This is a genomic window from Candidatus Allofournierella merdavium, from assembly GCF_944382735.1.
GTDB lineage: Bacteria > Bacillota > Clostridia > Oscillospirales > Ruminococcaceae > Allofournierella_A > Allofournierella_A merdavium.
In genome coordinates this window covers 1-57,671 of the sequence record NZ_CALWND010000004.1, presented here as the reverse complement: position 1 = coordinate 57,671, position 57,671 = coordinate 1, and the positions used below count along the sequence as shown (strand labels likewise).

Here is a 57,671-nt window from a genome sequence, read left to right as displayed (position 1 = left end):
CCGGGCGGACACCGAACTGCTCTGCACCGAGGCCGCCCGGCGGCTGGCGGGACGCACGAGCCCGGCGGTGCTGGACCTCTGTGCCGGCAGCGGCTGCGTGGGGCTGGGGGTCAAGCGCCTGTGCCCCGACGCCCGGGTCACCTGCCTGGAAAAGAGCCCCGAGGCGTTTCGGTATCTGGAGCAGAACGCCGTGTCCGCCCTGCCGGGCTTTGACGCGGCGCGCCCTGCCGTGACCTGCGTGCGGGGGGACGTGTTCGACTACCAGCGGCGGCTGGCCCCCGAAAGCCTGGATCTGATCGTCTCCAACCCGCCCTATGTCACCGACGCCGAGATGGCGACCCTGGCGCCGGAGGTGCGCCGGGAGCCGGCCATGGCCCTGCGGGCCGACCGGGAGGGGCTGGCCTTCTACGAGCACATCGCCCCGGCCTACCGCCCCGCCCTTTGCCCCGGCGGCTGGCTGGCGGTGGAGATCGGCTGGCGGCAGGGAAAAGCCGTGCAGGCTGTTTTTCGGGCGGCGGGCTATGAAAAGGTGGCCTGCATCCCCGACATCGAGGGCCGCGACCGGGTCGTGGTGGGCCAAAAACCGGAAAATGAGCCATAAAACGGATGCTTTACCCGCACTTTACAACTAATGGTTGTAAAGTGCGGGGGCATCGTGTATAATAAGCACAGACGTGAAATGCGCACCGCCCCGGCAGCGCTGCGGGCGGCAGAGTAAGGAGTTTTGAGGAGTATGGCAGAAAAAAAAGCAGCAGTGGCATCCCCGGAGAAAAAGGGCGCGGCCAGCAAGAAAGACGCGCTGGAAACGGCGCTGGCCCAGATCGAAAAGCAGTTCGGCAAAGGCGCGGTGATGAAGCTGGGCGCCAACGTGGCCATGAAGGTGGACGCCATCAGCACCGGCAGCCTTTCGCTGGACCTGGCCCTGGGCGTGGGCGGTGTGCCCCGCGGCCGCGTGGTGGAGATCTACGGCCCCGAGTCCAGCGGCAAGACCACCCTGGCGCTGCATGTGCTGGCCGAGGCCCAGAAGCAGGGGGGCGAGGTGGCCTTCATCGACGTGGAGCACGCCCTGGACCCGGTGTACGCCGCGGCCCTGGGGGTGGACATCGACAGCCTGCTGGTGAGCCAGCCGGACACCGGCGAGCAGGCGCTGGAGATCTGCGAGGCGCTGGTGCGCAGCGGCGCCATCGACGCCATCGTCATCGACTCGGTGGCCGCCATGGTGCCCCGGGCGGAGATCGAGGGCGAGATGGGCGACTCCCATGTGGGCCTGCAGGCCCGCCTGATGAGCCAGGCCCTGCGCAAACTCACCGGCGTCATCGGCAAGACCAACACCGTGGCCATCTTCATCAACCAGCTGCGTGAGAAGGTGGGCGTGGTCTACGGCAACCCGGAGGTCACCGCCGGCGGCCGCGCGCTGAAATACTACTCCAGCGTGCGCATCGACGTGCGCCGCATCGAGGGCCTGAAGGATTCCTCCGGCCAGTTCATCGGAAACCGCACCCGGGCCAAGGTGGTCAAGAACAAGGTGGCGCCCCCCTTCCGGGAGGCGGAGTTCGACATCATGTTCGGCGAGGGCATCAGCAAGGTGGGCGAGGTGCTGGACCTGGGCGCCAAGCTGGGCGTGGTGCAGAAGAGCGGCGCCTGGTTCAACTACGGCGAGACCCGCCTGGGCCAGGGGCGCGACAACGCCAAGACCTTCCTGAAGGAGAACCCCGCCGTCATGGCGGAGATCGAGGCGTTGGTGCGCGCCAACGCCGACAAGCTGCTGGCCGCCGGCAAAAAGCCGGTGAAGGGCGGCATCACCCCGGTGGCGGCTCCCGCCGCCGCTCCCGCTGCGGCCCCGGCCAAGGGCGGCGAGGAGGACCTGGACATCATGGTGGAGGACTAAAGCCGCCCCATGGAGATCACCCGCATCAGCCGCACCAAAAAGGGGCGTTTCGCCCTGTTTTGCGGCGAGGAGTTCCTCTTCAGCGTGGACGAGGAGACATTCTTTACCCAGCGCCTGGCGGAGGGCGTGACCCTGGACGAGGCCGGCCTGGAGGAACTGCGCCGCAAAAGCGACGCCCAGCGGGCCAAGGACAAGGCCTTTGGCTATCTGGCCGCCCGGGAGCACGCCTCCGGCGAGTTGTACCAAAAGCTCTGCCGGGATTTTGACGAGCATACCGCCGCCGCGGCGGTGGCCAAGATGGACGAACTGGGCCTGCTGGACGACGGTGCCTTCGCCCGCCGGGCCGCCGCCTGGCTTGTGAGCAAAAACAAGTCCCGCAGTGAGATCCTGCGCTGGATGGCGGGGCGGGGCGTGGACCGGGAACTGGCCCGGCAGGCGCTGGATGAAGTGTATGAGGAGCAGCAGGCGGACGCGCCGGAGGGCCTGGGGCCGGAGGGCGCGGCCGCGCTGCGCCTTGTGGAAAAACAGTACGCCGCGAAACTGGCGGCGGGCAAAAAGCAAAACGTGCTGGCGGCGCTGGCCCGCCGGGGCTTTGCCGCCGGCGAGGCGCGCCGGGCGGTGGAACTCTGGCTGGAGGAGCACCCAGCCCACGTGCCGGATGAATATTGAGATTCCCCCGCCGGACAGAACAAAACAAAAGGAGAACGCATTTGAAGATCGCCATCATTTCCCTGGGCTGTCCCAAGAACCAGGTGGACGCCGACGTATTCTGCCACAGCCTGATCAAGGCGGGGCACACCACCACCGCCGACCCCGCCGAGGCGGACGCCATCATCGTGAACACCTGCGGCTTCATCGAGAGCGCCAAGACCGAGGCCATCGAGAACATCCTGGACGCCTGCGCCCTCAAGGAGAAAAAGCCGGGCCTGAAGGTGGTGGTCACCGGCTGCCTGGCCGAGCGCTACCGCGCCGAGATCCGCAAGGAGATGCCGGAGGTGGACGCGGTGGTGAGCATCGGCTGCAACGCCGCCCTGCCCGCCATCCTGGAGCGGCTGGCTTCCCCGGGCGCCGCGCCGGAAGAGGATTTCGGCCCCAAGACCGACCTTGCCCTGGGGGGCAAGCGGGTCATCAGCACCCCCGCCCACTACGCCTACTTAAAGATCGCCGAGGGCTGCAACAACCGCTGCCACTACTGTGCCATCCCCCTCATCCGGGGGCCGCTGCGCAGCCGCCCGCTGGCCGACTGCGTGGCCGAGGCCCGCTGGCTGGCCGGCGAGGGGGTGAAGGAACTGGTGGTGGTGGCCCAGGACCCCACCGCCTACGGCGAGGACTGGGGCAAAAACAGCATCTGTGAGCTGCTGGACGAGCTGAACGCCGTGGAGGGCCTTCGCTGGATCCGCATCCTCTATGCCTACCCCGAGCGCATCACCGACGAGTTTATCGCCGCCATGGTGCGCAACAAAAAGGTGGTGCGGTATCTCGACCTGCCCATCCAGCACTGCAACAGCCGCATCCTCAAGGCCATGAACCGCCGGGGCGACCGGGAAGTGGTGGAGAGCGCCATCCGCCGGCTGCGGGCGGCCATGCCGGATATCACCCTGCGCACCACCCTCATCGCCGGCTTCCCCGGCGAGACCGAGGCGGAGTTTGAGGAACTGTGCGAATTTGTGAAACAGACCCGCTTCGAGCGGCTGGGCTGTTTTGCCTTCAGCCCCGAGGAGGGTACCGTGGCCGCCCGGATGGAGGGCCAGCTGCCGGAAGAAGAGAAGCAGCGCCGGGCGGACATCATCATGGACCTGCAGGCGCGCATCAGCGCGGAACTTTTGGAACAGAAGGTGGGCACCGTCCAGACCGTCATCTGCGACGGGGTGGACGAGGACAGCGGCCTGTACCTCTGCCGCTCGGCCGCCGACGCGCCGGAGATCGACGGCAACATCTGTGTTGCCAGCGAAACGCCCCTCTACCCGGGCGAATTCTACCGGGTGAAGATCGACGAGAGCGACATGTACGACCTGTTCGGCTACGTTGTGGAGGAGGATGAGGATGAATCTGCCCAATAAACTCACCCTGGCCCGCATCCTGCTGGTGCCGGTGTTCATGGTGCTGGCGGGCATGAGCCAGTACGGCACATCCGGCTACCGGCCCGGCTGGTATCTGGCGGCGGGCATCGTGTTCGCCCTGGCCAGCTTCACCGACTACCTGGACGGCCATCTGGCCCGCAAATGGAAGATGGTCACCGACTTCGGCAAGTTTGCCGACCCCCTGGCGGACAAACTGCTCACCACCGTTGCCTTTTTGTACATGATGCGGGACGGCGTGTGCAGCCTGTGGGTGGTGGCGCTGATCCTGGCGCGGGAGTTCGCGGTGTCCGGCGTGCGGATGCTGGCGGCCTCCTCCCATCGGGTGATCGCGGCGAACCTGTGGGGCAAGGTGAAGACCGTGCTGCAGATGCTCACCATCCTGTTCTATTTCTTTGCCGCGGCGCTGGCCGGCCCCACCGACGTGATGGGCGTCTGGCTGGTGAGCAGTGTGCTGTGCTGGCTGGTGGCGCTGGTCACCGTGCTCAGCGGCGGCATCTATCTGTGGCAGAACCGCGCCTGTTTTGCGCAGGCAAAATAAACACGCACCCGGGCGCATCGCGCCCGGGTGTTTTGCTGTGACGCGGGGAAAGCAAAACCGGAAATGTAAACATCCGGCAAAAAAATCGGCGGTCTGCTAAAACTATTGTGAATATCCAAGGAATATTCAACAACACTGTTAAAACTGCATAAAACAAGGAAAAACTAAATTGCTTTTTTAGCAGTATATGACAGAAAACCCTTGAAAAACACCCCCAAAATGAGTAAGATTATAGATGAAAGTGAGGCGTAACGCCCACAGGGAGGGAGTCAGCGTGAAAAAAAAGAATAATCCGGCCGACCTGCCCATATACCTGTTCAAGCAGGGCAACAACTTTGAGGCATATCGGTTTTTCGGCGCCCATTTCGACCGCCGCGGCGGCGATGAGGGCGTGGTCTTCCGCGTCTGGGCGCCCCACGCCAAGGCTGTGAGCGTGGTGGGCGATTTCAACAGCTGGGTGCCGGGTTCCCACCCGATGCAAAAGCTGGACGAGGGCGTCTGGGAGGCGTTCATCCCCGGCATCCGGGAGTACGATGTGTACAAGTTCTGCCTGACCACCCGGCAGGACGAGCTGGTGTTCAAGGCGGACCCCTACGCGTTCCACGCCGAGACGAGGCCCTCCAACGCCAGCAAGGTCTACCGGCTGGAGGGGTATGAATGGGGCGACGGCCAGTGGGAGGAGCAGCAGAAAAAGCGCGACCCGCTCACCGCCCCCATCAACATCTACGAGCTGCACGCCGGCAGCTGGCGGCGCAAGGAGAGCGGCGACCCCTACAACTACTCCGAACTGGCGGATGAACTGATCCCGTACTTACAGGAGATGGGCTACACCCATGTGGAACTGCTGCCCATCACCGAATATCCCTACGACGGCAGCTGGGGGTATCAGGTCACCGGCTATTTCGCCCCCACCAGCCGCTACGGCACCCCCAAGGACTTTATGAACTTTGTGGACAAGTGCCACCAGGCGGGGCTGGGCGTGATCATGGACTGGGTGCCCGCCCACTTCCCCAAGGACGGGTTCGGCCTGTATATGTTCGACGGCGAGCCCTGCTATGAGGACCCCAACCCCCGCCGGGGCGAGCACAAGGAGTGGGGCACCATGGTGTTCAACTATGGGATGCCCGAGGTGGAGAGTTTCCTGGTGTCCAGCGCGCTGTACTGGGTGGAGCAGTTCCATGTGGACGGCCTGCGGGTGGACGCGGTGGCCAGCATGCTGTACCTGGACTACAACCGCCTGGACGGCGAGTGGGAACCCAACTGCAACGGCGGCAAGGAGAACCTGGAGGCCATCGCCTTCCTGCAAAAGCTCAACAGCACCGTGCTGGGGCGGCATCCCCACAAGCTGATGATCGCCGAGGAATCCACCGCCTGGCCGATGGTCTCCAAGCCCGCGGCGGACGGGGGCCTCGGCTTCAACTTCAAGTGGAACATGGGCTGGATGAACGACATGCTCAGCTACATGAGCACCGACCCGCTCTTCCGCTCGGGCAACCACAACAAGGTGACCTTCAGCTTCTTCTACGCCTTCAGCGAGAACTTCATCCTGCCCATCAGCCACGACGAGGTGGTGCACGGCAAGTGCAGCCTGATCAACAAGATGCCCGGCGATTACGACGCCAAGTTCGCCAACCTGCGCACCTTCTACGGCTACATGATGGCCCATCCGGGCAAGAAGCTGCTGTTCATGGGCCAGGAGTTCGGCCAGTTCACCGAGTGGAGCGAGGCCCGGGCGCTGGACTGGATGCTGCTGGATTACGACCGCCACCGCCAGCTTCGGCAGTATGTGCGGGACCTGAACCGCCTGTACCGCGCCATGCCGGCCTTCTGGCAGGTGGATTACAGCTGGGAGGGCTTTCAGTGGGTGGTGCCGGACGACAACACCCAGTCGGTGATCGCGTTTTTGCGGCGCGACACGGCCGGCCATACCATCCTGGTGGTGTGCAACTTCAATCCCGTGCTGCGCCAGGAGTACCAGCTGGGCGTGCCCACGTCCGGTACATACCGGGAACTGCTCTCCAGCGACGACGAGGCCTATGGCGGCGGCGGGGTGCGCAACAAACCGGTGCGCAGCCACAAAAAGGCGCTGCACGGCTTTGACCAGAGCATCACCATCACCATCCCGCCGCTGAGCACCGTGTACTTCTCGGTGCCGGACGCAAAGGCGCCGAAGCCGGCGGCGAAAAAGCCGGCGGCGAAAAAGCCGGCGGCAAAAAGGACGGCGGCAAAAAAACCGGCCGCCAAAAAGGCCGGGGCCAAAAAGGCGGCAAAGCCCGCCCAAAACGCCGAACAGGCATAAGGCCGCTTCGGGGGATCGCAATCAAAGCACTAACGGCGGCCACCGGCCGCCGATAAGGGGAGAAGTAGTATGAAAGAATGTATCGCTATGCTCTTGGCCGGCGGGCAGGGCTCACGCCTGTACGCCCTCACCCAGCGGCTGGCCAAACCGGCAGTTCCCTTCGGCGGGAAGTATCGCATCATCGACTTTCCGCTGTCCAACTGCGTCAACTCCGGCATCGACACGGTGGGCATCCTGACCCAGTACCAGCCGCTGGTGCTCAATGAGTACATCGGCAACGGCCAGCCCTGGGATCTGGATCGACTGTACGGCGGCGTCCATGTGCTGCCCCCCTACCAGACGGCCACCGGCTCCGACTGGTACAAGGGCACCGCCAACGCCATCTACCAGAACATCAATTTCATCGACCGGTATGAGCCCAAGTATGTGGTGATCCTCTCCGGCGACCACATCTACAAGATGGACTACTCCAAGATGCTGGACTTCCACAAGGAAAAAGGCGCCGACTGCACCATCGCCGTGATGGAGGTGCCCTGGGAGGAGGCCAGCCGTTTCGGCATCATGACCGCCGACGCCGAGGGCACCATCACCAAGTTTGAGGAGAAGCCCAAGGAGCCCAAGAGCAACCTGGCCTCCATGGGCATCTACGTCTTCTCCTGGGACAAACTGCGCAAGTTCCTCATCGAGGACGAGGCCAACCCCGCCTCGGACAACGACTTCGGCAAGAACATCATCCCCAACATGCTGGCCAGCAAGGAGAAGATGGTGGCCTATCCCTTCGAGGGCTACTGGAAGGACGTGGGCACCATCGACAGCCTGTGGGAGGCCAACATGGACCTGCTCAATCCCAAGATGCCGCTGGACGTCTGGAGCGAGGAGTGGAAGATCTACTCCCGCAACTCCGGCATGCCCGGTCAGTGGGTGGGCGCCAGCGCCGAGATCGACAACTCCATGGTCACCGAGGGCTGCAAGGTGGAAGGCAAGCTGGTGCAGAGCGTGCTGTTCGCCGGCGTCAAGGTGGGCGAGGGCGCCGTGGTGGAGGACTCCATCATCATGCCGGGCTCGGTGATCGAGCCGGGCGCTAAGGTGCGCTATTCCATCGTGGCCGAAAACGTGACCGTCAAGGCCGGCGCCGTGGTGGGCGAGCGCCCCGAGGATATGGACAACCTGGAAAACTGGGGCGTCGCCGTGGTGGGCGAGGGCGTTACCATCGGCCAGAACGCCAAGGTGGGCCCCAAGGCCATGGTGGTCAAAGACGTAAAGGATGGTGAGGAGCAATGGTAAAGTCCAACACGGATGCCCTGGGCATCATTTTCCCCAACGCGCACGACAACCTGATCCCCGAGATGGTGACCCATCGCACGATGGCGTCCATCCCCTTCGGCGGGCGCTACCGCATGATCGACTTCGTGCTGTCCAGTTTTGCCAACGCGGGCATCAGCAACATCTCCATCATCGTCAAGCAGAACTACCACTCCCTGATGGACCATCTGGGCTCCGGCCGTGAGTGGGACCTCACCCGCAAGCGGGGCGGCCTGAACCTGGTGCCCCCCTACGCCGAGGCCAACGTGAAGATGTACCGCGGCCGTGTGGAGGCGCTGGCCAGCATCGTGGGCTTTCTGGAGAGCCAGAAAGAGGAATATGTGGTGATGAGCGACGCCAACATCGCCTATAACTTTGACGTGAACAAGCTGATCGAGGCCCATGTGACCACCGGCGCCGACGTGACCGTGATGTACGAGCGCCGGGAGATCCCCCTGGGCATGAAGGATGACAACTACACCCTGCGCATCCAGGACGGCCGGGTCACCGAACTGCTCTCCAACGACTACCGCCCCGGCGTGCAGAATCTGTCCATGAACGTGTACATCATCCAGCGGGAGACCCTCATCACCATGGTGAAGGACGCCACCATCCGGGGCCTGGTCTATTTTGAAAAGGACATCCTGGCCCGCAATCTGGAACTGCTGAACGTACAGGGCTACGAGTACACCGGCTACACCGCCCGCATCGCCGACTGCCGCACCTACTTTGAGGAGAACATGCGCCTTTTGGACCCGGCGAACCTGGACGCGCTGTTCCCCGCCGACCTGCCGGTGTACACCAAGGTGCACGACAACGCCCCCACCCGCTATGCCATGGACAGCCATGTGAAGAACAGCGTGGTGGCCGACGGCTGCATCATCGAGGGCGAGGTGGAGAACTGCGTGCTCTTCCGCGGCGTGAAGGTGAAGAAGGGCGCCAAGGTGAAGAACTGTGTGCTGATGCAGAACACCGTGGTGGAGCCGGGCGCGCAGGTGGAGTATGTGGTGACCGACAAGAACGTGAAGATCACCACCGACAAATCTCTGTCCGGCAGCGATACCTTCCCGGTGTATGTGGCGAAAAACAGCACCGTATAATGCCAAAGGAGGGCCCTTGGCCCTCTGACTCTCTCCCCAGGGGCGGGGGCCCTGCACAGGGCCCCCGCCCCCTCCCCATAACACAAGGAGGAATTGTATGAACGTTTTATTCTGCGCGAGCGAGGCGAATCCCTGGGCGGCGTCCGGGGGCCTTGGCGATGTGGCCGGCAGCCTGCCCAAAGCGCTGGCGCAAAACGGGGTGGACTGCCGGGTGGTGATGCCGCTGTACGGCGATCTGCGCGGGCGCGACCAGCTGGAATATATCACCAACTTCAGCGTGCCGGTGGGCTGGCGCAGCCAGTACTGCGGCCTGTTCACGGCAAAGCGGGACGGCGTGACCTTCTATTTCCTGGACAACGAGTACTACTTCAAGCGCGCCGGCCTCTACGGCTTTTACGACGACGGCGAGCGCTTTGCCTTCTTCAGCCGCGCGGTGCTGGAGATGCTCTTCTACACCGATTTCACCCCCGATGTGATCAACGCGAACGACTGGCAGACCGCCCTGGTGCCGGTGTATCTGAACCTCTATTACCGCCATCTGGACAAGTACAGCCGCATCAAGACGGTGTTCACCATCCACAACATCCAGTACCAGGGCAAGTACGGCCTGGACATCCTGGAGGACACCTGCGGCATCGGCAAGCGGGACGCGCACATTGTGGAGTACGACGGCTGCGCCAACTTTATGAAGGGCGCCATCGAGACCAGCGACAAGGTGAGCACCGTGAGCCCCACCTATGCCCAGGAGATCCTGGACCCCTGGTTCAGTCACGGGCTGGACGGCCTGCTGCGCCAGAAGCAGTATAAACTCTGCGGCATCCTCAACGGCATCGACGTGGACAGCTACAACCCCGAGACCGACCCCAACATCCCCGCCCACTACAACGCCGACACCTTCTCCGAGGGCAAGGCGGAGTGCAAGCGCCGCCTGCAGGAGCAGTTCGGCCTTGCTCAGGACGGCAGCCCCGTGATGGCCATGGTCACCCGGCTGGTGGGCCACAAGGGCGTGGACCTGGTGCGGGACGTGGCCGAGGGCCTGCTGGACCAGGGCATCGAGCTGGTGATCCTGGGCAGCGGTGAACACGCCTACGAGGCATTCTTCAACGACCTGGCGGGGCGGCACCCCGGCCGGGTGGGGGTGTACATCGGCTTTGTGCCCCCGCTGGCGCGGCAGATCTACGCCGGCGCGGACATCTTCCTGATGCCCTCCAAGTCGGAGCCCTGCGGCCTGGCTCAGATGGTGGCCTGCCGCTACGGCACCATCCCCGTGGTGCGGGAGACCGGCGGTTTGAAGGACTCCATCCACGACTCCGGCGACGGCTGGGGCAACGGCTTCACCTTCCAGCAGTACAACGCCCACGACCTGTACGAGGCCTGCTGGCGGGCCAAGGAGGGCTACTGGCGCAAGGACGGCTGGCCGGTGCTGGTGCGCCGCGCCATGCAGTGTGACTTCAGCTGGAACACCTCCGCCCACTCCTACATCGACATGTACCATCAGGTGATGAATCTCTGGTAAAACCGAATACCGAGGGGGGGCGGCTCGCCCCCCTTTTTTTGCGCCCTGAGGTTTCCAAGTTGTAAAAATACATGCGGCAAACCGAAAAAAATGGCGGCCGGGTCTGGAAAACCACCGAAACGGGTCTATAATAGTGGTATGCCCGCCCTTCGGCGCGGGCAGGGAAAGCGAGATGAATTTCGGAATGGCCGCGAGGAAGCAGACATCGAGACGAAAAACAGCCAGTCCCGCCCCCACGCTGGTGTTGCTGGTGCTGGCGGTGTGCGCCATGCTGGCCGCGCTGTGGTATTGGAGCGAGAGCGCGCTGCCGGTGAACGGCGAGGACGTGGAGGGTGGCACGCCCGCATCGGCGTCCCGGCCGGCAAGTTCGGCCGCGCCCGCCACTCCCGCGCCCACCCCCGCGCCCACTCCGCTGCCCGAGACGCTGCTCACCGACGAGGCGGCGGCGCAGCTGGACGCGTTTCTGGACGGCCAGCCCGGCTCGGTGTCGGTGTGGCTGCGGGACCTTGTCACCGGCGATACATACACCTATGGGGAATCGGCGGGATTCTACTGCGCCAGCACCCTGAAAGCGCCCTACGCCCTGTGGCTGTGCCAGAAGGACGAGACGGGGGAGATCGACCTGGACAGCAGCTGGAACGGCTCTACCGGGTGGGACCGCATCTACAAGATGATCACGGTGAGCTCCAACGACGCCGCCCACGGCCTTGCGGGGATGTGGCCCGCCACCGCGGACACCGGTTTCCAGGATTTCCTGGCCCAGCTGGGCTTTGCCTCCCCCGAGGGCTGCGAGATCACCGCCGAGGAGGGCATCCACGGCTGGGTCACCGCCCAGGACGGGGGCCTTTCGATGCAGGCCCTCTACGACTATTTCGAGACCGGCACCGAAGACGCCGAACAGCTGAAACAGGCATTTCTGGACGCCCAGCACGATTATCTCTGGTTCCCGGCCCCCGCCGCCAAGAAGTACGGCAGCTGGGACAGCGCCTTTCACGACATGGGCATCTGCTACAGCCAGCGCCCCTATATCCTGTCGGTGTTCACCAGCTACGGCACCCAGGACGAGCCGCCCGCCGAGGGCATCGAGATGATGCAGCAGTTCGGGCATCTGGTGGCCGACGTGATGGGGCAGGGGGAATGACCTGCCCGACGCCCAATGATAAAAAGACGCCGCGCGCAGCCTGAGAAGGGCTGCGCGCGGCGATTTTTGTTTCTGTGGGGAAGGGGGTTGCCGATGTGCCGGGGCGGGCGCGGCGGATGGGCTGCCGGCGGCCTTGAAAAGGCCGCGGGAGACCGGAGGAAAAACGGCCGGAGGGATGCGCACGGGCCACGAAGGGGGGAGGCGTTCAGTCCTCGCTCTCGCCGGCCAGATGGCTCTCCAGACGGTGAATGAGCATCTCCACCGCCACCTGGTTCTTGCCGCCCTCGGGGATGATCAGGTCCGCCCGGCGTTTGCTGGGCTCCACGAACTGCTCGTGCATCGGCTTGACGGTGGTCAGGTACTGGGTGACCACGCTGTCCAGCGTGCGGCCCCGCTTTTTCACATCCCGCACGATGCGCCGCAGAATGCGCACGTCGGCGTCGGTGTCCACATACACCTTGATGTCCATCAGGTCGCACAACTCGGGGCTGGCGAAGATCAGGATGCCCTCCACCAAAATCACCGGCGCCGGGCGGATCTGGATAAAGTCATCCGAGCGGTTGTGCTGGGAAAAGTCGTACACCGGGCACAGCACCGTCTCGCCCGCCTTCAGCGCCTTCAGGTGCTCCACCATCAGGTCGGTGTCAAAGGCGTCGGGGTGGTCGTAGTTGGTCAGGCAGCGCTGCTCATAGGTCAACTCGTCCTGACGTTTATAGTAGTTGTCGTGGCTGATGACGCTGATCTGATCGCCGAAGCGCTCCTTCAGCCGCCTTGTCAGGGTGGTCTTGCCGCTGCCGGTACCGCCGGCAATGCCCAGTACCATTGTATTCATACCGCAGCCTCCTTTTGTTATGTGGCCGCCGGCGGCCTGCCGGCGGAATAAGACGAGGGAAAGCCCCGGAAAGGGGATGGCCAGCCGCCGTCAGGTGGCCGGCAGGTTGGGCCGGTCCTGGTCGCCGTCGGCCTTGAAGAGCACAAAGCGCGCGGGGTCGCTGGTGAAATAGTAATACTCGGTGTTCTCAAAGAGGGGCGGTTGCAGGTAATTGGGCAGGATGTTGGCGTCCCCCTCTTTGCGCTCGGAAAAGCCCGCCGCCGCCATCACCGCCGGGTCCACCCCGGCGCAGTAGCACTCGGCGTACTCCGCGCCGCTGGCCTTCAGCAGCCGGTCGACGGCGGCCCCCAGACGGGGCAACAGGGCGGTGTCGCCCACGAAGTCCGCGATGCGCAGGGCTTTGCCCTGGCCGCTGTCCACCACGCGGCAGACCAGATAGGCCAGCAGCCGCCCGCCCGCCTTTGCGGCGTACACCGAATAGGTCAGGTGGGGAAAGGCGAAATACCGCCGGCCCATGTACCACACGTCCTTGCGGGGGGTGTGGGGGCTGGCCGGCATGCCCAGCGCCGCCAGGGCGGCCGCGTCCGCCACCGGTTCCAGCGAAAGGTCGCCCCCGGCGGGCAGCACGGTGGGGTCGGCGATCTTCGCCAGCCGGTACTCCGGAAGGCCCGCCAGCCGGTAAAAGTGGCCCACCCGCCCGGCGTGCCAGCCGAGAAAGCGGTAAAAGGCCATGGTTTTGGGGCGGATGTTGTTGCAGGCCACCACTCCCGCGCCGGTGAGGCGCGGCAGGGCGGCCATCAGCTCCAGGCCCACTCCGTTGTGGCCCTTTTGGGCCACCCACACCGACACCCATACGTCGGCGCCGGGGGCGTTCGCGGCCCGTATGTAGCCGGCCACCGCCAACAGGCGGCCCTCCTCCTCCGCCAGGGCGAACTGAAGCTGTTCTCCGCTGCGGTAATAAAACCTGAAATATTCCTCTCTGTTTACGAGGGGCAGCTTCCAGTCGAAGTTGGCGTTGATGAAATCCACTACCCTTTGGGCCTCGTCCGGATGCGCGAGGCGCAGCACCGGGGCGCTCACAGGGCGCTGCCTCCGGTGATGGGCAGGGTGACACCGGTGATGAAGCCGGCCTCGTCGCTCAAGAGGAACGCCATGGCGGGCACCACGTCCGCCGGGGTGGCGTTGCGGCCCATGGGGTTGGCCTCGGCGCTGGCCTGCACGATCAGGTCGCTGGTGTCGGCCAGGAATTTGGTCTCCATCATGCTGGGGGCCACGCAGTTCACCGTGACGCCATGGGGGGCGTAGTCCGCCGCGAGGCTCTTGGCAAGGCCGCCCAAAGCGCTCTTGACCATGATGTAGGCGGCGGTGTTCTTGGGGGGCATCCCCAGCAGGTAACTGGTGAGCATGAACAGCACCCGGCCCTTTTTGGCCTTGGCCATGGCGGGCAGGAAGGCTTTGCACAGCGCCACCGCGCTGCGCAGCTGCACGCTCAGGTCCTTTTCAAAGCGCTCCTCGTCAAATTTTTTGAATTTGGTGTTCACCACCCGCAGCGCGGGCAGGTGCACAAAGTGGGTGGGGGCGGGGCAGTTTGCCTGCACATCCTCGATAAAGACCTTCAGCGATTTCTCGTTGGTCAGGTCCACGTCGTAGGTGCGGATGGCGCCGGGGTGTTCCTGGCACAATTCGGCCAGGCCCGCCAGGTCGCCCGCGCCCTGGGCGATGAACAGATCCCCCGGCTGGTACAGCCGGCGGATGAGGGCGCAGCCCACGTCGCTGGACGCGCCGGTGATGAGATAGACGTTGCTCATAGGTCCTCCTTATCTGGCCACACCGGCCTTGATGAGCCCGCGGGTGACTTTCTGGCCGTTCTGGTTCTCGATGGTGGCCTTGACGGTGATCTCGCCGAAGGTGTCGTTCACCTCGGTCACCTTGCCAGTGACGGTGAGGGTGTCGCCGATGAAAACGGGCTTGGCGAACTTGGCCTCCACGCTGTGCAGCAGGCAGTGCTCTCCCGGCAGGTACACCCCCGCCAGGGTGGAGAAAAGGCTGGCTCCCAGCATCCCGTAGACCACCCGGCCGGGGTAGCCCCGGCCGGCGGCGTACTCCGCGTCCATGTGGATGGGGCTGTCGTCGCCGGTGATGGCGTAAAAGGCATCCATCATCGCCTCGGTGACGGTGACGGTGAAGCTGGCGGTCATGCCGGGGGCAAGGTCGGCTAGGGTGTAGCTGTTCATGGGTGCAAAACTCCTTCTTCTTTTAAAAAAGGCCGGGCAGGTGCCCGGCCTTTTCACAGCATACGATCAGGCGGTGAGCCGCTCGATCAGGTCCAGCAGGTCGCCCACGTTTTCCAGCCCGCGCACGTCCTCCAGCTTGAACTTGAGGCCGAACTTCTTCTCCATGGCGGTGAGCAGGTTGATCTGCTCCAGGCTGTCCCAGTCCTCGATGTCGTCGGCGCAGGTCTCGCGGGTGATGACCAGGTCCTCGTCGTCGAAGTTGTCGCGGAAAATCTCCTGCACGGCCTCGAAAATGCTCTGCTTATCCATTGTTACGCTCCTTTTCGGGTCACACCCGTTTGATCTCCATCACGCCGCACTGGGGCTGGTAGCCCTCGAAGCCGGTGAACTCAAAAGTGCAGTTGCCGGCCTCGTCCTCGGCGGTTTTTACAAAGCCGATTGTAGCATAAAAATCCTTCACAAGCAAGTTTTTGGCGGTGGGGTAGTAGTGGCCCACGATGGTCCTGACGCCCGCGGCGGCGGCCCGGCGCACCAGTTCGTCGAACATGGCGTGCTCCAGCCGCCGCTTGAAGGTGCGGCAGCTCATGATCCACAGGTCCATGTCCAGCACGTCCCCCTGCCGGTGGCCGATCAGGGCGGTGACCAGGCCGTTGTCGCCGAACTTGTCCACCAGGCGGCCGTAGAGGGTGATGTACTCATCGTTGTCCAGCAGGGCCTCCACCTCGGCGGCGGTGTAGCGGCGGGTGGTGAGGTTGAACTGGTTGGTCTTGTTGATCAGCTGGGTGATGCGCTCGGCGTGGGGCGCGTCGAAGGCGCCGATCTCGCACACCATGTCAAGGCTCCTGAGGTAGTCGTCGTAGTTGCCGAAACTCTGCTCCAGCGCCGCGCGCTGGGCGTTCTGCTTGTACATCTCGGCCCGCTTTTTGTCGTCCGCCGAGAGGGTGGTCACCTCAAAGTACCCCGCCCGGTCGATGGCGGCGATGTACTCCTCGGGGCTGGTGAGCTCCGGCACCGTGACCATGGGCAGTTCCCGGCGCACGATCTCCCGCTCGGCGGGGTTGTCGTCCACAAAGACGAAACTCTCGGGCAGGATGTTGATCTCCTTGGCCATGGCGGCGATGTTCAGGTGCTTGGGCTCCCAGTTGGCCTTGAAGCAGAGGAAGTCGTCGGCCTTCAGCACGCTGTCCGCCCGGTCAAAGCCGGTGCGGGCGATGGCCTCCTCGTTTTTGCTGCACACGTTCAGCAGCACCCCCAGCTTGCCCAGCTCCTTCAGGTAGCCCTGGAACTCGGCGTAGGCCATGCCGGCGGGGGTCTCGCTGCCCATCACGATGCCCTCGGCCCCGTCGTCGCCGATGACGCCGCCCCAGAGGGTGTTGTCCAGGTCCAGGGCCAGGGCCTTCTTGTTCTTGCCCAGAAGGCTCTTGATGATGTTGGCCACGCTCTGACACAGATAGGGCAGGCACTCCAGGCTCACCGCGTACTTGTAGGCGTACCAGGCGGTGACGCTGCTAAACCGGTCCATGCCGTAGAGGGCCTGCAGGTAGGCCAGGTCGTTGATGTACAGGTTCGGGGTGGACTCGGCCAGCGCCGCCAGCTTCTCGTTCAGCCGCCGCACAAAGCGCACCCGGCCGTGCACATCCACCCCCTCCCGGTTGCCCATCACCCGGTAGAGCGGCAGGTCGAAATTGTTGATGACCACCGGGCAGCCGAAGCCCAGCGCCGCCCTGGCCGCCTGCTCGAAGCGGGCGTACTCCGCGTTCAGCTTCTCCTCGCAGGCCGCGGCGTCGTCCTGGGCCTCGGGCCAGAGTTTCAGGTTCCGCTGGCTGGTGTGGATGTAGATGAAGTCCGGCGCGAAGCCCTTCAGCGAGCCGTCGTCGAACACCAGGTTTTCATAGAACAGGGAATAGCCGCCCTCGTAGAATTCCGGCCGGATGCCGTTGGCCAGCAAAAACAGTTCCAGGATGTTTTTGATCTCGCCGATGGTGCTGCCGCTCAGGATGGCCACCTTTTTGGGGACGAGGCCCTCTTTTTGCAAAAGTTCCCGCTTCAAGCGCCGCTTTTGCTGCAAAACCAGCGTGGGGTCGAAATCACTGCGTAAAAGGTCCACGGTGACGCCTCCGTTTGTTACAAATTTTTACAAATTCATTGTACCATAGCCCCCGGCCAAAAGCAACCGAAAAGGGCCGTCGGGGCGGGCGGCCCCGCGGCACAGGCAAACCGGGGAAAAGGCAAAAACGGCGGCGGGCAAGGCGCGGCAAAAGAGGAAGAGGCCGGCCGCGGCGCCGGTACGGGGGCGACGGGGCCCGGCGGGCGCAAAGGCCGCCTCAGGCGCCGAAGTCCTCCAGCAGCCGGTCCAGCCGCTCTTCGCTCTCCACCGGGATGCCCTGCTGCAGCGCGGTCACGTCCCCCTCGGGCAAAAGGCGGGTGTAGACCTCGTAGACCCGCAGCGGCTCGCTGCCGCCGGGCGTGAACACCGCCAGTTTGCCGCCGTAATCCTTCAGCAGGTAGGGCGCGGCGGAGGCGGCGTCCCCGTCCTGGCGGGCGGGGCGGACCATCCAGAAAAGGCTCAGCGCAAGGCTCGCCGCGCACAGCACCGCCACCAGCGAGACCCAGAGTTTTGTCATCCTCAAAACCCCCTTTCACGGCCAGTATGGGCGCGGTGAACGCTGTTCAAACAATTTTCAAAGGGATTTCACTGTACTTGGAGGGCGGGGTTGTGGTATAATACCAACATGGCGGTCCGCGGCCGTCTGTTTTCGTTTGCACAAAAAGGCCCGGACGACACAGGAACCATTGATCTTTCCGCAAAGGAGGCGGTCCCCATAGAATCCAACGAGCATCGCAACATCCGGCGGCCCGACGGCGCCGGCACCTCCGGCGCCCACAGCGCGGGCGGCGGCCAGGGCCGGAAACTCAACCGATCGGACGCGGCCCATGGCGGCGCGGCCCCCGGCCGCGGCGCTTCCGCCCGCACCGGCGGCAAAAACGGCCCTTCCCGCATCTCCTCGTCGCCCCGGCGCGCGACCCGCCCCGCCGGCCAGCCGGCAGGGGAGGAGGGGGGCGAACGGCGCCCCCGCAACGGCAAAAAGCAGCCCAGAGCCCTGCGCATCTTCAAGGGCTTCATGAAGTTCATCGCTGCCTGCATCTGCCTGGGCGTGATGGTGGGCAGCGTGCTGGCCGTGCTGCTGAGCCTGTACGCGGTGGAGATCACCGCCAACGACGCCGAACTGCTGGACCTGAACAACCTGGAACTGGCCCAGACCAGCCAGCTGCTGGCCAGGGACCACGACACCGGCGAGTGGGTGGTCACCGAGGAGTGGCACGACAGCAACGACCGGGAGTGGGTGGACCTGCAGGAGATCGAGACCAACCCCTATCTCAAGTGGGCCTTCATCTGCGTGGAGGACAAGGACTTTTATGAGCACAGCGGTGTGAACTTCAAGCGCACCATCGCGGCCACCATCAACTATGTGGCCACCAAGCTGGGCTTCCCCATCTACGACAGCATGCAGGGCGCTTCCACCCTGGACCAGCAGCTCATCAAGAACATCCTGGGCGACGACGACGTCTCGGTGGACCGCAAGCTGCGGGAGATCTTCCGCGCCCTGGGGCTGGACAAGCGCTACGACAAGGACACCATCCTGGAGGCCTACCTGAACACGGTGAGCCTGTCCGGCTCCATCGCCGGCGTCAAGGCGGGCGCGTCCAACTATTTCAATGTGGAGAACCTGGCGGACCTGTCGCCGGCGGAGTGCGCCAGCATCGCGGCCATCACCAAGAACCCCACCGGCTACAACCCCTACACCAACCCCGAGCAGCACCTGCAGCGGCGCAACTGGATCCTGCAGCTGATGCACGAGCAGGGCAAGCTTACCGACTCGGAGTACAACGAGGCGGTGTCCAGCCCGCTGGTGCTGGCGGAGGAGAAGGAGGCGGACGTGATCACCACCTCCTCCAACAACTCCTACTTCGCCGACGCGGTGTACAAAATGCTGCTCCAGCAGCTGCAGGACGAACTGGGCTACACCGCCGCCGAGGCCCACAACCTCATCTACAACGGCGGCCTGCGCATCTACACCACCATGGACCCCTACATCCAGGAGGAAATGGAGAAGATCATGCTCAACGCCGACGACGCCATCCCGGCCTTGTGGCATGAAGAGGAGGTGCTCCAGAGCCAGGTGCCCGACCCGGCCGAACTGGAGAACATCGTGGTGAACGACGACGGCACCTACAAGACCGGCACCAACGATGACGGCGAGCCGGTGTATTACTACAATGCCCGCACCCAGTCGGCCATGCTCACCATGGACTACTCCGGGCAGGTGCTGGCCCTGGTGGGCGGCCTGGGTGAAAAGACCACCGACCTGGGGCTCAACCGGGCGGTGGCCCCCGAGTACGGCGGCACCCAGCGGTCGGTGGGTTCCACCATGAAGCCGCTGGCGGCCTACTCCCTGGGCATCGACTCGGGGCTCATCCACTATTCCAGCGCCCTGCCCGATCTGGGCGTGGGCAAGATCGTCAAAACCATGCTGCGGCCGTCCTACCCCCAGTACGGTGCCCAGATGTACGAGAACGACGCGCCGGAGGTGCTGGCCAACCCCGACATCTGGCAGGACTGGCCCACCAACTATGAGGGCCCCGGCGACGGCGCTCTTGTGACCGTGAACACCGCCATCGCCCGCTCCAAGAACACCATCGCGGTGCGGGTGGGGCAGCGGGTGGGCAAGGATTATATGTACAGCTTCGCCCGCGACACCCTGGGCATGACCCACCTCACCGAGGCGGACGCCGACTACGCCCCCATGGTGCTGGGCAGCTTCTCCAAGGGCATCAGCCTGATGGAGCTCACCGGCGCCTACCAGATGTTCGGCAACGGCGGCGAGTATGTCACCCCCCACCTGTACACCATCGTGGAGAACGCCGTCACCGGCGAGGTCATTCTGGACAACACCGTCAACGTGGTGCACACCCAGGCCATCAAGCCCAGCACCGCCATGATCATGAACCGGCTGCTTCAGGGCGTGCTGGGCCCCAACGGCACCGCCGGCACCACCATCATGCCCGCCGGCGAGATGGAGGCCGCCGCCAAGACCGGCACCACCACCGACAACCACGATTTCACCTTCGTGGGCCTGACCCCCTACTACGTCACCGGCGTGTGGTGGGGCTACGACCAGCCCTATGACATTACCAAGGTCAAGAAGGGCCAGAACGCGAAGCCCATCCAGAAGGCGTGGAAGCAGCTGATGGACACCATCCAGGCCGACCTGGAGGTGAAGGCCTTCCCGGTGAGCGAGGATGTGCAGACCGCCCGTTACTGCGTGGATACCGGCGAACTGGCCGTCAACTGCCCCAACACGGCGGTGGGCTATTACACCGCCGACAATATGCCCGGCTACTGCACCCTGCATCCCTGATCCGGCAAGAGAAAAGAGCCCCTTCTGTTCGCCACACGCGAACAGAAGGGGCTCTTTGTACATTGTGTGCAAACGCAAGGGGGCGAAAAAGCCGGAAAGTGCCCCATATGCCGAAAATTGCCGCGGAGGGGCCCGCGGCCTTGCACTTTGGCATGGCAAAGTGGTATAGTATAACCGTTGTAACGTTTTCGGACACAGATGTGCTCATTTCGAGCACAATTGCGCCGGAAAAGCTGGCCCGGAAACAGGGCCCGGAGGGAAAGTATGGAACGTCGTTTCTTGCTGGTGGACGCCAGCATCCTGCCGGATGTGTTCATCAAGGTGCTCAAGGCAAAGGAACTGCTGGCCAGCGGCGCGGTGCGCAACATCTCGTCGGCGGCGCGGCAGGCGGGGCTGTCCCGCAGCGCGTTTTACAAATATAAGGACTGCGTGTTCGACGCCCGCAACAGCCGCAAGGTCATCACCGTGCTGGCCACCCTGCTGGACGAGACCGGCGCTTTGCAGGCGCTGCTGGCGGGCATCAGCGCGGCGGGGGGCAGCGTGGTCACCATCAACCAGTCCACGCCGGAGAGCGGCGCCGCCCAGGTGGCGGTGAGCGTGCGCACCGACACCATGCAGATGAGCGTGGAGGAGATGCTGCAGAAGCTGCGCCGCCAGCGCACGGTGGTGGAGATCCGCCAGGGCGTGTGAGGCGCCGCGGGCGGCAGAGAAGGAAAGGAACGAGGCAGATTATGGCAAAGATCGCGATCCTGGGTTTCGGCACCGTGGGCGGCGGCGTGCTGGAGGTGCTGCGCCGCAACGCGGCCAGCGTCAGCCGGCGGGCGGGCCAGCCGGTGGAAGTGAAATACATCCTGGACATCCGGGACTTCAGCGGCCACCCCGACGCGGCCCTGTTTGTGGACAACATCGACACCATCCTGGCCGATCCGGAAGTGAAGGTGGTGGTGGAGACCATCGGGGGCACCAAGTTCGCCTATCCCTATGTGCGCAAAGCGCTGGAGAGCGGCCGCAGCGTGGTGACCAGCAACAAGGAGATGGTGGCCACCTACGGCGCCGAACTGCTGGCGCTGGCAAAGAAAAACAAGGTGGCCTTTCTCTTTGAGGCCAGCGTGGGGGGCGGCACCCCCATCATCACCCCCATGCATCAGTGCCTGGCGGCCAACGTCATCAGCGAGGTGCAGGGCATCGTGAACGGCACCACCAACTTCATGCTCACCAAGATGGCCCGGGAGGAGATGGGCTTTGACGACGCGCTGAAGATCGCCCAGCAGCTGGGCTACGCCGAGACCAAGGACCCCGGCGACGACGTGGACGGCCCCGACGCCTGCCGCAAGATCGCCATTCTGGCCAGCATCGCCTTCGGGCGGCATTTTTATCCGAAGAACATTCCCACCCGGGGCATCCGGGGCATCACGGTGGCGGACATCACCGCCGCCGCCCGGCTGGACTGCGTGATCAAGCTGATCGCCTGGGCCAAGCGGGACGAGAACGGCCGTGTTACCGCCGCGGTGGAGCCCATGCTGGTGCCCAAGGCAAACCAGCTGGCCGGCGTGGACGACGTGTTCAACGCCGTGCTGATGAAGGGCGACATGCTGGGGGACGTGGTGTTCTACGGCAAGGGCGCCGGGCGGCTGCCCACCGCCAGCGCGGTGGTGGCGGACGTGATCGACGCGCTGAAAAACGGAGTCAAGATCCACGACAGCCTGTTCTGGCAGCCCAGCGAACCCTTTGACGGCCTGCTGGAGGACCCCACCCCCGCCACCTGCTATGTGCGGGTGAAGGGACTGCCCGCCACCGTGCTGCCCGCCGTTTACGGCGAGGGGGAGCTGGTGAGCGACGACGGCAGCGAGGCGGCCTATCTGGTGACCTACATCGCCCCCCGGGGCCTGGAGGAGGCCGGCCGCAAGGTCACGGCCCTGGGCGGTAAAGTGGAGCTGGTGCTGCGCCAGCTTGCCGATTGAGGAGGAAAAACCATGGTAAAGGTGATCGTGCCCGCCACCAGCGCCAACGTGGGCGCCGGGTTTGACGCGCTGGGCCTTGCCCTCTCGATGCACAACACCGTCACGCTGGAGGAGAGCGACCGCATCGACATCCTCTCCAGCAACGGCACCCTGGTGCCCACCGGCCCCGGCAACCTGGTCTACCGGTCGGCCAAGGCGGTATTCGACCAGCTGGGCCAGCCCCTCAAGGGCATCCGCATCCGGCAGGAAAACCCCATCCCCATGGCCCGGGGCCTGGGTTCCAGTTCCGCCTGCATCGTGGCGGGCATCCTGGGGGCCAACGCCCTGCTGGGCTCGCCCCTCACCCAGCGGCAGATGCTCACCCTGGCCACCAGCATCGAGGGCCACCCGGACAACGTGGCCCCGGCCATGCTGGGGGGCTTTGTCACCAGCGTCTACGATGAGGGCCAGGTGTACAGCGTGCGCAAGCCCATCAACGAGGAGCTGGCCTTCGCGGCCTTTATCCCCAACTTCAAGCTGCTCACCGAGAAGGCCCGGGCGGCGCTGCCTAAAACGGTGGACCGGGCGGACGCGGTGTACAACCTGTCCCGGGCGGCGCTGGCCACCGCCGCCTTCTGTGACGGGGACTACGAACTTTTGAAGGTGGCCACCAAGGACGCGCTGCACCAACAGTACCGTCTGCCGCTGATCCCCGGCGGCGAGCGCATCTTCGAGATCGCCTGGGACCTGGGCGCCTACGCGGTGTACATCTCCGGCGCGGGCCCCACCATCATGGCGGTGGTCCACCGGGACAACAGCGACTTCTTCGGCCGGGCCGAGGAACTGCTGGCGGAGACGCCGGAGACGCTGGCCTTCTCACTGCGGCGGATGCTTGCAGACAACACCGGCGCTGTGGTAGAATAATTATATGTGGATGCATATATATGCCCTGGGGCATTGTTTGCGGACACAGAGAGGGAGTTGAGGAAATTTGGCCTTGATCGTGCAGAAATTCGGCGGCAGTTCCGTGGCCGATCGGGATCGGGTGTTCAATGTGGCCCGCATTGTGGCCGACACCCGCAAGGCGGGCAACGACGTGGTGGTGGTGGTCTCCGCTCAGGGCGACACCACCGATGACCTGATCGCCAAGGCGGCGGAGATCACATCCGACCCCAGCCGGCGGGAGATGGATATGCTGCTGGCCACGGGCGAGCAGATCTCCATCGCGCTGCTGGCCATGGCGCTGGGCGTGCTGGGGGTGCAGGCGGTGAGCCTCACCGGCTGGCAGGCGGGCTTCATCACCGACCGCGCCTATTCCAAAGCGCGCATCCGCCGCATCGACACCGAGCGGGTGGAGAGCGAACTGGCCCGCAACCGGGTGGTGGTGGTGGCCGGTTTCCAGGGCATGAACCGCCTGGAGGACGTCACCACCCTGGGCCGGGGCGGCTCCGACACCAGCGCCGTGGCGCTGGCCGCCGCGCTGCACGCCGACCGCTGCCAGATCTTCACCGACGTGGAAGGCGTCTACACCGCCGACCCGCGCAAGGTGCCCGGCGCCCGCAAGCTGGAGCAGATCACCTTTGACGAGATGCTGGAACTGGCGAGCCTGGGCGCTCAGGTGCTGAACAACCGCAGCGTGGAGCTGGCCAAGAAATACGGCGTGGAACTGGAGGTGCTCTCCAGCCTGAACCCGGTGCCGGGGACCATCGTGAAGGAGGTAACAGACGATATGGAAGGGATGCTCATCAAGGGCGTTGCCAAGGACACCGACGTGGCGGTGATCTCGATCATGGAGGTGCCCGATGTGCCGGGCATGTCCTTCAAGGTGTTCGGGGCGCTGGCCAGCCGCAACATCAACGTGGATATCATCCTGCAGTCCACCGGCCGCGGCGGCAACAAGGACCTGATCTTCACCGTGCCCCTCAGCGAGGCGGACAACGCCGTGGAGGTGCTCAAGGAGAACCAGACCCGCTTCGGCGGCAAGGAGATCAAGGTGGAGACCCACTGCGCCAAAGTGAGCGTGGTGGGCGCCGGCATGCAGTCCAACCCCGGCGTTGCCAGCCGGATGTTCGAGGCGCTGTTTGAGGCCAACGTGAACATCCACATGATCAGCACCAGCGAGATCAAGATCAGCGTGATCATCGACGAGAAGGACGCCGACCGGGCGGTGAGCGCCATCCACGACGCCTTCATTCCCTGAGCCGGGCGGGGCATCGCCCCTTCGGGAAAAACCCGGCCGAAACCGGGCAACAGAATACAGAACAACGCGGCGCGGCTGCTTGGCCGGGGCGGGCAGCCTTGGCTTTGCTGCCGCGCCGTCTGCTGTTTTTTTCGGCAGTTTGACCGCTGCCGCGCCTCTCGGTTGTTCACTTGTGACAAAGGCGGCCGGCCCGCGGGGCCGGCGCCTGGCGGGACTTCAACATCACAGGAAAGGAGAAAAGCCCATGATCAGCATTGCCATTGTGGAGGACGAGGACTCCTGCGCCCGGCAGCTGGAGGAATACCTGGAACGGTACCAGGCCGAGAGCGGCGAGGTGATCGAGACGGTGCGCTTTTGCGACGGCGACGAGATCCTGGAGAACTACCGCGCCCAGTACGACATCATCCTGATGGATGTGCAGATGAAGTTCATGGACGGGATGACCGCCGCCGAGGAGATCCGCAAGGTGGACCCGGAGGTGGTGATCATCTTCATCACCAACATGGCGCAGTATGCCATCCGGGGCTACGCGGTGGACGCGCTGGACTATGTGCTGAAACCCATAAGCTATTTTGCCTTCAGTCAGCGGCTGGAGCGGGCCATCGGCCGGATGAAGCGGCGGGCGCGCCGCTATATGACCATCGCCATCCGGGGCGGCGCGCAGAAGCTGGACATCTCCCGCATCCTGTATGTGGAGAGCCAGGGCCACAACCTGATCTTCTGCACGGCGGAGGGCGAGCACACCACCACCGGCACCATGCGGGAGGTGGAGGAAAAGCTGGAGAACTACGGCTTTTACCGCTGCAACAAGGGATGCCTTGTGAACCTGGAGCATGTGGACAGCGTGCGGGACGGCTGCGCCATGGTGAACGGGCAGGCGCTGCCCATCAGCCGGGGGCGGAAAAATGACTTTCTGGCGGCGCTGACCGACTATGTGGGCGGGGTGATCAAATGAATCCGGGCGACCTGGCGGACATCCCCCGCCTGTACACGGCGCTGGCCGAGTGGCTGGCCTGCCTTGTTTACATCCTCTCGCTGCGGCCCCGCAAGCGGGCCAGCGCCCGCTTCTGGGCCTCGGCCGCCGGGATGTTGGCGGTGCAGAGCGCCTTTCTGGTGCTCACCGACAATGTGCCGCTGCCCCTGTGGATCCCCTGCATGCTGGCAGCCATCGGCCTGATGTTCCTCTTCATCAACTTCGGGTGCGGCAGCGGCCCGCTGAGCGCCGGCTACTACACCGTGCGGGCCTTCATCCTGGCGGAGTTCGGCGCCTCGCTGGAGTGGCAGCTGTACTATCATTACGCGAACCTGGCCGGGGCGGACCGGCTGCCCGCCCGCCTGGCCTTTCTCGCGGTGGTGTACGCCGCGGCCTTCGGCATCGTCTACCTGCTGGAGGTGCGCAGCGGCACGGCGGAACACCCGGTGGCCGTCACCGGGCGGGAGTTGGCGAACGCGGTCATCATCGGCGCGTCGGTGTTCCTCATCAGCAACCTGAGTTACACCCAGGCGGACACCCCCTTCAGCAGCCAGTATGTGAGCGATATCTTCAACATCCGCACCCTGGTGGATCTGGGGGGCATCGCCATCCTCTACGCCTACCATCTGCAGCGGGTGGAGCTGCAGATGCGCCATGAGTTAGAGACCATCGACGGAATTTTGCGCAGCCAGTACGCCCAATACCAGCAATCGCGGGAGAGCATCGATCTCATCAACCGCAAATACCACGACCTGAAACACCAGATCGCCGCGCTGCGGGCCGAGCCGGACGAAACGCGCCGCAGCGCCTGGCTGGACGAGATGGAGAGCGACATCAACACCTACGAGGCCCAGAACAAGACCGGCAATCAGGTGCTGGACGTGCTGCTCACCGGCAAGAGCCTCTACTGCCAGAAGCACGGCATCCGCGTGACCACCGTGGCCGACGGCACGGTGCTGGAGGCGGTGAGCCCCATGGACCTGTGCACCCTGGTGGGCAACGCCCTGGACAACGCCATCGAGAGCGTGAAAAAGATCGACGACAAGGAAAAGCGGCTGATCCATGTGACGGTGGCACGGCAGAAAAACTTTGCGCTGCTGCGCTTTGAGAACTGTTTCGAGGGGGAGCTGACCTTTGAAAACGGCCTGCCCCGCACCACCAAGGGAGACACCGCCTACCACGGCTACGGCCTCAAGAGCATCCGGCGCACCGCCCAGAAGTACGGCGGCACCGTGACGGTGAACACCCGGAAAAACTGGTTCGAACTCAAGATCCTGCTGCCGCTGGCGGAGGAGTCAGCGGCTGAATAAATGCCCGGGGATGCCCGACTTGTGCGTGTTACACAAACAAGTCGGGCTTTTCATTGCAAATTTGCACAAAGCGTTTTCCCGTTTGTGCCGCAAAAATGGCAGTTTGTCCCTTCGACAGTTTTGAGAGCAAAATTTGTGCTACAGTATGATCGTGGAAAACGCGCGGGGCGCAAGGCCCTGGCGAAAGGCAAACAAGGAGGAATGGAAAATGTTATCCATCAACATTCAAGACGTCCTCAACGTCCTGTCCAGCGTGAAGAATCATCTGATCGTGCTGGGCGTGGCGCTGGTCGTCGCGCTGGTGGCACTGGTGGCGTTCAAGGCGCTGCCCGTTGCCAAAAGAAAACTGGCCCGCAGCAGTGCCCTGGTGGCCCTGGGCCTGGTGGTGGTGATCGTGGTCAACACCATCTGCTTTGGCCCCATGTTCACCATGATCAACCTGGCCATGGGCGGCGGCGCCATCACCGAGGAGAGCATGGCCGAGGCCTACGACGTGAACACCGAACTGGTGAGCGAGGGCGTCACCCTGCTGGAGAACAACGGCGCGCTGCCCCTTTCCAGCGGCGCCAACGTGAACGTCTTCGGCTGGGCCTCCACCGCCCCTGTGTACGGCGGCGTGGGTTCCGGCGCGCTGAATGACCAGTACGCCGTGACCGACCTGATCACCGGCCTCAAGAACGCCGGCCTGAATGTGAACCAGGACCTTGTGGATTTCTACGAGGCCTACCAGGCCGAGCGGCCCAGTGTGGGCATGTGGGCCCAGGACTGGACTCTGCCCGAGCCCAACGTGAACGCCTACACCGATGAGATGATGACCGCCGCCAAGGAGTTTTCCGACACCGCGCTGGTGGTCTTCTCCCGGCCCGGCGGTGAGAACGCCGACATGCCCACCGATATGGCCGCCGTTGTGGACGGCAGCTGGAAGGAGAAGGACGCCACCACCGGCAACTCCTACTTCAACGGTACTTACGACGACACCCTCAACGAGGGCAACGACTGGGATGCCGGCGACCATTACCTGCAGCTGAGCAACCGCGAGGAAGAGATGCTCGGGATGGTGTGCGACAACTTCGACAAGGTGGTCGTGCTCATCAACACCAACAACGCCATGGAGCTGGGCTTCCTGAAGGAGTATCCCGTGGATGCCGCGATCTACGCTCCCTGCCCCGGCCAGAACGGCTTTGACGCCGTGGGCCTGGTGCTGGCCGGCGCGGTGAACCCCTCCGGCAAGACCGTGGACACCTTTGTCTACGACCTGCTCAGCACCCCCGTGTTCAACAACTTCGGCCAGTTCATGTATGACAACATGGACGAGCACGCCGTGGTCTCCACCAACTTCATGACCCAGCAGGAGACCACCGCTCTGCCCAGCTTCGTGAACTATGTGGAAGGCATCTACGTCGGCTATAAGTTCTACGAGACCGCCGCCGCCGAGGGCCTGATCGACTACAACTCCACCGTGGTGTATCCCTTCGGCTACGGCCTGTCCTACACCACCTTCAGCCAGACCATGAGCGACATCACCGAAGCGGATGGCACCATCAGCTTTGACGTGACCGTGACCAACACCGGCAGCGTGGCCGGCAAGAACGTGGTGGAGGTCTACTTCAATCCTCCCTACACCAACGGCGGCATCGAGAAGGCCACCGCCAACCTGGTGGCCTTTGACAAGACCGACGTGCTGGAGCCCGGCGCCTCCCAGACCCTGACCATCAGCTTCAAGGCGGAGGACATGGCCTCCTACGACACCTATGGCGCGGCCGCCTATGTGCTGGAGGCCGGCGACTATGTGATCAGCATCAACTCCGACTCCCACACCATTCTGGACAGCCGTGTGTACAACGTGCCCACCACCATCGTCTACAACGAGGGCCGTTCCACCGACAAGACCGCTCCCACCAACCAGTTTGACGCCGTGGAGGGCGACGTGACCTACCTGTCCCGCGCCGACCACTTCGCCAACTACGCCGAGGCCACCGCGGCTCCGGCCAGCCTGTCCATGAGCGAGGAGGGCAAGGCGGCCTTCCTGAACAACGCCAACTACGACCCCACCGCTCACAACGACCCCAACGACGTGATGCCCGCCACCGGTGTGAACAGCAACATCCAGCTGGTGCAGATGCGGGGCCTCGCCTACGACGATCCCCAGTGGGATACCTTCCTGGATCAGCTCACCGTCTCCGACATGAGCGAACTGATCGCCATGGGCGGCTACCAGACCGCTCCCCTGAACAGCATCGGCAAGGTGCAGACCTACGACTGTGACGGCCCGGCCTCCATCAACAACAACTTCACCCAGCAGGGCTCCATCGGCTTTGCCGGCACCGTGATGATGGCCTCCACCTGGAACACCGACACCGTCTACAAGTTCGGCGCTTCCATCGGCCGCATGGCCGACGACCTGGATGTGTCCGGCTGGTACGCTCCCGCCATGAACATCCACCGCTCCGCCTTCAGCGGCCGTAACTTCGAGTACTACTCTGAGGATGGCGTGCTCAGCGGCAAGCTGGCCGCCCAGGCCGTGCAGGGCGCCGAGAGCTTTGGCGTCTACTCCTACATCAAGCACTTCGCGCTGAACGACCAGGAGACCAACCGCAACACCATGCTTTGCACCTGGGCCAACGAGCAGTCCATCCGCGAGATCTACCTCAAGCCCTTTGAGCTGGCCGTGAAGGAAGGCGGCGCCGACGCGGCGATGTCCTCCTTCAACTATGTGGGCGCGGAGTGGGCCGGCGCCTGCAACGCCCTGTGCAACACCGTCCTGCGGGACGAGTGGGGCTTCGTGGGCATGGTGCTCACCGACTACTTCGGCGTCTACGGTTACATGAACGCCGACCAGGGCATCCGGGGCGGCACCGACTTCTGCCTGGTGAACTACCCCACCGCCACCAACTACCTGACCGACACCACCAGCGCCACCGGCGTGCTGGCCGCCCGGCAGGCGGTGAAGAACATCCTCTACACCGTGGTGAACAGCCGCGCCTATGCGGAGGAGAACCTGAACCCCGGCCTGCCCACCTGGCAGCTGATCGCCTACGGCATTGACGCCGTGCTGGTGCTGGCGCTGGCGGCCCTGGAAGTGAAGGCTGTGCTGAACTTCAAGCGCCGCATCGCCGAACAGCCCGTGGTGACTGTTTCCGAGGGCGAGGGCGCAGCCGAATAAACACCGTTCGCTTTTTCGGTCTTAACCGGGGCGGGGCCTTCGGGCCCCGCCCCTGTGGCCGTAAAGCCCGACAGACGAAGGAGCTTAGAATGAAACACAAGGAACTCATCGACCAGATGACCCTGGAGGAAAAGTGCGGCCTTCTGTCCGGCCGGGACATCTGGAGCACCCGGCCGGTGGAGCGGCTGGGCGTGCCCGCCATCTACCTGTCCGACGGCCCCACCGGCATGCGCAAGCAGGTGGGCGACGGCGACCATCTGGGCCTGAACGCCAGCCTGCCCGCCACCTGCTGGCCCACCGCCGTCACCGTGGCCTGCACCTGGGACCCCGCCCTGGGCGAGGAACTGGGCGCCGCTTTGGGCGAGGAGGCGGTGGCTCAGGGGGTGAGCGTGGTGCTGGGCCCCGGGCTCAACATCCAGCGCAGCCCGTTGTGCGGGCGCAACTTTGAATATTTCTCCGAGGACCCCATCCTGGCCGGCAAGATGGCCGCGGGTTACATCCGGGGCATCCAGAGCCGGGGCATCGCCGCCTGCCCCAAGCATTTCGCCGCCAACAGCCAGGAGACCCTGCGCATGGCCAGCGACAGCGTGGTGGACATGCGCACCTTCCGGGAACTGTATCTCACCAACTTCGAGATCGCCGTCAAGGAGGGCAAGCCCAAATTCATCATGTCCTCCTACAACAAGATCAACGGCACCTACGCCAACGAGGACAAGACCCTGCTGACCGATATTTTGCGGGGCGAGTGGGGCTTTGAGGGCGCCGTGGTCACCGACTGGGGCGGCTCCAACGACCATGTGGACGGCGTGCGGGCCGGCAGCCATCTGGAGATGCCCGGCACCGCCGGCGACTCCGACCGGCAGCTGGCCGCCGCCGTGAAGGCCGGCGCCATCCCCGAAGCGGTGGTGGACGAGCGGGTGGACGAACTGCTGGACGTGATCCTGGCGGTGGCCCCGAAGGAGAAGGCCGACGGCAGCTTTGACAAGGACGCCCATCACGCCCTGGCCGCCAAGGTGGCCCAGGAGGCGGTGGTGCTGCTGAAGAACGAGGGCAACATCCTGCCGCTGGCCGCCGGCGCGAAGGTGGCGGTCATCGGCGATTTCGCCGCCACCCCCCGGTACCAGGGCGCGGGCAGCAGCCTGGTGAACCCCACCAAACTGGAGTGCGCGCTGGACGTGCTGGGGGATATGCCGCTGGAGAGCGTGGGCTACGCCCAGGGCTTCACCCGGGCGGACGCGCCGGACAAGGCCCTCACCGAGCAGGCGCTGGCGCTGGCCAAACAGGCGGACACCGTGCTGCTCTATCTGGGCCTCACCGAGATCAGCGAGACCGAGGGCCTGGACCGGGAGCACATGCGCCTGCCGGAAAACCAGGTGCGGCTGCTGAAAGAGGTGGCCGCCGCCAACCCCAACGTGGTGGTGGTGCTGGCCGCCGGCAGCCCGGTGGAGACCCCCTGGCTGGAGCACTGCAAGGCCCTGGTCTACACCGGCCTGTGCGGGCAGGCGGGCGCCGCCGCCGCGCTGCGGGTCATCACCGGGCAGGTGTGCCCGGCGGGCCATGTGAGCCAGACCTGGCCGCTGGAGTGGGCCGACGAGCCGGTGAGCCATTACTGGCCCGGCAACCAGCGCACCGCCGAGTACCGGGAGGGGCCCTTTGTGGGGTACCGCTGGTTTGAGACGGCGCAAAAGCCGGTGCGGTTCGCCTTCGGCTACGGCCTCTCCTACACCAGCTTTGCCTACAGCGACCTGGCGGTGAGCGAAGATGAGGTCAGCTTCACCCTCACCAACACCGGCAGCGTGGAGGGCGCCGAGGTGGCCCAGGTGTACGTCGGCAAGCCCGGCAGCGCCATCCTGCGCCCGGCCAAGGAACTCAAGGGCTTCGCCAAGGTGCGCCTGGCCCCCGGCGAGAGCCGCCGGGTGAGCATCCCCCTGGACGACAAGGCTTTCCGCTGGTTCGATGTGCAGGCGAACGCCTGGAAGACCGAGGGCGGCGAGTACACCGTGATGGTGGGCGCCAGCTGCGCCGACATCCGCCTCACCGGCGGCGTGGCGGTGGCGGGCGAGGCAGCCCCGGCCCCGGCGGATCGGGACCAGCTGGCCTGCTACTACGACCTCAAGCTGGAGGACGTGCCCGACGAGGCGTTTGCCGCCCTGCTGGGCCGGCCGGTGCCCGATGGGAAGTGGGACGAAAAGAGCCTGTTGGGCATGAACGACGCCATCTGCCAGATGTACTACGCCAAGAACCCCATCGCCCGGCTGGCGGGGCGCATCCTCACCAACACCAAGAACAAGAGCATCGCGGCGGGCAAGCCGGACCTGAACATCCTGTTCATCTACAACATGCCCTTCCGCGGCATTGCCAAGATGATGAACGGCATGGTGAGCATGGAGATGGCCGAGGCCATTCTGACCATGGTGAACGGCCACTTCTTCAAGGGCGCGGGCCGGCTGATCAGGGGTTTCTCCGCCAACAGAAAGGCCCAGAAACAAAGCGCCTGACCGCGCGGCGGCCCATGAAGCGAACACCGGGTCCCGGGGCGGGCGCATCCGACGGGGCTTTGGCGGATTTTGCCACCCCGGCGCAAAACCACGGCGGCCCTTTTGGCGGTTCTTGGCAATTTTCAAGGCCATACCATAAAAACCACCCGGAAAAGGTGTAAAAACGCAGCGGAATGGTGTAGAATAGACAAAGGGCGATGGTTCCCATCGCCCTTTGTTTTTGTCTACACTCATATCAACGATAAAGGCGGTTCAAGTTATGAAATTGCTTTCCATCGCGGTGCCCTGCTACAATTCCCAGGACTACATGCGCCACTGCGTCGAGACGCTGCTGCCCGGCGGAGACGAGGTGGAGATCCTGGTGGTGGACGACGGTTCCAAGGACGGCACCGCCGCCATCGCCGACGAGCTGGAAGCGCAGCACCCGGGTGTGGTGCGGGCCATCCACCAGGAGAACGGCGGCCACGGAGCAGCGGTGATGGCCGGGCTGAAGAACGCCACCGGCCTCTACTTCAAGGTGGTGGACTCGGACGACTGGCTGGACGAGAAGGCCTATCCCAAGGTGCTGGACGCCCTGCGCGGCTTTGCCGCCGCCGAGGGCGAGCCGGTGGACCTGCTGGTGTGCAACTACATCTACGACAAGGTGGGCGCGAAGCACAAAAAGGTGATGGAGTACCGGGGGGTGCTGCCCGAGGGGCGGCCCTTCCACTGGAATGAGGCGGGCCACTTCCGCAAGGGACAGTACATCCTGATGCACTCGGTGATCTACCGCACCCAGCTGCTGCGGGATTGCAAGCTGGATCTGCCCCGGCACACCTTCTATGTGGATAACCTCTATGTCTATGTGCCGATGCGCTGGGTCAGGACGCTGTACTATCTGGATCTTGACCTCTACCACTACTACATCGGCCGGGAGGACCAGTCGGTGAACGAGGCGGTGATGATCCGCCGCATCGACCAGCAGCTGCGGGTGAACAAGCTGATGCTGGAACAGGTGGACCTGCAGGCGGTGAAGGAACCGCGGCTGCGCAAGTATCTGTTCAACTACCTGGAGATCATCACCACCGTCTCCTCCATCCTGCTCATCCGGGGCGGGGAGAAGGAGCATCTGGAGAAGAAGCGCCAGCTGTGGCAGTACATCCGCACCGCGAACCCCTGGGCTTACAAAAAACTGCGCTGGGGCCTCTTTGGCATCGTGATGAACCTGCCCGGCGCGCCGGGGCGCGCCATCGCGGTGGCCGCCTATAAGATCAGCCAGAAAGTTGTGGGCTTCAACTAAAAAGGAGGAGCGGGATGAGCAAACAGTACGATTACCTCATCGTGGGCGCGGGCCTCTACGGCGCGGTGTTCGCCCAAAAGGCCATGGAGGCGGGCAAGCGCTGCCTGGTCATTGAGAAGCGGGACCACATCGCCGGCAACATCTACACCGAGGCGGTGGAGGGCATCCAGGTGCACCGCTACGGCGCCCACATCTTCCACACGAGCAACGACGAGGTGTGGAACTATGTGAACCGGTTCGCCACCTTCAACCGCTACACCAACAGCCCGGTGGCCAACTACAAGGGCGAGATCTACAACCTGCCCTTCAACATGAACACCTTCAACAAGATGTGGGGGGTCATCACCCCCGCCCAGGCCCAGGCGGAGATCCAGCGCCAGCGGGCGGCGCACTTCGTGGCGGAGCCGAAAAACCTGGAGGAGCAGGCCATCAACCTGGTGGGCACCGACATCTACGAAAAACTGGTGAAGCACTACACCGAAAAGCAATGGGGCCGCCCCTGCACCGAACTGCCCGCCTTCATCATCAAGCGGCTGCCGGTGCGCTTCATCTATGACAACAACTACTTCAACGCCCTCTACCAGGGCATCCCCGTGGGGGGCTACACCGCCCTGGTGGAGAAGATGCTGGCGGGCGCGGAGGTGAAGCTGGGGGTGGACTACCTGGCGGACAAGGCCGCCTGGGACGCGGTGGCGGACAAGGTGGTCTACACCGGGCCCATCGACGCCTACTTCGGCTACCGGCTGGGGGCGCTGGCCTACCGCAGCGTGCGGTTTGAGACCGAGACGCTGGACCTGGAAAACTACCAGGGCAACGCGGTGGTGAACTACACCGACGCCGACACCCCCTACACCCGCATCATCGAGCACAAGCACTTCGAGTTCGGCAACCAGCCCAAGACGGTGATCAGCCGGGAGTACAGCGCCGAGTGGAAGGTGGGGGACGAGCCCTACTATCCCGTGAACGACGCCGCCAACGGCGAATTGTATCAGAAATACAAGGCGCTGGCGGAGGGCGAGGCCAATGTGCTCTTCGGCGGGCGTTTGGGCGAGTACAAGTATTACGACATGGACAAGGTCATCGAGGCGGCCCTGGCCGCCTGGAAGGCGCAGTAAATCGGAACGAGAAAAAGCCGCCTTGGAAGCGATTCCCAGGGCGGCTTTTTTGTTCACGGGAAGGCGATGGGGCTGCGGACAGTGTCCTCGCTTTGCAATCAGGCGGCGGGCCGACCCTGGCCTGCGCACGCACGACCCAAAGCAGCGGTTTCAGCGGAAAAGGAAAACGCCCCTGCCGGGCGCGAAAAGCGAGGCAGGGGCGTTTTGTATGCTTAAGAAGTGACATGACCACAGCGGGGAAAAGGTCAGACCGACCGGAAAGAGTCACGCGGCGGGAGTGGCAGCCGGTTGAGCCGTCTCCTGCTGTGTGTCCGTCTCCTCTCCGTCAGGGGCCTCGCCGCCGGGCACAGCCTCGCCGGCGGACGGCTGTTCAGCGGGGAGCGCCGGGCTCGTGCTGACGGTGAGCCGCTCCACCGAGACGCCGGTGAGGATGCTGCCCTCCTCGCCGGGGGTGTAGGCGATGGAGACCGCATCGCCCACGTTCAGAATGACGGCAATGGGGTTCTCCGCGGCGCTGACGGTGTAGAACACGTCTTCACCCTCCAGCCGCAGGAAGTAGTAGCTGTTGCCGTCCATCACGGCGGTGCGGATCTCCGCCAGTGTGCCGGAGGCCTCGGCGCGCTCCACGTCGGGCACCTCGGCCGCGCCGGTGTCGATGAGGCCGTTCTCCGCCAAAGCGTGGCGGTAGTTGGCCTCACAGTCCGCCACCGTCTGCCCGGTCTCCACGATCTGATACTGCTGCACGTTCACCATGGCGTACATCTTCACCAGCCCGTCGTCGCCCTTGAGGGACATGAAGTAGGTGGGCTGGTCGGCGATGTTCAGCAGCAGGGGGAAGGTGGCCACATAGCGCATCTGCTGCACCTGGCTCTGGGCGGAGGCCTGGGCCGACGCCTCGGTGGCGCCCGCCACCGGGTAGAAGAAGGTCTCCTTGGTGCGCTGGTTGCTCAGCAAAAAGCCGATGTTGGACTGGTCGCTGGTGACGGAGGTCACGCCGGTGTACATATACACATCGTCGTCGATGGCGATGTAGTTGTATCCCTCGGTGGTCTGGGTCACGTCCCGCTGGCCGAAGAGGGAGTTCAAAAAGCCGTTCTGGTACAGGCCGTAGTAGTCGTACTGCTCCATGATCAGGTCGGAGGCGTACACCCGGTCCACCCAGCTGGGCACATCCGCCACGTCGTAATAGGTGCTCTCGCCGGTGACGGCGTTCACCAGCACCGCGCCGGCCACGTCGGTGCCGCCGAACAGGCCGATGGTCCTGACCATGCGGCTGCACACCCAGTAGGGGGTGCCCTCCTCGTCGATCTCAAACACCGGGGTGGCGAATATCATGGTGGGATACTGGAACCGCAGATGCCGGTAGAGGTTGCGGCCGAAGTGCTCGGCGGGGGTGTACTTCATCCCCTCCTCCAGGCGCACCACCTCCGCCTCCTGGGTCACCATGTCGATGATGAGGTAGGCGGGCAGGCCGTCGGAGCGGTTGGTGAACCACTTGACGATGTCGCCGTAGGCAAGGCTGGTCACCCGCACCGGGCGGCCCTGGTAGTTGATCTGGGTGTAGGTGGGCAGGATCTCGAACTGGCTCACCATGTCCGCCAGTTCGCCCAGCTTGCGGCTGCCCAGCCGCTGTGCGCTGTCCGCGTCCAGCATGGGGATCTGGTCATAGCGGATCTCCTCCACCTCGCTGGCGAAATCGCCGCTTTGCACCGTGAGCAGCCTGGCGTAGCTGCCGGCGCGGATGACCTCCCAGGAGAGCAGCGAGCCCGCCAGCGCCACCACCACCAGCGCGGCGCACAGCCAGAAGGGTACGGTGCACTGCTTTTTCACGAACGTGAAGTAGCCCCGGGCGTCGCCCCCCTCAAAGCCGGAGGTGAACACCGCGCAGACGCAGTACACCGCGCAGAGCAAAAAGACAAAGAGATAGAACTCCCGGGCCTGCAGGTTGATCGCCGGCAGTTCCACATAAAAGTAGCCCAGGCCGAAGACCAGCGTCACCAGCAGGTTCACCAGCACCCGCGCCACCGGGTTCCTGACCACAAAGCGCCGGGGCCTGCGGGGGCTGCGGGGGCGCTGCCCGCCGGGGTATCCGCCGCCGGGGCCGCCCATGCCCCCCATCGAAAAGCCGAAGATGCTGCCGAAGGGGTTGTCGGAATTGAACTGAAACGGAGAAGCCAAACGATTCCCGCCTTTCCTGCAAAATAAGAATATTTATTATACAGCATACCCGAAAACCGCCGGTAAATCAAGACGCGGGGCGCGGGGCACAGGTAAACTTATTGTTAAATGTGGCCGGCGGGGGTGCCGCCCGGGAGAGCGGATAGGAGGCCGGACCGGGGAGCGGGTCGCGCCGGCAGGGCGGCCGGAAGGACGGGGCAGCCCGCAGAAAAGCGGAGCGGCGCTGCAAAGAGCGTTCGGAGGGGCCGCGGGGGGTAGGTGACGCGGCGGCCGCGCCGGGAAAAGACGAGGGCGGGCCGGGCCCTGTCAGCCGCCCTTGGCGCTCTGCGCGTCCAGGGCGGCGTAGTAGGCCTTTGCCTCGGCGTCCGCCGCCCGCACCCGCTCCACAAGCCCCTCCTCCCGGATGTCCCCATAGGGGAAATAGCGCAGCTGCACGTCGCCCTCGGGCAGGCGGCCGTCCTCGGTGAGGGGGTGCTCCAGCACAAAATCAATGCAATAAAAGGGGATGTTCGCCTCGTCCATGGCCCGGCGCGTTTCCAGAAGGATCTGGGCCGCCTCCCCGGCGCTCACCTCGTCCTGCCGCACATACAGGGTCAGCCGCCCGCAGGCTTCGCCCAGCCGGCGCACGTCGTAGTCGCCGTCCAGCTCCAGGTCGCTGTACAGCAGATAGGGGGGCCAGGGTTCGCCGTACTCCTGTTCCATCCAGAGGGAGCCGTAGCCGATGTGGACGTTATAGGGGAAATCCGGGTCGTCCAGCACCGTGTCCACCAGGGCGCGGTACTCCCCGTCCAGCCGCAGCCAGGTGTTCCAGCCGCTCTCCACCGAGTGAAAGCCGTCCCACAAAACCTGTCCGGTCATGGAGAGGCCCAGGGTGAAGTGGCTGTCGATGCTGGTGGGGGAGACGATGGCGGCGGTGTATCCGCCGGTTTTGAAATTATAGGTCACCTCGTCCACCCGGTAATCCGCATCGGGGTACCGGCCGGCCAGATACGCCCGGGCGGAGCGGGAGGCCAGGAATTTGGACACCGGGTTGCCCAGCAATGCGTTGGAAAAACACAGCACGCCCGCCAGCAGGGCCAGGGCGGCGGCGAAGGCCGCCAGCTTGAGGATGCGTCTTTTCATGGCGTCAGCCCTCCTTTTTCAGCGCGAAGTGGAACAGCCCCGCGATGGCCACCCCCACCAGCGCCAGCACACAGTAAATTGCGGCCCAGATGAGATATCCCGGCAGGGAACCGGTCTCCATGCCCCAGCCCCACCGCAGCCCCCAGCAGACAAGGCTCATGCCCGCCAGCAGCGGGGGCAGCACCGCCGCCGCCTTCCAGCGCCAGACGAACCAGGCCGCCGCGCCCATGGCGGGCATGAGCAGGCTGTTGTAGAACATATCCATGCTGCCGGAAAGCCCCATGCCGAAGAGGGCCCCCGCCAGCAGCACCACCAGGGCAAAGCCCCGTGTGCCCCGCCGCACCCGCCGCAGCAGCGCCGCGCCGTCGGGGACGGGGGGCGGCGGGGCGGCCTGTCCCGCCAGGGCGCGGCAGGCGGGACAGCTTTGCAGGTGGGCCTGCACGGCGGCGCGGCTTTCCTCGCTGGCCACCCCGTCCTCCACCAGGGGCAGCAGGTCACGGCAGATCTCACAGCCGATGTCACCGTTCATAATATCCCTCCTGTTCCAGCGCGGCGCGGATGCGCTTTTTCACCCGAAAGTCGATCACCCGGGCGGAGGACTCGCTCACGCCGCAGGCAAGGCCGATCTCATAAAACGAATACCCCTCCAGCCGCAGGGCCGCCACCTTGCGGGCACGGGGCGGCTCGGCCTCCAGCAGCGCCCGCACTCGGGCATAGAGGGCGGCGGCATCGGCCCGGGCCGGGGGCCCCGGCTCGCCGCCCGCCAAAAATTCGTCCAGGGCCTCCGTTTCCGGCTGGCGCTTTTTTCTGCGCAGCCAGGCGAACCACCGGCGGCGGGCGATGGTGAACAGCCAGGTCTTGCAGTCCGCCTCGCCCCGGAAGGAGGCGAAGGAGCGCACCGCCTCCAGAAAGGTCTCGCCCGTCAGGTCCTCCGCCAGGGCGGCGTCGCGGCACAGGCTGTAAAGATAGCCGTACACATCCCGGTGAAAGGCGCGGAAGAGTTCTTCCAGCGGTGTGGCCATGGGCTCCGCCCCCTTTCACCCGATTGGTGGCCCGGAAGGCCGGTTTCGTTACAGGGATCCCTGCGTTTATTATAAATTTGCAGGAAAAAATCCGCAACCGGGGCTAAAAGGAAGGGAGCGCGGCGCCCCTTTTTGCCCAAAGGGCCAAATAAAAAGACCGGGGCGGGGCGGCGCCGCAAAAAAGCGGCGCCGCCCCGCCCCGGAGCAGCCGGGAAGGGAGAGGCCCGGCCAGGGAAAGGTTTGTTGTTTGTGCCGGGCAGGGCCGGCGGCAGAGTCACACCGTCCCGCCGGCGGCCGCCGCGTCCAGCAGGAGTTCGGCGTCGGGCAGGGAATAGAGCGCGGTGGCGGGCAGCTCCGTGGTGGGGGCGGAAAATTCCAGCAGCCGGGCGACCACCGGCGCTTTGGCCGCGCCGAACACCGCCAGCTGCACCCGGCGCGCCCGCAGGAAATCCGCCACGCCCAGGGTGATGCCCTGGCGCAGCGGCGGCACCCCGGCGGAGAAGTACTTCGGGGCCACCGCCTTGGTGGTGGCGGAAAGCTCCGCCACATGGGCGGTGTGCCCGAAGGCGTCCCCCGGCTCGTTCAACGCCAGATGCCCGTTCATGCCCATGCCCAGCAGCAGATAGTCGATGCCGCCCCATGCCTCGATCTGGCTCTCCACGGCGGCGCACTCGGCGGTGAGGTCCTCGGCCAGCGCGTTGAACAGGCGGATGTTCTGCCGCCGGACGTTTGCCCGGGAAAAGAAGTTCTGTTCCAGAAAGCGGGCGCAGCTGCCGTCCGCGTCGGGGGCCACGCCCACCCACTCGTCCAGCCCCACGAACCGGGCGCGGGAAAAATCCAGCCCCTGCCGGAAAAACGCCTCAAACACCGGCAGGGAGGTGTGCCCCGCCGCGAGGCACAGCACCGCGTCGGGCTTTTGCGCCAGCAGCGCGGCCACCGTGTCGGCGGCATGGCGGGCGGCCTGCTCCGGTGTGTCAAAAACCAGTTTCTTCATGGGCGCGTCATTCCCCCAGCAGCAGCTCGATGGGGTATTTCAGGCCCTTGGGCTCGAAGGGAAGCATCACCTTCGCGCCGCTCTTGGCGGAGGCATAGGCCGCACAGATCATCTCCAGCACGGCGCGCCCGTCCTCGCCGGTGACGCAGGGAGTCTCGTCCTCCCGCACGCAGCGGATGAAGTGGGTCAGTTCCTGGGGGTAGCCCTGGTTGAACGCCTCCTCAAAGATGGTGAAGGTCCAGCCCTGGGAACTGCCCGCCTTCTCGCTGGCGTAGTCGTAGCCGTCGGTGCTGTAGGTCAGGGCCGAGTTGCCCCGGAACAGGTCCGCGTAGGACACGCCCTTGGTGCCGTAGACCTCGATGCGGTCGTCCATGCCGCCGTGCTTGGCCCAGCTGTCCTCGGCGATGCAGGTCACGCCGTTCTCAAACTCCACCAGGGTGACGGTGTTGTCGTCGCAGTCGGTGGTGCCCTTGTGCAGCACGGTCTTCATGTCGGCGTAGACGCTCTTGACCGGGTTGTTCTTGTTCATCCAGCGGAACCAGGCCAGGGCGTGACAGCCCATGTCCATCATCACGCCGCCGCCGGCGGTCTCTTTCTGGTAGAACCAGCGGCTGTGGGGGCCGCTGTGCTTTTCCGCCTGCTTGAGCATGTACACGTCGCCCACGGCGCCCGCCTCCACCAGCGCGCGCACCCGCTCGTATTTGGGGGCGAAGCACAGCTCCTCGGCGTACATCAGCTTCAGCCCGCGGCTGCGGCAGGCCTCGATCATCTCGTCCGCCTGCTCCAGCGTGAGAGCCAGCGGCTTTTCAATGATCATGTGCTTGTTCGCGCCGGCGGCCTTCAGGCAGGCCTCGTGGTGCAGGTAGTTGGGCAGGCAGATGTCCACCACGTCCACCTGCTCGGCGGCCAGCAGTTCGTCGATGTCGGTGTAGACCGCGGGGATGCCATGCGTTTGGGCAAAGGCCTCGGCGTGCGCCTTATCCCGGCCGTAGACGGCCACCACCTGCGCGTCGGAAACGAAGCGGGCGTAACTCTCGGCGTGGATGTTGGCGATGAAGCCGGTGCCCAGCAGGGCGACTTTTGTCTTGCTCATGGAAAAGACCCTCCTTTTTTGTTCCGCGTTGGACGGCAAATTGCCACAATTATTGTACCATACATTGCAAAAATGAGCAACAATAAACTTATACGGACAAAATTGTGCATATTGACGGCGGGAACGGGTAAAAAAAGGCCGCCCTGACAGGGGGCGGCCCCGCGCCGGCTCAGCGGTTCAGGATCTCCATGAACTCCTCGCCGGTGATGGTCTCCTTCTCGTAGAGGTAGCGGGCGATCTCGTCCAGCTTTTCCCGGTTCTCGGTGAGGATCCGGGCGGCTTTGGCGTGCTGCTTTTTCACCAGCGCCACCACCTGACGGTCGATCTCGGTCTGGGTGTCGGCGGAGCAGGCGAGGCTGGCGTCGCCCCCGAGGTACTGGTTGGTCACCGTCTCCAGCGCCACCATGTCGAAGTCTGCGCTCATGCCGTAGCGGGTGATCATGCCCCGGGCCAGCTTGGTGGCCTGCTCGATGTCGTTGGAGGCGCCGGTGGAGGCGGAGCGGAACACCAGCTCCTCGGCGGCGCGGCCGCCGGTGAGGGTGGCGATCTTGTTCTCCAGTTCCTCCTGGCTCACCAGGTAGTGATTTCCCTCCTCCACCTGCATGGTGTAGCCCAGCGCGCCGGAGGTGCGGGGCACGATGGTGATCTTCTGCACCGGGGCGGAGTTGGTCTGTTTTGCCGCCACCAGGGCGTGCCCCACCTCGTGATAGGCCACGATCTGTTTTTCCCGGTCGGTGAGGATGGCGTTCTTTTTCTGATAGCCGGCGATGACCACCTCGATGCTTTCCTCCAGGTCGGCCTGGGTGACGCTGGCGCGCCCGCCGCGCACCGCCCGCAGGGCAGCCTCGTTGACGATGTTCGCCAGCTCCGCGCCGGAAGCGCCGGAGGCCATCCGGGCCACCCGGCCGAAATCCACCTGGCCGTCCAGCCGGATCTTCTTCGCGTGGACCCTCAGGATGGCCTCCCGGCCCGCCAGGTCGGGCAGTTCCACCGGCACCCGGCGGTCGAAGCGGCCGGGGCGGGTGAGGGCGGGGTCCAGCGACTCCGGGCGGTTGGTGGCCGCCAGGATGATGACGCCGGTGTTCTCCTCAAAGCCGTCCATCTCGGTGAGCAGCTGGTTGAGGGTCTGTTCCCGCTCGTCGTTGCCGCCAAGGCGGCCGTCCCGCTTCTGGCCGATGGCGTCGATCTCGTCGATGAACACGATGCAGGGGGCCTTCTCCTTGGCCTGGCGGAACAGGTCGCGCACCTTGGAGGCGCCCATGCCCACGAACATCTCCACAAATTCCGAGCCGGACATGGAGAAAAAGGACACGTTGGATTCGCCGGCCACCGCCTTGGCCAGCATGGTCTTGCCGGTGCCCGGAGGGCCTACCAGCAGGATGCCCTTGGGCATGGCCGCGCCGATGGCGCGGTATTTGCCGGGGTCGTGGAGATAGTCCACCACCTCGGAGAGGCTCTCTTTGGCCTCGTCCTCGCCGGCCACATCGGCGAACTTGATGCCCTGGGTGGACTGCACATACACCTTGGCGTTGGATTTGCCGAAGGCCATGGCGTTGGGCCCGCCGGCCCGCTCCATCAACTTTCTGGACATGTACTGCCCGATGGCGATGAACACGGCGATGGGCAGCACCCAGCTGAGCAGAAAGCTCAGGATGGGGTTGGTCTGCTGGATGATCTGGCCGGAGAATTTGGCGCCGGACTCATCCAGCCGCTGCGTCAGGTCGGGGTCGGGCATCATGCCGGTCTTATAGATGGCGGTGTTGTCCTTGTCGGTGAAGAGGATCTGGTTTTCCTCCTGCTGCACCTCCACCTGGCCCAGCTCACGGTCGTCGGCCATCTGGATGAAGGTGCTGTAATCCACTTCGCGGATCTGCCGCTGGGCCAGCCAGGGCATCGCGAGGAGATTGAACAGCATCAGCACGAGCAGCACGGCGCCATAGTAGAAGATCAATGGTTTTTTCGGCTTTGGCACTTCCTTCATGGTACAAAACTCCTTTGCGTGAAAAATAGGCCGGCGGCGGGCCGCCCCGCCGCCGGACAAACGTTCTCCAGTATTGTTATACCAGCGCGCGTTCCCGCACGCCACTTGCAAAGGGGCGGATCTGTCCTTATAAAATCGGAAAAATGTAAAAGAAGCTGACATTCTTTTAAAAGTGTACGAATAAAACTGTAAGATCATGGTGGAAAGACAGGCGCAAATGGGGTACTATAAAACTGGAAGACCGGGCGCTGCCGGCGCGGCGCACCGTACAGGAGAGTGGACGACATGAACAATATGGATTTTCTTGTGACCCTGAACCAGGCGTATCTGCCGCCGCTGCAGGTGCTGCTCACCTCGCTGCGCACGGCCCACCCCGACGGGCCGTTGTCGGTCTGGCTGCTGCACAGCGGCATCCGGCAAGAGGCGCTGGAACAGGTGGAACGGCAGTGCGGGCGGCTCGCCATCGCCCTGCACTGCCTCACGGTGGACCGGGCGGTGTTCGACGCGGCCCCCGTTACCCGGCAGTATCCCCAGGAGATGTATTACCGGCTGCTGGCGGGCTGCTTTCTGCCCAAAGAACTGCACCGGGTGCTGTACCTCGACCCGGACATCCTGGTGCTCAACTCCCTGCGGCCGCTGTGGGAAACACCGATGGAGGGCTGCCTGTTCGCCGCCGCCTCCCACTCGGGCAAGACCGGCCTGATGAACAACATCAACCAGGTGCGGCTGGGCACCGAGTGCAAATATTTCAATTCCGGCGTGCTGCTCATCGACCTGGACGCCGCGCGGCGCAAGGTCGTGCCCGGCGAGGTGTTCCGCTACGCCGAGGAGAAGGGCAAGGCGCTGCTTCTGCCGGACCAGGATATTCTCAACGCCCTCTACGGCGGGCAGACGAGGGAACTGGACGACACCCTCTGGAACTACGACGCCCGCAACTACAACACCTATCTTCTGCGCAGCGGCGGCGTGTGCGACATGGACTGGGTCATGCGCAACACCGGCATCCTGCACTTCTGCGGCAAGTCAAAGCCCTGGCGGCCCGGCTATCTGCGCCGGTTCGGCATCCTTTACAAGCACTATATGCAGCTGACCCGCCGCACCGGCTTTTACCTGGGCGAGTGAACGAAAAAGGGGAGGCGGCGCGCCAAACGGCGCGCCGCCTCCCCGCTTCTTTGCGCGTTTTACGCGCCGCCCCACTCCAGCATTTCGCCATTGAGGACCTTTTCCAGCTGCGCGGCCAGCCGTGCCTGGTCCAGATCCGGCCTGCCGCAGAAGGAGAGCAGCACGCCCACCAGGCCGCAGACGTTGTACCGCACGAGCACCTCCCGGTCCTCTGCGCTCATCAGGATGCTCCGGCCGTGGTGCCGCGCCATCTCCCCCAGATAGAGGCTGAGGGAGTCCACCATGTACTTTTCAAACTGAGGCCGCCGCTGGGACTGCATCAGCTTTTGCAGCAGCGGGTACTGCTTCACGGTGAACGCGATGAAGATCTCCAGCGCCGAGCGCATATCCTCCATCCGCAGGCCCTGCTCCACCAGCTCCCGGGTCTCCCGGCGCATGGACCACTCCATCAGGTCGATGATGTTCTCAAAGTGGTAGTAAAAGGTCTGGCGGGAGATGTGGCACTCGTCGATCAGGGCCTTTACGGTGATCTTGTCGATATCCCGCGTCTGTGCCAGCCGCTTGAAGGCGTCAACGAGAAGCTGTTTGGTATCAATGGGCATGGTGGAAAGCCTCCCATATTGGATGATGGTGGAAAAGGGGAACCGGGCCCCGGGAAACGGTCAGCCGCGGGCACCGGCCCGGCGGGTCAGAACAAGGCCGACGGCCAGCCCGGCCAGCGCCGGCAGTACCCAGCCGAACCCGCTGTCGGCCAGGGGCAGCCACCGGGCCAGCCCCGCCACCGGAGCCAGCAGCCGCGCCGCCGCCGAGCCTTTGGGCAGGGCGCAGATCAGATCCAGCACCGCCGCCGGAACGGTGCAGCCCACCGTCCAGCCCAGCACCCGCCGGCTGTGGCCGAACAAACCGCCGCAGAGGGTCAGCAGGATCAGCACGATGGCCGGAGGGTAGAGGAACATCAGCACCGGAGCGGCCCAGGCGATGATCGCGTTCAGACCGAAGTTGGCAATGACAAAGGAAAACGCGCAGAAGCCCACCGCCCACACGGGGTAGCCCGGCCCGCGGGGGAACATCTGCACAAAGGTCTCGCCGCAGCTGGTCACCAGCCCCACGGCGGTCTTCAGGCAGGCCACCGTCACCGTGAGCGCCAGGAACAGCGCGCCCGCGCCGCCAAAGTAGTGACGGGCGATCTGGGCCAGCGCCTCGCCGCCGTTGGCAGCGGGCTCAAACAGGCCCCGGCTCTGGGCGGCCATCACCGCCACCAGCAGGTAGATCAGCGCCATCAACAGCGCGCTGAACACCCCCGCGCCCACGGTGCTGCGGGCGATCTCGGCCGGCTCGGTGACCCCCAGGCGGCGGATGGCGTCCACCACCACGATGCCGAAGGCAAGGCCCGCCAGCGCGTCCATGGTGTTGTAGCCCTCCAGAAAGCCGGTGCCGAAAGCGTTCACCGCATAGGCCCCCACCGGGGCGGCGGCGGAGACCTCGCCCAGCGGCGCGGTGAGCGCCCGCACCACCAGCACCGCGAGAAAACAAAGAAACAGGGGGTTGAGCACCTTGCCGATCCAGGTCAGGAGCTCCCCCGGCCGCAGGGAGAAAAAAAGCACCGCGCCGAAGAACAACAGGCTGAACAGCGCCAGCGCGATCCGCGGGTCGGCGCCGGGCAGCAGCTGCTGCACCCCCACCGTGTAGGAAACGGTGGCGCAGCGGGGGATGGCGAAGAAGGGCCCGATGGTGAGGTAAAGCAGGCAGGTGAAGAACAGACCGTAGCGCCGGCCCACCCGGCTGCTCAGCTCCAGCAGGCCGTTTGCCCGGCTGACGCCCAGCGCCGCCACCCCCAGCAGCGGCAGCCCCACGCCGGTGATCAGCAGGCCCGCGCCGGCCAGCCAGACAGCGCGCCCCGCCTGCTGCCCCATGGACGCCGGAAAGATCAGGTTGCCCGCGCCGAAAAACATACCGAACAGCATACTTGCCACTGCAAGCAATTCCCGCGCCGAGAGTTTTTTCATACTGTGCTGCCTCGCATTCCGTGCCGTTTTTTGTGGAATACACAAAGTATACCGCATCCGGTACCGGTTTGGCAAATGCCGTCCGCCCCAAAACGAAAAAAGCTCCGCGCCGTTCCCGAGGAGGGAAGGGCGCGGAGCGGGGCGGGGAACTTACTTCAGTTCCTTCCACTGGCTCTTGATGAACAGGCCGGTGACCACGGGCACCAGCGCGGAGCCGATCAGGGACATCACGATGGACAGGGGCGCGCCCAGCACGCCAATGTTGGTGACGACACCCACGATAAAGGAACCCACGGCGCAGACGCACATGACGATGTAGCCGATCTTGCGCTGGCCGAACAGCAGCACGCACAGACCGATGATGGAGAGGACGGCGATGGCCACAGACAGCCAGCGGCCCTCCGAGAGGTTGAGCCCGGTGGTGCACACGCAGAGCACCAGAGCGATCCACAGCCAGATCTTAGAAGATTTTTTCATGGTTCGATTCTCCTGACAAAAAGATTGAGGGGGTCAATCCCACGCCGCGGGAAGAACGGCCCTGGTGAGAGCGGACAGATCGGCCGCGTCGGGATGGGAGAGCGCGCGGTCAAAGTTTTCGATCATGGCCTCCAGGTTGGGGGCGTGATCGGGGGCCGCGAGCATCGTCTCATAGCGCCGGCGCACGGCCTGGGGCATCCTGCCCTGGCACATGAAGCTGCCCACGAGGGTGTTGTTCGCCCCCAGATTGGCCTGCACCCGCTTCAGCACCGCCTGGAAATAGGCGGGCTGACTGCCGAATCCGGCGGTGCCGAACAGGAACACCTCCTTGTTTTGCACGCCGGCAAGAAAGGCTGCCATGGCCTCGTCGCAGCTGCCCTTGTCGGTCCAGAAGCCGATGTACAGCCGGTCGGCGGCCAGCGCCGCCGCGTCGGGCCCGCCAAAGTAGAGACAGTCGCCCGCGGGCAGAACGCTCCGGATGGCGCGGGCCAGCTGTTCGGTGTTGCCGGTCCGGCTGGAAAAAACGATCGAGTAAGTCATTTTCTGCTCCCTCCTTCAAAAATGCAGTGCACGCCTTTGTGCTCCATCATGCCGCCCAGACAGGCCCGGTTGCAGCGCACGCAGCGGCGCACCTGAGCCGCCTGCCCGCTGAGCACCTTGTTCGGCCAGTCGGGGTCGGCGATCAGCTGGCGGCTCATGGCCGCCAGGTCGATGCGGCCGGACGCCAGCTGCTGCTCCACGAAATCCGGGTCGCTCAGGCCGCCCACGCCGCACACCGGCAGGCGGGTGTACTGGCGCACCATGTCGCACAGGAACAGGAAACATCCCTGGGCCCCGAAGGCGGGATGGTTGGCGGGCGGGATGGTGTCGGTGAGGGCGGAGTGGTTGGCCAGCGTCACATGGAAGCTGTTGACGCCGGCCTGCTCCAGCAGAGGGACCAGGGTGGCCAACTCTTCTGGCAGCACACCGGCCTGGCCGTAGCGCGGGTTTTCCAGGCGCACCACCAGCTTGAAGTCGATGGGCAGGTCCGGCTCCTGCCTGCGCACCGCCTCCACCGCCTCCACCGCGAACCGCAGGCGGTTTTCCAGGCTGCCGCCGTAGGCGTCGTCGGTGCGGTGATTGAACACCGACGAGGCAAAGCTGCCGCACATCCGGTCCCCGTGCACCTGCACCAGGTCGAACCCCGCCCGGCGGGCCTGGGCGGCGGCGTCGCCAAAGGAGGCGGTGATCCGGCGCACCCGCTCGGCGGGCAGGCGGGTGATGTAGGGCCCCACCGCGGCGTTGAGCGTTTCCCGCATCTGATCGGGGGTGATGCGCCGCGTCAGCACGCCGGGGATGCACTTTGCGATGGCGAGCAGGTCGGAATCCGACTGGTGCAGCTGCGCGCCGGCCAGGCATCCCTCGCTGTGGATGATCTCCACAAGGCGCCGGTAGCGGGCGAACCCCTTTTTGGAGAACAGGCTGCCGAAGCCTCTTTTGCCCACCGGCACGTCGCCGATCCAGATCAGGGCGCAGCCGCCGGCGGCGATGCGCCGCAGCCTTTCCTCGTATTCCTCTTCCGAAAGGCCCATGCTGGTGGGGGCGAAAACGATGCGGTTCTTCAGCCGCACGCCTCCCAGGTCCAGCGGTTTGGCGATGGCATCATACATGACGCGGCGCCTCCTTGTGAACGGCCAGTTTGCGCAGCAGCGCAAGCAGCGTCTCCTGCTCCTGCCCGCTCAGGGCGGCCAGCCGCTCCTTGTCCCAGTCGAAGAACACCTGATGGCTGACGGCAAAGGCCTCCTGCCCCTTTTCGGTCAGGTTCAGCCGGTAGTGCCGGCCCGCCTTTTCCTTGGTGAGAAACCCGTTTTCTACCAGCTTTGTGATGCACCGCTGGGAATGGCCCCAGTCCAGATGCAGCGCTTCGGTGAGATCGGAAGGGGTGGCGCCGGGGTGTTTGCCCACATAGATCACAAGAAACAGCAGCCCGAAGTGCAGCCCCATCTTTTCCAGCCGGGCGCTGGTGTAAGCGGTAAAATCCCGGTAAAGTACCGAGGTGTGATAAGCAAGGGTATCAAACATGGGAAGGCTCCTTTCATTCACTTGACAATGTCAAGTATACACGTTTATTTGACTTTGTCAAGTGGACGGCTCAAAAAATTTCTCCGCGACAAAAAATCCGGCGCGGCGTGTCAGGGCCCGTCCCGCACAAAGAGCACGATCTGTGTGATGAATTCGCTTTCGTCAAAGGAGAAAAGGTAGTCGTTGACGCAAAATTCGTAGGAGTCGGAGACGATCTCCAGGGCGTGATCGTCGCAGAAGCGCAGAAGCTTTTGATAGGAAACGCCGATGGATGCGTAGTCGCCAAAGTGGTAAATACTGGCACAGCGTCCGCCGGGGATCTGGCGCACATTGGGCACAAGATCGGTGTTTTCGGTGAGCAGAAAGGCCTCCGCGGCCTGGGTGAACTGGCCCTGCCGCAGCCGCTCCAGCGGAACTCGCACGCCGCACTGCAAAAAGGTGGGAAGTTGCTTTTCAAAGGAGGCGGCATAACACTTTTTGGTGGCGATGCTGATCTCCTGGAAGGAGAAAGGCGGTTCTACCGGCTCGTAGAGGATGTGGCGGCTGCTCAGCTGGCCCACAAAAACCCGCTCCGGCATTTGCCGAAAGGCGTCGGCGCGTTCCAGCTGGTCACAGCGGTGCTGCAGACGGCTGCGGATCATGCTCAACTCGTCAATCTCCCGCTGGATGCGCACCAGCTGCCTGCGCAACAGCACAAGGCTGCTGTCAATGGTGTGATCGGCCAGGTGGGCCTGTATTTCCTTGAGGGAGAACCCGGCGCGCTTCATGATGAGGATGGCGTCCAGTTCGTCCAGCTGCGCGGCGCTGTAATACCGGTAGCCGTTGTCGGGGTCCACCCAGGCGGGGCGGAACAGGCCGATCTTGTCGTAAAAGATCAGCGTCTGCTTTGAGATCTTCTGGTATTTTGCAAGTTCTCCGATCGAAAACAGATCCTTCATAGGGCCTCCTTGACATTATAGTTACTATATCCTTTATTATATCCACAGAGGGCCCCGGCATCAAGGAGGTTATAGTGTGATACAGTGCTTTGAAAAACCGATGCGTTACAGGCAATATCTGCAAAGCCTGCTGCCCAGCGTTTTGACCATGATCTTTTTGTCGTTCTATACGACCATCGACGGCTATTTTGTGTCCCGCTACGCGGGCTCGGACGCCCTGGCGGGCATCAACATCGTGGTGCCGATCACCTGCGTTACCTTTGGCGTGGCGGTCATGCTTGCCACGGGGGCGGGGGCGATCATCGGCGAATGCCTGGGCAGGGGAGAGACCGAGCGGGCAGACCGCATTTTCAGCTTCATGTGCGTGGTGCTGCTGGTGTTCGCGGCGGCGTTCACAGCCGCGGGCCTGCTGTTCCTGCGCCCCATCGCGGTGCTGCTGGGCAGCAGCGAGCGGCTGATGCCCCACGTGCTTCCGTATGCGTTCGTGGTGTTCCTGAGCACGGTGCCCATGGCGTTCAAGCTGTTCTTTGAATATCTGGTGCGCAGCGATGGAAATGCAAGCGTGGGCCTTGCCATGTCCGTTGTGGGGCTGGTGCTCAACGTGGGGCTGGACTATCTGTTCGTGGGAGTCCTGGGCATGGGCACGCTGGGCGCGGCCTGGGGCACCTGCCTCTCCATCACGGCCAGCGCGCTGATCGGCCTTGTTTATTTCCTGCGGTTCGGCCACATCCGGTTCGCCCGGCCCAGGGCGGACTGGCGCGTGCTGCTCAAATCCTGCACCAACGGCAGCAGTGAGATGTTCACCGAATTGTCCACCGGCATCACCACACTGCTGTTTAATCTGCTGGCAATGCGCTACTTCGGCGAGGACGGTGTGGCCGCGGTCACCATCATCATGTATATCTACTATTTTTTCATATCCTTTTATATGGGCATCGCGGTGGCCGTGGCGCCTGTGGTGAGCTACAACGTAGGGGCGAAGAACCTGGACAAAATACGGGAACAGCTGCGCTACAGCTTCCGCACCATTACCACGACGGCCGCGCTCATCCTGGCGGCGTCGCTGCTGGGCGGGCCGGTCATCATCCACCTGTTTGTGGAAAACGGGACGGTGTTCAACATCACCTGGGAGGCGCTGAAGCTGTTCAGCCCGGTGTTCCTGTTCATCGGATACAACGTTTTCCTGTCCGGCTATTTCACGGCGCTGGGCAACGGGCGGACCTCGGCGATCATCTCGCTGCTGCGCAGCCTGATCCTGGTGGTGGTATTCATCGCGGTGCTGCCCCTGGTGCTGGAGGAACGGGGCGTCTGGCTGACCATGCCCTGCTCGGAGACGGTGACGGTGCTTGTGGCGCTGTGGCTGTACCGGCGGGAGGGCAGGCCGCCCGAGGCTGCGATGAAATGACGCAGACACCTGGAAAACGCCCGGCCAGGCGGCCGGGCGTTCGGGATGGGGCGGAGCGCCCGTTTGCCGCCCGAATGGGCGGCGGAGACAAGGAGAAAGGACAACGCGGTATGAGAAACGCCCGGCCGAAAGGCCGGGCGTTTTGAATGGAGCAAAGTCCATTCTGATCTGGCGTCCCTGGCGGGATTCGAACCCACGGCCTTTCGCTTAGGAGTTTGGCGTTTCTTTTAGTACGATATACCCATCATAACTTCCCATTATTTTTGATTCGTTATGACATTGTGTGGTCACTGGTCAATCTGCACAAAAATCCGTAAAATGCCGCCTCGTTATGGCCTGTTCAGAATGTCAAATTAGCAAATTCTTAGCACGGATGATGGCAGAAAGCCCCTTCGCCACAAGGAAAATCAGATAGGCATAGTCAAAATGCCTACGAAAAATGGGAGGCAAAATTATGAGTACATCGCAGGAAAAGAAGCTGCCTAGCAACAGAACCTACACCGTGGATGATATTGCCGCAATCCTTGGCATTGCAAAATCCACCGCATACCGACTGGTAAACTCCGGAGAGTTCAAAACAATTCGCATCGGTTATGCGATCCGCATTTCCAGAAAGTCGTTTGAGGACTGGCTTAAGATGGAGGAATAAATAAGATGATAGGATTGCCACATTATCAACAATAGTGTGGCAATCCTATCAAATTGCTACAGCGGTTTCGCTCGCAAAACAAAAATCGTCTTAAGAAGAGCTCACTTTAAGTATTTTTTACTTTCTTTAATATACTTCTTTATTAACGATTGCTTGCGTTCATTCGATGATAAGTATTTCAATGGAGCAATTATAATGAAATTTAAAAAAGCCCCCAACAACGTGCTTGCGCAAAAGATGTAAATTGCCCACGGAGTAGCTCCAGAGGCATTTTCAGTTTGCTCAAATTTAGATACAAGTCCATAAACGGGCCCAATCTTACAGCAAATCATCATTGTTATTGCAAATATAGCAATAACACTCAATGCAGGAATCAAGACTGTTAGAAACCTCAGACGCTCCCATTTTTCAACTTTGCTATTAGCTTTATTGTTGGCAAGTTTAACAGTGTACTCATCTTCGGTGCTCATCTTATCCATTTGTTCATTAAGAGTTCTTATTTGCTCAGCAGAATCTTTTTCTTTCAAATTGAAGGCATCTGTCAATTCAGTGCGGAGTTCTTCTTTTGCTCTTTGAAGAATATGTTCGAATGCATCATCAATTGCACTTTCATAATCTTCATTTGAATCGAATGAGTACGAAGATTTATAATTTAGAATTTCTTCGATAATTTGCTGTTTCAAATAAACATCGGAGGTTTTTTGTGCAAGCGTTGCCAATAATGTAGCAGAATTAATTACTATTTTTTCTTCGTCCGTCCGATGTTGTCTTAGCCCCATAAAAAGGCAGTATGCCTTATAATCGTTATCCGTTCGACCAGCAAAACGAAGCAAAATTGATAACCAGGTACTTGGAATGACAACAATTGGTATTCCAGAATATTCTTGTTGCGCCCAATTTGTTAATAGTTGATCAGCTGATACAATATATTCGTTGATTTGCCAGAAGCTTTGTGATTGGATAGTATTTCGCAATGAATATATGTAGAAAATGTTATTAATATCTGTTTGTATAGATTCTTTAGAAACAGGTTTAAGTGGTCTTTTGGCTTTTTTAAATTTCTCAAGACTTTTACACTGAGAAGTAAAAGATTCCGAATTTCTCGAAAATTTAGCATTCGGAATATTTTGACATTTCAAATTACAAATTACATCTCGAATGCGTCCAATTAAATACTTTTGAAAGGATAAATAGTCATCATAATGGTTTTGGGGCTCTTTACACCAATTATAGTATATAGCATAAAAATCATTAATCTCGTTTTCCGGTTCAATTTTTTTTAGTACCTCTACAGGAAGCGGTTCCTGTCCCTGCGTTAAGTAGCGTATATATTTAATTTGACCCTCAATTACTCGGTAGAGTTCTGTAAGTGTTTCTGATGAATAAAATAGGTCAATGCCTACTTCTTCACATTTCTTTGTAAAAGAGGTTGTGACAAACTGCCGCTCATCTTTATTGATACCCGCCATTCTAAATATAATATTCGAATCGAGTAGGAACCGCTTTCCCTTAAAGATTCTTTTCGATAAAAGAGTATCCTTTTTAGTAGTTAACATGCAGTATTCATAGCTAAGAGATACTAAATCATACAGAAGTTTGTTTTTTTCAGCATTATCCCAGGCAATAAAGTCATTGATTAGTTGCACCATCTCATTTGAGGCTGAAAACCCGGTTATCTCGCTTAACGGTTTTATTTCCAACAGTCCCATCAAGTTTTCGATGCTTGAATTAAAGGAATAGTATAAGTATTCTTGCAGTTTGTCAAATAACGCTTCTTGAGAGCAGTCTAAATTAAACTCATGCAAGAATTCGGCGACATATTCATTTAATAAAGTGAGTGGATCGTTTAAACCTTTCAATTGATTTAATGCCTTTGGAGATAATTGATATTTGCGATTTGTATATATAATACGTCCACGCGATTTAGCAGAAACAGCTTTCTCTATTTCCAAAATATCAAATTCTAATTGATACTTTTCTTTAATTTGCTCACATATTTCAAGCGCACTCAATTCTATGCCACTGGCATCAAACAAAACAGATTCCACCAACTTGCAGATGTATTTATCCACTGTTGTTGCAGTCTGGTCGTTCATAACCAGAGCCAGTCTTAGAAAATCTTTCTTGGCCATCGTTGTTTTCCTCCTGAGGTAAATCAGTGTCCCCTATAATGTCTATAATATCTTCGAGGCTGGAATAAAGCCAAATTAATGCGGAAAAGTCGTCCATCTACTCACCCCACAGACATATTGTTATCCATATAAGGGTAAGCAAGAATCGGATACTCTATGCAAATTCTATTGACTTATTATACCACCCTTTGCTAGTTGTAGCAATTTACAGTATGTTTTGATAAATAGTCTTAAGGAATTACACGCCATAGGTTTAACCCTATGGCATTTTTTGTGTCCAAAACTGCCTTGAAAGGAGTTGAAAAACCAATGTTTTTCTCGTCACAATTGACCAGAAGGCCACCGCCCATAGGTATTTCCCTCTGTGTTATCCGGGTGGCATAGAGACTGCCTTTCCCCTAGAAATCAACACTTTTCCGAACCGCCGAAGGGAGGTGATAATATGGCGGTATTTCGCATTGAGAAAACCCGCGACTACACGGTGATGTCCAACCACCACCTGCGCAACGCGGGGCTATCGCTGAAATCCAAAGGCCTGCTCTCCATGATGCTGTCCTTGCCGGAGGACTGGAACTACACCACCAGGGGCCTGGCCAAAATCTGCAAGGAGGGCACAGACAGCATTGGCTCCGCCCTGAAGGAGCTGGAGCGGGCCGGATACATAGTCCGCAATCGGCTCCGGGACAGCAAAGGCAAGATCGTGGATGTAGAGTATGTCATCTACGAGACGCCCCATCCCCCGGACACGGGCCAGCCGTGTGAGGGCGAGCCGGATACGGCTTGTCCAGATACGGAAAACCCGGATATGGATAACCCATGTCTGGAAAACCGGCCGCAATTAAATAAAGAGAAAAGAAATCCTGAAGAACAAAATACTGATTCATCAAGTACGGAAGGATCAAATCCTATCCAATCAAGCCCCCAAACCCCCGCAGGGGCCAAACGGACCGGACGGGACTGGATGCGGGAGCGAGAGAGCTATCGGGAACTGATTTTGGAGAATATCGAGTATGACTATCTATGCCGGGATGACCGGCTGGATCGGGATATGCTGAATGAGCTGGTGGAGCTCATGGTGGATACCGTCTGTTCCCGCAGGGAGACGATCCGCATTGCCGGGGACGACTATCCGGCGGAGGTGGTCAAATCCCGGTTCCTGAAGCTGAACAGTTCCCACATCGAGTATGTGCTGGACCGTATGCGGGAGAACACCACCTATGTCCGCAACATCAAGAAATATCTGCTGGCTGCCCTGTATAACGCCCCGGCCACCATCGACAGCTACTATGCGTCCCTGGTGAACCACGACCTGTACGGCAGCGGAGAAAGGAGGTAATCACTCATGCAGGAAGAAGTCACCCAGCGCACCGTTGCCCTCTGCGTGGAGGCAACCAAACTCTCCGCCGGGATGCTGCAACACGCCATGAAAAAAGTGCTGGACGAGATGCAGAAGGGCGTGACCGGCCACAAGACCAAACTGCACCACGGCAAGCAGACCCTCCGGCAGCTTATGAAGCACAACACCGGCGTTTCCAACATCGAGATCACCGACCAGAACATCCGGGCCTTTTCCGCCACCGCCAAGAAGTACGGCATTGACTTCGCGCTGAAAAAGGACACCAGCGGCGAGATACCCCGCTACCTGGTGTTCTTCAAGGGCCGGGATGCCGACGTCATCACGGCGGCTTTTCGGGAGTTCTCCGCAAAGAACTTGGAGAAAGAGAAAAAGCCCTCCATCCGCAAGGAACTGGACCAGGCAAAGCAACAGGCCAAAGCCCAGCACCGTCAGCGGGAGAAGATCAAGACCAAAGACCGGGGTGTGGAATTATGACGGTTGACTGGAAGAAGATTCTCATCCTCAACCTCCCGTATATGCTGTTCGTGTATCTCTTTGATAAGCTCTGCCAGGCGGTGCGCCTTGCGCCCGGCCTTGACGCCTCTGAAAAGTTCCTGCATTTGAGCCAGGGCTTTACAGAGGCGTTTTCTTCTGGGCTGCCCAGCCTGCATCCGCTGGACCTGCTGGCGGGCGTCGCCGGGGCGGTCATTATTCGGCTGGCGGTGTATGCCAAAGGGAAAAACGCCCGCAAATACCGCAAGGGCATCGAGTACGGCAGCGCCCGATGGGGCACGGCGGCAGATATTGCCCCCTATGTCGATCCGGTCCCCGACTGGAACATTCCTCTGACCCAGACGGAAAAGCTCACCATGTCCAGCCGCCCGAAAAATCCCAAATACGCCCGGAACAAAAACATCCTGGTCATCGGTGGCAGCGGCAGCGGCAAGACCCGGTTCTTCGTCAAACCCTCCCTCATGCAGATGCACAGCAGCTATGTGGTCACCGATCCCAAAGGACAGCTTTTGTCCGAGGTGGGGACCATGCTGCGCCGGGGCGCCCCCAAGCTGGACGAGAACGGAAAGCCCATGCGGGACTCCCGCGGGAAGGTCATCTATGAACCGTACCGCATCAAAGTCCTCAATACCATCAACTTCAAAAAGAGCATGAAATACAACCCCTTCGCCTACATCCGGTCAGAGAAAGACATCCTCAAACTGGTCAATGTCATCATTGCCAACACCAAAGGCGACGGAGAAAAATCCTCGGAGGATTTTTGGGTCAAGGCCGAACGGCTTTTGTACTGCGCCCTGATCGGGTACATCTGGTACGAGGCGGAGCCGGAGGAGCGAAACTTCCTCACGCTGCTGGAGCTCATCAACGCATCGGAGGCCAGAGAGGATGACGAGGAATTTCAAAGTCCCGTTGACCTGCTCTTTGCAAAGCTGGAGAAAGAGCACTCGGGCCACTTCGCCGTGAAGCAGTACCGCAAATTCAAATTGGCTGCCGGAGATGTATGCTCTAAGTGACTTCTTAATCATGGGTTTTGTCATGGTTAGTGAAGCAGTCACTTAGAGCATTTTCATTTCAGGAGGTACAGCCATGAGAAACGAAAAAATCACCCCTCTGTATGAGCGTTTGAGCCGCGATGATGAGTTACAGGGCGAGAGTAATTCTATCTCCAATCAGAAAAAGATGTTGGAGGACTTTGCCCGCCGGAACGGTCTGCCGAACCCCACCCACTTCACCGATGACGGCGTATCGGGAACCCGTTTTGACCGTCCTGGCTTTCTGGCGATGATGGAGGAAGTCGAGGCCGGACGGGTGGAGGCCATCGTCATAAAGGACATGAGCCGCCTGGGGCGTGACTATCTGAAAGTCGGCCAGGTCATGGAGATTTTGCGGCAGCGCGGTGTCCGGCTGATCGCCATCAATGACGGTGTGGACAGTCTGAAAGGCGATGATGATTTTACCCCGTTCCGCAACATTATGAACGAGTTTTACGCCCGCGACACCAGCCGTAAAATCCGCTCCGTGTTCAAGTCCAAAGGCATGAGCGGCAAGCACCTGACTGGCACCGTTATCTACGGCTATCTGTGGGACGAAAAGCGGGAACACTGGCTTGTGGATGAAGAAGCCGCCGAGGTGGTACGCCGTATCTTTTCCCTGACGATGGAGGGCTATGGCCCCTATCAAATCTCCAAGCTGCTGTCCGAGGCAAAGGTTGAAATCCCCGCTGTCCATCTGGCACGCTTTGACGAAGGAGTAAACAGGACGAAGCCGGTCAAAGACCCCTACGGCTGGGGATCGTCCACCATTGTGAACATCC

Annotated in this window: 49 protein-coding genes and 1 pseudogene (1 of these 50 running past the window's edge); 28 read left to right on the top strand and 22 right to left on the bottom strand. The window is 62.4% G+C overall.

Features of this window, described 5'->3' with window-relative positions; all coding sequences use genetic code 11:
• The 10 genes from prmC to ACH2A7_RS03750 all read left to right on the top strand — a co-directional run.
• On the top strand, positions 1 to 601 hold the 3' portion of the coding sequence (gene prmC, locus ACH2A7_RS03795) for a peptide chain release factor N(5)-glutamine methyltransferase (protein WP_394960235.1). The gene continues 266 nt to the left of window position 1, outside the view; the window shows 601 of its 867 coding nt (coding positions 267-867); its start codon lies off the left edge, out of view; the stop codon is at positions 599 to 601.
• 132 nt (positions 602 to 733) lie between these two features.
• Positions 734 to 1,888 carry a recombinase RecA gene (gene recA, locus ACH2A7_RS03790; protein WP_394960233.1) on the top strand — a complete coding sequence of 385 codons (1,155 nt, stop codon included), beginning with the start codon at positions 734 to 736 and terminating at the stop codon, positions 1,886 to 1,888.
• 9 nt (positions 1,889 to 1,897) lie between these two features.
• On the top strand, positions 1,898 to 2,557 hold the full coding sequence (locus tag ACH2A7_RS03785; protein WP_394960231.1) for a regulatory protein RecX: 660 nt from the start codon (positions 1,898 to 1,900) through the stop codon (positions 2,555 to 2,557).
• A gap of 41 nt (positions 2,558 to 2,598) precedes the next feature.
• Complete coding sequence (gene rimO, locus ACH2A7_RS03780) at positions 2,599 to 3,948, top strand: 30S ribosomal protein S12 methylthiotransferase RimO (RefSeq protein ID WP_394960229.1); 1,350 nt, start codon at positions 2,599 to 2,601, stop codon at positions 3,946 to 3,948.
• Entirely contained in the window at positions 3,932 to 4,507 is a 576-nt protein-coding gene (pgsA, locus tag ACH2A7_RS03775; RefSeq protein WP_394960227.1) for a CDP-diacylglycerol--glycerol-3-phosphate 3-phosphatidyltransferase, read from the top strand. The genes rimO and pgsA overlap by 17 nt, the downstream gene beginning before the upstream one ends.
• Before the next feature lie 235 nt (positions 4,508 to 4,742).
• Positions 4,743 to 6,806: a 1,4-alpha-glucan branching protein GlgB gene (gene glgB / locus ACH2A7_RS03770; protein WP_394960225.1), complete on the top strand. Its 2,064-nt coding sequence runs from the start codon at positions 4,743 to 4,745 to the stop codon at positions 6,804 to 6,806.
• A gap of 69 nt (positions 6,807 to 6,875) precedes the next feature.
• A complete protein-coding gene (locus tag ACH2A7_RS03765; protein ID WP_394960223.1) occupies positions 6,876 to 8,090 on the top strand; it encodes a glucose-1-phosphate adenylyltransferase in 1,215 nt (404 codons plus the stop codon).
• The gene (glgD, locus tag ACH2A7_RS03760; protein ID WP_394960221.1) at positions 8,084 to 9,208 is read left to right on the top strand and encodes a glucose-1-phosphate adenylyltransferase subunit GlgD; all 1,125 of its coding nucleotides are present in this window, start codon (positions 8,084 to 8,086) and stop codon (positions 9,206 to 9,208) included. Before ACH2A7_RS03765 ends, glgD begins: the two co-directional genes overlap by 7 nt.
• A 97-nt stretch (positions 9,209 to 9,305) precedes the next feature.
• On the top strand, positions 9,306 to 10,724 hold the full coding sequence (glgA, locus tag ACH2A7_RS03755; protein WP_394960220.1) for a glycogen synthase GlgA: 1,419 nt from the start codon (positions 9,306 to 9,308) through the stop codon (positions 10,722 to 10,724).
• Between the two features lie 184 nt (positions 10,725 to 10,908).
• Complete coding sequence (locus ACH2A7_RS03750; protein ID WP_394960218.1) at positions 10,909 to 11,865, top strand: serine hydrolase; 957 nt, start codon at positions 10,909 to 10,911, stop codon at positions 11,863 to 11,865.
• Positions 11,866 to 12,070: 205 nt separating this feature from the next.
• Here the strand turns inward: ACH2A7_RS03750 and udk are convergent, their stop codons facing one another.
• The 7 genes from udk to ACH2A7_RS03715 form a co-directional block, all read right to left on the bottom strand.
• Positions 12,071 to 12,697, bottom strand: coding sequence for a uridine kinase (udk, locus tag ACH2A7_RS03745; protein ID WP_394960216.1), 627 nt, complete (start codon positions 12,695 to 12,697; stop codon positions 12,071 to 12,073).
• A gap of 90 nt (positions 12,698 to 12,787) precedes the next feature.
• Positions 12,788 to 13,777: a hypothetical protein gene (locus ACH2A7_RS03740; RefSeq protein WP_394960214.1), complete on the bottom strand. Its 990-nt coding sequence runs from the start codon at positions 13,775 to 13,777 to the stop codon at positions 12,788 to 12,790.
• Positions 13,774 to 14,505, bottom strand: coding sequence for an SDR family NAD(P)-dependent oxidoreductase (locus tag ACH2A7_RS03735; protein WP_394960212.1), 732 nt, complete (start codon positions 14,503 to 14,505; stop codon positions 13,774 to 13,776). Before ACH2A7_RS03735 ends, ACH2A7_RS03740 begins: the two co-directional genes overlap by 4 nt.
• Before the next feature lie 9 nt (positions 14,506 to 14,514).
• Complete coding sequence (locus ACH2A7_RS03730; protein ID WP_394960210.1) at positions 14,515 to 14,931, bottom strand: MaoC family dehydratase; 417 nt, start codon at positions 14,929 to 14,931, stop codon at positions 14,515 to 14,517.
• Between the two features lie 66 nt (positions 14,932 to 14,997).
• The gene (locus tag ACH2A7_RS03725) at positions 14,998 to 15,240 is read right to left on the bottom strand and encodes an acyl carrier protein (protein ID WP_394960209.1); all 243 of its coding nucleotides are present in this window, start codon (positions 15,238 to 15,240) and stop codon (positions 14,998 to 15,000) included.
• Positions 15,241 to 15,259: 19 nt separating this feature from the next.
• Complete coding sequence (locus tag ACH2A7_RS03720; RefSeq protein ID WP_394960207.1) at positions 15,260 to 17,038, bottom strand: HAD-IIIC family phosphatase; 1,779 nt, start codon at positions 17,036 to 17,038, stop codon at positions 15,260 to 15,262.
• Between the two features lie 217 nt (positions 17,039 to 17,255).
• Positions 17,256 to 17,555, bottom strand: coding sequence for a hypothetical protein (locus ACH2A7_RS03715; RefSeq protein ID WP_394960205.1), 300 nt, complete (start codon positions 17,553 to 17,555; stop codon positions 17,256 to 17,258).
• 90 nt (positions 17,556 to 17,645) lie between these two features.
• On the opposite strand from ACH2A7_RS03715, the gene ACH2A7_RS03710 reads away from it, so the two are divergent.
• From ACH2A7_RS03710 to glf, 11 genes are all read left to right on the top strand, one after another.
• A complete protein-coding gene (locus ACH2A7_RS03710) occupies positions 17,646 to 20,351 on the top strand; it encodes a transglycosylase domain-containing protein (RefSeq protein WP_394960203.1) in 2,706 nt (901 codons plus the stop codon).
• A gap of 264 nt (positions 20,352 to 20,615) precedes the next feature.
• Positions 20,616 to 21,041, top strand: a complete 426-nt coding sequence (locus ACH2A7_RS03705; protein ID WP_394960201.1) for an ACT domain-containing protein — start codon at positions 20,616 to 20,618, stop codon at positions 21,039 to 21,041.
• Positions 21,042 to 21,082: 41 nt separating this feature from the next.
• Positions 21,083 to 22,312 carry a homoserine dehydrogenase gene (locus ACH2A7_RS03700; RefSeq protein ID WP_394960199.1) on the top strand — a complete coding sequence of 410 codons (1,230 nt, stop codon included), beginning with the start codon at positions 21,083 to 21,085 and terminating at the stop codon, positions 22,310 to 22,312.
• 12 nt (positions 22,313 to 22,324) lie between these two features.
• Positions 22,325 to 23,215: a homoserine kinase gene (gene thrB, locus ACH2A7_RS03695; RefSeq protein ID WP_394960197.1), complete on the top strand. Its 891-nt coding sequence runs from the start codon at positions 22,325 to 22,327 to the stop codon at positions 23,213 to 23,215.
• A 67-nt stretch (positions 23,216 to 23,282) separates the two neighbouring features.
• Positions 23,283 to 24,491 carry an aspartate kinase gene (locus ACH2A7_RS03690; RefSeq protein ID WP_394960195.1) on the top strand — a complete coding sequence of 403 codons (1,209 nt, stop codon included), beginning with the start codon at positions 23,283 to 23,285 and terminating at the stop codon, positions 24,489 to 24,491.
• Positions 24,492 to 24,735: 244 nt separating this feature from the next.
• The gene (locus ACH2A7_RS03685) at positions 24,736 to 25,446 is read left to right on the top strand and encodes a LytR/AlgR family response regulator transcription factor (protein WP_394960193.1); all 711 of its coding nucleotides are present in this window, start codon (positions 24,736 to 24,738) and stop codon (positions 25,444 to 25,446) included.
• Positions 25,443 to 26,774 carry a GHKL domain-containing protein gene (locus tag ACH2A7_RS03680; RefSeq protein WP_394960192.1) on the top strand — a complete coding sequence of 444 codons (1,332 nt, stop codon included), beginning with the start codon at positions 25,443 to 25,445 and terminating at the stop codon, positions 26,772 to 26,774. Before ACH2A7_RS03685 ends, ACH2A7_RS03680 begins: the two co-directional genes overlap by 4 nt.
• 208 nt (positions 26,775 to 26,982) lie before the next feature.
• Positions 26,983 to 29,937 carry a glycoside hydrolase family 3 C-terminal domain-containing protein gene (locus tag ACH2A7_RS03675; RefSeq protein ID WP_394960190.1) on the top strand — a complete coding sequence of 985 codons (2,955 nt, stop codon included), beginning with the start codon at positions 26,983 to 26,985 and terminating at the stop codon, positions 29,935 to 29,937.
• An 89-nt stretch (positions 29,938 to 30,026) separates the two neighbouring features.
• Entirely contained in the window at positions 30,027 to 32,435 is a 2,409-nt protein-coding gene (locus ACH2A7_RS03670; protein ID WP_394960188.1) for a glycoside hydrolase family 3 C-terminal domain-containing protein, read from the top strand.
• 259 nt (positions 32,436 to 32,694) lie between these two features.
• The gene (locus ACH2A7_RS03665) at positions 32,695 to 33,714 is read left to right on the top strand and encodes a glycosyltransferase family 2 protein (RefSeq protein ID WP_394960186.1); all 1,020 of its coding nucleotides are present in this window, start codon (positions 32,695 to 32,697) and stop codon (positions 33,712 to 33,714) included.
• A gap of 14 nt (positions 33,715 to 33,728) precedes the next feature.
• Positions 33,729 to 34,829: a UDP-galactopyranose mutase gene (glf, locus tag ACH2A7_RS03660; protein WP_394960184.1), complete on the top strand. Its 1,101-nt coding sequence runs from the start codon at positions 33,729 to 33,731 to the stop codon at positions 34,827 to 34,829.
• Positions 34,830 to 35,093: 264 nt separating this feature from the next.
• Here the strand turns inward: glf and ACH2A7_RS03655 are convergent, their stop codons facing one another.
• From ACH2A7_RS03655 to ftsH, 7 genes are all read right to left on the bottom strand, one after another.
• Complete coding sequence (locus ACH2A7_RS03655; protein WP_394960182.1) at positions 35,094 to 37,007, bottom strand: CvpA family protein; 1,914 nt, start codon at positions 37,005 to 37,007, stop codon at positions 35,094 to 35,096.
• A 306-nt stretch (positions 37,008 to 37,313) separates the two neighbouring features.
• Positions 37,314 to 38,129, bottom strand: a complete 816-nt coding sequence (locus ACH2A7_RS03650; RefSeq protein WP_394960180.1) for a hypothetical protein — start codon at positions 38,127 to 38,129, stop codon at positions 37,314 to 37,316.
• A 4-nt stretch (positions 38,130 to 38,133) separates the two neighbouring features.
• Positions 38,134 to 38,658 carry a zf-HC2 domain-containing protein gene (locus ACH2A7_RS03645; RefSeq protein ID WP_394960178.1) on the bottom strand — a complete coding sequence of 175 codons (525 nt, stop codon included), beginning with the start codon at positions 38,656 to 38,658 and terminating at the stop codon, positions 38,134 to 38,136.
• A complete protein-coding gene (locus tag ACH2A7_RS03640) occupies positions 38,648 to 39,151 on the bottom strand; it encodes an RNA polymerase sigma factor (protein WP_394960176.1) in 504 nt (167 codons plus the stop codon). Before ACH2A7_RS03640 ends, ACH2A7_RS03645 begins: the two co-directional genes overlap by 11 nt.
• 274 nt (positions 39,152 to 39,425) lie before the next feature.
• Positions 39,426 to 40,145: a 6-phosphogluconolactonase gene (locus ACH2A7_RS03635; protein ID WP_394960174.1), complete on the bottom strand. Its 720-nt coding sequence runs from the start codon at positions 40,143 to 40,145 to the stop codon at positions 39,426 to 39,428.
• Positions 40,146 to 40,152: 7 nt separating this feature from the next.
• Positions 40,153 to 41,238 carry a Gfo/Idh/MocA family protein gene (locus ACH2A7_RS03630; protein ID WP_394960172.1) on the bottom strand — a complete coding sequence of 362 codons (1,086 nt, stop codon included), beginning with the start codon at positions 41,236 to 41,238 and terminating at the stop codon, positions 40,153 to 40,155.
• Positions 41,239 to 41,407: 169 nt separating this feature from the next.
• Positions 41,408 to 43,219, bottom strand: coding sequence for an ATP-dependent zinc metalloprotease FtsH (ftsH, locus tag ACH2A7_RS03625; protein WP_394960170.1), 1,812 nt, complete (start codon positions 43,217 to 43,219; stop codon positions 41,408 to 41,410).
• A gap of 285 nt (positions 43,220 to 43,504) precedes the next feature.
• On the opposite strand from ftsH, the gene ACH2A7_RS03620 reads away from it, so the two are divergent.
• On the top strand, positions 43,505 to 44,341 hold the full coding sequence (locus tag ACH2A7_RS03620; protein WP_394960168.1) for a glycosyltransferase family 8 protein: 837 nt from the start codon (positions 43,505 to 43,507) through the stop codon (positions 44,339 to 44,341).
• Between the two features lie 59 nt (positions 44,342 to 44,400).
• On the opposite strand, the gene ACH2A7_RS03615 is transcribed toward ACH2A7_RS03620, so the two are convergent.
• From ACH2A7_RS03615 to ACH2A7_RS03585, 7 genes are all read right to left on the bottom strand, one after another.
• Positions 44,401 to 44,943, bottom strand: coding sequence for a TetR family transcriptional regulator (locus ACH2A7_RS03615; RefSeq protein WP_394960166.1), 543 nt, complete (start codon positions 44,941 to 44,943; stop codon positions 44,401 to 44,403).
• 60 nt (positions 44,944 to 45,003) lie between these two features.
• Positions 45,004 to 46,347, bottom strand: a complete 1,344-nt coding sequence (brnQ, locus tag ACH2A7_RS03610; RefSeq protein ID WP_394960164.1) for a branched-chain amino acid transport system II carrier protein — start codon at positions 46,345 to 46,347, stop codon at positions 45,004 to 45,006.
• A gap of 150 nt (positions 46,348 to 46,497) precedes the next feature.
• Complete coding sequence (locus ACH2A7_RS03605) at positions 46,498 to 46,824, bottom strand: hypothetical protein (protein ID WP_394960162.1); 327 nt, start codon at positions 46,822 to 46,824, stop codon at positions 46,498 to 46,500.
• 33 nt (positions 46,825 to 46,857) lie between these two features.
• Positions 46,858 to 47,364, bottom strand: coding sequence for a flavodoxin family protein BilS (gene bilS, locus ACH2A7_RS03600; protein WP_394960160.1), 507 nt, complete (start codon positions 47,362 to 47,364; stop codon positions 46,858 to 46,860).
• Positions 47,361 to 48,473: a bilirubin reductase gene (bilR, locus tag ACH2A7_RS03595; RefSeq protein WP_394960158.1), complete on the bottom strand. Its 1,113-nt coding sequence runs from the start codon at positions 48,471 to 48,473 to the stop codon at positions 47,361 to 47,363. Before bilR ends, bilS begins: the two co-directional genes overlap by 4 nt.
• Entirely contained in the window at positions 48,466 to 48,885 is a 420-nt protein-coding gene (bilQ, locus tag ACH2A7_RS03590) for a bilirubin utilization transcriptional regulator BilQ (protein ID WP_394960156.1), read from the bottom strand. Before bilQ ends, bilR begins: the two co-directional genes overlap by 8 nt.
• Before the next feature lie 110 nt (positions 48,886 to 48,995).
• Positions 48,996 to 49,823, bottom strand: coding sequence for a MerR family transcriptional regulator (locus tag ACH2A7_RS03585; RefSeq protein ID WP_394960154.1), 828 nt, complete (start codon positions 49,821 to 49,823; stop codon positions 48,996 to 48,998).
• A 76-nt stretch (positions 49,824 to 49,899) separates the two neighbouring features.
• Here ACH2A7_RS03585 and ACH2A7_RS03580 point away from each other — a divergent pair, with 76 nt between their 5' ends.
• Together ACH2A7_RS03580 and ACH2A7_RS03575 are read left to right on the top strand one after the other, a co-directional pair.
• Positions 49,900 to 51,228, top strand: coding sequence for an MATE family efflux transporter (locus tag ACH2A7_RS03580; protein WP_394960152.1), 1,329 nt, complete (start codon positions 49,900 to 49,902; stop codon positions 51,226 to 51,228).
• A 454-nt stretch (positions 51,229 to 51,682) separates the two neighbouring features.
• Positions 51,683 to 51,877 (top strand): helix-turn-helix domain-containing protein, encoded by a 195-nt coding sequence (locus ACH2A7_RS03575; protein ID WP_040918082.1) that lies wholly within the window; start codon positions 51,683 to 51,685, stop codon positions 51,875 to 51,877.
• Positions 51,878 to 51,978: 101 nt separating this feature from the next.
• Here ACH2A7_RS03575 and ACH2A7_RS03570 read toward each other — a convergent pair whose 3' ends face one another.
• A complete protein-coding gene (locus ACH2A7_RS03570) occupies positions 51,979 to 54,009 on the bottom strand; it encodes a hypothetical protein (RefSeq protein ID WP_394960150.1) in 2,031 nt (676 codons plus the stop codon).
• Between the two features lie 442 nt (positions 54,010 to 54,451).
• On the opposite strand from ACH2A7_RS03570, the gene ACH2A7_RS03565 reads away from it, so the two are divergent.
• The 4 genes and pseudogenes from ACH2A7_RS03565 to ACH2A7_RS03550 form a co-directional block, all read left to right on the top strand.
• A complete protein-coding gene (locus tag ACH2A7_RS03565) occupies positions 54,452 to 55,345 on the top strand; it encodes a DUF6017 domain-containing protein (protein ID WP_394960148.1) in 894 nt (297 codons plus the stop codon).
• Between the two features lie 6 nt (positions 55,346 to 55,351).
• Positions 55,352 to 55,840 (top strand): PcfB family protein, encoded by a 489-nt coding sequence (locus ACH2A7_RS03560; protein WP_394960146.1) that lies wholly within the window; start codon positions 55,352 to 55,354, stop codon positions 55,838 to 55,840.
• Positions 55,837 to 56,853 (top strand): annotated as a pseudogene (locus tag ACH2A7_RS03555) (type IV secretory system conjugative DNA transfer family protein); the annotation flags it as partial. The gene ACH2A7_RS03560 and the pseudogene ACH2A7_RS03555, both read left to right, overlap by 4 nt.
• Before the next feature lie 91 nt (positions 56,854 to 56,944).
• Positions 56,945 to 57,671: recombinase family protein (locus ACH2A7_RS03550; protein WP_394960144.1), on the top strand; the 727-nt coding region annotated here is incomplete at its 3' end.

Excerpts from the sequence above, each read along its gene's own strand:
- ACH2A7_RS03635 (WP_394960174.1), bottom strand. The coding sequence starts at position 40,145 with ATGAAGAAACTGGTTTTTGACACACCGGAGCAGGCCGCCCGCCATGCC.
- udk (WP_394960216.1), bottom strand. The coding sequence starts at position 12,697 with ATGAATACAATGGTACTGGGCATTGCCGGCGGTACCGGCAGCGGCAAG.
- ACH2A7_RS03715 (WP_394960205.1), bottom strand. The coding sequence starts at position 17,555 with ATGACAAAACTCTGGGTCTCGCTGGTGGCGGTGCTGTGCGCGGCGAGC.
- ACH2A7_RS03730 (WP_394960210.1), bottom strand. The coding sequence starts at position 14,931 with ATGAACAGCTACACCCTAGCCGACCTTGCCCCCGGCATGACCGCCAGC.
- ACH2A7_RS03560 (WP_394960146.1), top strand. The coding sequence starts at position 55,352 with ATGCAGGAAGAAGTCACCCAGCGCACCGTTGCCCTCTGCGTGGAGGCA.
- ACH2A7_RS03735 (WP_394960212.1), bottom strand. The coding sequence starts at position 14,505 with ATGAGCAACGTCTATCTCATCACCGGCGCGTCCAGCGACGTGGGCTGC.
- ftsH (WP_394960170.1), bottom strand. The coding sequence starts at position 43,219 with ATGAAGGAAGTGCCAAAGCCGAAAAAACCATTGATCTTCTACTATGGC.
- ACH2A7_RS03615 (WP_394960166.1), bottom strand. The coding sequence starts at position 44,943 with ATGCCCATTGATACCAAACAGCTTCTCGTTGACGCCTTCAAGCGGCTG.
- ACH2A7_RS03675 (WP_394960190.1), top strand. The coding sequence starts at position 26,983 with ATGTTATCCATCAACATTCAAGACGTCCTCAACGTCCTGTCCAGCGTG.
- glgD (WP_394960221.1), top strand. The coding sequence starts at position 8,084 with ATGGTAAAGTCCAACACGGATGCCCTGGGCATCATTTTCCCCAACGCG.
- ACH2A7_RS03645 (WP_394960178.1), bottom strand. The coding sequence starts at position 38,658 with ATGAACGGTGACATCGGCTGTGAGATCTGCCGTGACCTGCTGCCCCTG.
- ACH2A7_RS03630 (WP_394960172.1), bottom strand. The coding sequence starts at position 41,238 with ATGAGCAAGACAAAAGTCGCCCTGCTGGGCACCGGCTTCATCGCCAAC.
- ACH2A7_RS03725 (WP_394960209.1), bottom strand. The coding sequence starts at position 15,240 with ATGGATAAGCAGAGCATTTTCGAGGCCGTGCAGGAGATTTTCCGCGAC.
- ACH2A7_RS03670 (WP_394960188.1), top strand. The coding sequence starts at position 30,027 with ATGAAACACAAGGAACTCATCGACCAGATGACCCTGGAGGAAAAGTGC.
- ACH2A7_RS03750 (WP_394960218.1), top strand. The coding sequence starts at position 10,909 with ATGGCCGCGAGGAAGCAGACATCGAGACGAAAAACAGCCAGTCCCGCC.
- glgA (WP_394960220.1), top strand. The coding sequence starts at position 9,306 with ATGAACGTTTTATTCTGCGCGAGCGAGGCGAATCCCTGGGCGGCGTCC.
- bilQ (WP_394960156.1), bottom strand. The coding sequence starts at position 48,885 with ATGTTTGATACCCTTGCTTATCACACCTCGGTACTTTACCGGGATTTT.
- ACH2A7_RS03585 (WP_394960154.1), bottom strand. The coding sequence starts at position 49,823 with ATGAAGGATCTGTTTTCGATCGGAGAACTTGCAAAATACCAGAAGATC.
- ACH2A7_RS03700 (WP_394960199.1), top strand. The coding sequence starts at position 21,083 with ATGGCAAAGATCGCGATCCTGGGTTTCGGCACCGTGGGCGGCGGCGTG.
- glgB (WP_394960225.1), top strand. The coding sequence starts at position 4,743 with ATGAAAGTGAGGCGTAACGCCCACAGGGAGGGAGTCAGCGTGAAAAAA.
- bilS (WP_394960160.1), bottom strand. The coding sequence starts at position 47,364 with ATGACTTACTCGATCGTTTTTTCCAGCCGGACCGGCAACACCGAACAG.
- recA (WP_394960233.1), top strand. The coding sequence starts at position 734 with ATGGCAGAAAAAAAAGCAGCAGTGGCATCCCCGGAGAAAAAGGGCGCG.
- ACH2A7_RS03650 (WP_394960180.1), bottom strand. The coding sequence starts at position 38,129 with ATGAAAAGACGCATCCTCAAGCTGGCGGCCTTCGCCGCCGCCCTGGCC.
- ACH2A7_RS03605 (WP_394960162.1), bottom strand. The coding sequence starts at position 46,824 with ATGAAAAAATCTTCTAAGATCTGGCTGTGGATCGCTCTGGTGCTCTGC.
- ACH2A7_RS03765 (WP_394960223.1), top strand. The coding sequence starts at position 6,876 with ATGAAAGAATGTATCGCTATGCTCTTGGCCGGCGGGCAGGGCTCACGC.
- glf (WP_394960184.1), top strand. The coding sequence starts at position 33,729 with ATGAGCAAACAGTACGATTACCTCATCGTGGGCGCGGGCCTCTACGGC.
- thrB (WP_394960197.1), top strand. The coding sequence starts at position 22,325 with ATGGTAAAGGTGATCGTGCCCGCCACCAGCGCCAACGTGGGCGCCGGG.
- brnQ (WP_394960164.1), bottom strand. The coding sequence starts at position 46,347 with ATGAAAAAACTCTCGGCGCGGGAATTGCTTGCAGTGGCAAGTATGCTG.
- ACH2A7_RS03705 (WP_394960201.1), top strand. The coding sequence starts at position 20,616 with ATGGAACGTCGTTTCTTGCTGGTGGACGCCAGCATCCTGCCGGATGTG.
- ACH2A7_RS03575 (WP_040918082.1), top strand. The coding sequence starts at position 51,683 with ATGAGTACATCGCAGGAAAAGAAGCTGCCTAGCAACAGAACCTACACC.
- ACH2A7_RS03620 (WP_394960168.1), top strand. The coding sequence starts at position 43,505 with ATGAACAATATGGATTTTCTTGTGACCCTGAACCAGGCGTATCTGCCG.
- ACH2A7_RS03640 (WP_394960176.1), bottom strand. The coding sequence starts at position 39,151 with ATGGCCACACCGCTGGAAGAACTCTTCCGCGCCTTTCACCGGGATGTG.
- ACH2A7_RS03785 (WP_394960231.1), top strand. The coding sequence starts at position 1,898 with ATGGAGATCACCCGCATCAGCCGCACCAAAAAGGGGCGTTTCGCCCTG.
- ACH2A7_RS03680 (WP_394960192.1), top strand. The coding sequence starts at position 25,443 with ATGAATCCGGGCGACCTGGCGGACATCCCCCGCCTGTACACGGCGCTG.
- ACH2A7_RS03685 (WP_394960193.1), top strand. The coding sequence starts at position 24,736 with ATGATCAGCATTGCCATTGTGGAGGACGAGGACTCCTGCGCCCGGCAG.
- ACH2A7_RS03665 (WP_394960186.1), top strand. The coding sequence starts at position 32,695 with ATGAAATTGCTTTCCATCGCGGTGCCCTGCTACAATTCCCAGGACTAC.
- ACH2A7_RS03570 (WP_394960150.1), bottom strand. The coding sequence starts at position 54,009 with ATGGCCAAGAAAGATTTTCTAAGACTGGCTCTGGTTATGAACGACCAG.
- ACH2A7_RS03565 (WP_394960148.1), top strand. The coding sequence starts at position 54,452 with ATGGCGGTATTTCGCATTGAGAAAACCCGCGACTACACGGTGATGTCC.
- pgsA (WP_394960227.1), top strand. The coding sequence starts at position 3,932 with ATGAATCTGCCCAATAAACTCACCCTGGCCCGCATCCTGCTGGTGCCG.
- bilR (WP_394960158.1), bottom strand. The coding sequence starts at position 48,473 with ATGTATGATGCCATCGCCAAACCGCTGGACCTGGGAGGCGTGCGGCTG.